General features: G+C 73.0%; 48 protein-coding genes and 1 riboswitch (1 of these 49 cut by a window edge). Of the genes, 23 read left to right on the top strand and 25 right to left on the bottom strand.

Going from position 1 to position 53,288, the window contains the following annotated elements:
• Positions 1 to 79: 79 nt before the first annotated feature.
• From ACWC9T_RS12490 to ACWC9T_RS12480, 3 genes are read right to left on the bottom strand one after another with little or no spacing between them, the layout of a single operon-like run.
• Positions 80 to 289 carry a hypothetical protein gene (locus ACWC9T_RS12490; protein WP_449821006.1) on the bottom strand — a complete coding sequence of 70 codons (210 nt, stop codon included), beginning with the start codon at positions 287 to 289 and terminating at the stop codon, positions 80 to 82.
• A complete protein-coding gene (locus ACWC9T_RS12485; protein ID WP_449821005.1) occupies positions 289 to 492 on the bottom strand; it encodes a hypothetical protein in 204 nt (67 codons plus the stop codon). Before ACWC9T_RS12485 ends, ACWC9T_RS12490 begins: the two co-directional genes overlap by 1 nt.
• The gene (locus ACWC9T_RS12480) at positions 489 to 884 is read right to left on the bottom strand and encodes a hypothetical protein (protein ID WP_449821004.1); all 396 of its coding nucleotides are present in this window, start codon (positions 882 to 884) and stop codon (positions 489 to 491) included. The genes ACWC9T_RS12485 and ACWC9T_RS12480 overlap by 4 nt, the downstream gene beginning before the upstream one ends.
• A gap of 108 nt (positions 885 to 992) precedes the next feature.
• Here ACWC9T_RS12480 and ACWC9T_RS12475 point away from each other — a divergent pair, with 108 nt between their 5' ends.
• The 4 genes from ACWC9T_RS12475 (at position 993) to ACWC9T_RS12460 (ending at position 4,171) form a co-directional block, all read left to right on the top strand.
• Positions 993 to 1,820 (top strand): helix-turn-helix domain-containing protein, encoded by an 828-nt coding sequence (locus ACWC9T_RS12475; protein ID WP_449821003.1) that lies wholly within the window; start codon positions 993 to 995, stop codon positions 1,818 to 1,820.
• On the top strand, positions 1,817 to 2,020 hold the full coding sequence (locus ACWC9T_RS12470; RefSeq protein ID WP_449821002.1) for a DUF397 domain-containing protein: 204 nt from the start codon (positions 1,817 to 1,819) through the stop codon (positions 2,018 to 2,020). Before ACWC9T_RS12475 ends, ACWC9T_RS12470 begins: the two co-directional genes overlap by 4 nt.
• Before the next feature lie 93 nt (positions 2,021 to 2,113).
• Positions 2,114 to 2,437, top strand: coding sequence for a DUF6087 family protein (locus tag ACWC9T_RS12465; protein WP_449821001.1), 324 nt, complete (start codon positions 2,114 to 2,116; stop codon positions 2,435 to 2,437).
• A gap of 93 nt (positions 2,438 to 2,530) precedes the next feature.
• Positions 2,531 to 4,171 (top strand): APC family permease, encoded by a 1,641-nt coding sequence (locus ACWC9T_RS12460; RefSeq protein WP_449821000.1) that lies wholly within the window; start codon positions 2,531 to 2,533, stop codon positions 4,169 to 4,171.
• Between the two features lie 58 nt (positions 4,172 to 4,229).
• Here the strand turns inward: ACWC9T_RS12460 and ACWC9T_RS12455 are convergent, their stop codons facing one another.
• Positions 4,230 to 5,315 (bottom strand): pyridoxal-phosphate-dependent aminotransferase family protein, encoded by a 1,086-nt coding sequence (locus ACWC9T_RS12455; RefSeq protein ID WP_449820999.1) that lies wholly within the window; start codon positions 5,313 to 5,315, stop codon positions 4,230 to 4,232.
• A gap of 98 nt (positions 5,316 to 5,413) precedes the next feature.
• Between ACWC9T_RS12455 and ACWC9T_RS12450 the strand changes: the two genes are divergently transcribed.
• From ACWC9T_RS12450 to ACWC9T_RS12425, 6 genes are all read left to right on the top strand, one after another.
• Entirely contained in the window at positions 5,414 to 6,505 is a 1,092-nt protein-coding gene (locus ACWC9T_RS12450; RefSeq protein WP_449820998.1) for an amidohydrolase family protein, read from the top strand.
• Positions 6,506 to 6,597: 92 nt separating this feature from the next.
• On the top strand, positions 6,598 to 7,275 hold the full coding sequence (locus ACWC9T_RS12445; protein WP_449820997.1) for a uracil-DNA glycosylase: 678 nt from the start codon (positions 6,598 to 6,600) through the stop codon (positions 7,273 to 7,275).
• Between the two features lie 175 nt (positions 7,276 to 7,450).
• The gene (locus tag ACWC9T_RS12440; RefSeq protein WP_449820996.1) at positions 7,451 to 8,422 is read left to right on the top strand and encodes an SCO1860 family LAETG-anchored protein; all 972 of its coding nucleotides are present in this window, start codon (positions 7,451 to 7,453) and stop codon (positions 8,420 to 8,422) included.
• A gap of 170 nt (positions 8,423 to 8,592) precedes the next feature.
• Positions 8,593 to 9,615, top strand: a complete 1,023-nt coding sequence (gene glnII / locus ACWC9T_RS12435) for a glutamine synthetase (RefSeq protein WP_449820995.1) — start codon at positions 8,593 to 8,595, stop codon at positions 9,613 to 9,615.
• Positions 9,616 to 9,773: 158 nt separating this feature from the next.
• Entirely contained in the window at positions 9,774 to 10,310 is a 537-nt protein-coding gene (locus ACWC9T_RS12430; protein ID WP_449820994.1) for a hypothetical protein, read from the top strand.
• The gene (locus tag ACWC9T_RS12425) at positions 10,304 to 11,110 is read left to right on the top strand and encodes an MOSC domain-containing protein (protein ID WP_449820993.1); all 807 of its coding nucleotides are present in this window, start codon (positions 10,304 to 10,306) and stop codon (positions 11,108 to 11,110) included. Before ACWC9T_RS12430 ends, ACWC9T_RS12425 begins: the two co-directional genes overlap by 7 nt.
• Here ACWC9T_RS12425 and cobC read toward each other — a convergent pair.
• Together cobC and ACWC9T_RS12415 are read right to left on the bottom strand one after the other, a co-directional pair.
• Positions 11,097 to 12,143, bottom strand: coding sequence for an Rv2231c family pyridoxal phosphate-dependent protein CobC (cobC, locus tag ACWC9T_RS12420; RefSeq protein ID WP_449820992.1), 1,047 nt, complete (start codon positions 12,141 to 12,143; stop codon positions 11,097 to 11,099). The two genes, ACWC9T_RS12425 and cobC, sit on opposite strands and share 14 nt — an antisense overlap.
• Positions 12,140 to 13,510: a cobalamin biosynthesis protein gene (locus ACWC9T_RS12415; protein WP_449820991.1), complete on the bottom strand. Its 1,371-nt coding sequence runs from the start codon at positions 13,508 to 13,510 to the stop codon at positions 12,140 to 12,142. The genes cobC and ACWC9T_RS12415 overlap by 4 nt, the downstream gene beginning before the upstream one ends.
• A 239-nt stretch (positions 13,511 to 13,749) precedes the next feature.
• On the opposite strand from ACWC9T_RS12415, the gene ACWC9T_RS12410 reads away from it, so the two are divergent.
• From ACWC9T_RS12410 to ACWC9T_RS12395, 4 genes are all read left to right on the top strand, one after another.
• Positions 13,750 to 14,685, top strand: a complete 936-nt coding sequence (locus ACWC9T_RS12410; protein WP_449820990.1) for an alkaline phosphatase family protein — start codon at positions 13,750 to 13,752, stop codon at positions 14,683 to 14,685.
• Positions 14,686 to 14,690: 5 nt separating this feature from the next.
• Positions 14,691 to 16,007 (top strand): MFS transporter, encoded by a 1,317-nt coding sequence (locus ACWC9T_RS12405; protein WP_449820989.1) that lies wholly within the window; start codon positions 14,691 to 14,693, stop codon positions 16,005 to 16,007.
• A 2-nt stretch (positions 16,008 to 16,009) separates the two neighbouring features.
• Complete coding sequence (locus tag ACWC9T_RS12400; RefSeq protein WP_449821012.1) at positions 16,010 to 17,035, top strand: TolB family protein; 1,026 nt, start codon at positions 16,010 to 16,012, stop codon at positions 17,033 to 17,035.
• Between the two features lie 95 nt (positions 17,036 to 17,130).
• On the top strand, positions 17,131 to 17,958 hold the full coding sequence (locus ACWC9T_RS12395; RefSeq protein ID WP_449820988.1) for a hypothetical protein: 828 nt from the start codon (positions 17,131 to 17,133) through the stop codon (positions 17,956 to 17,958).
• Here the strand turns inward: ACWC9T_RS12395 and ACWC9T_RS12390 are convergent.
• Positions 17,937 to 18,893, bottom strand: a complete 957-nt coding sequence (locus tag ACWC9T_RS12390; RefSeq protein ID WP_449820987.1) for an EamA family transporter — start codon at positions 18,891 to 18,893, stop codon at positions 17,937 to 17,939. The genes ACWC9T_RS12395 and ACWC9T_RS12390 overlap by 22 nt on opposite strands.
• A 128-nt stretch (positions 18,894 to 19,021) precedes the next feature.
• On the opposite strand from ACWC9T_RS12390, the gene ACWC9T_RS12385 reads away from it, so the two are divergent.
• The gene (locus tag ACWC9T_RS12385; protein WP_449820986.1) at positions 19,022 to 19,534 is read left to right on the top strand and encodes a MarR family winged helix-turn-helix transcriptional regulator; all 513 of its coding nucleotides are present in this window, start codon (positions 19,022 to 19,024) and stop codon (positions 19,532 to 19,534) included.
• Positions 19,535 to 19,993: 459 nt separating this feature from the next.
• Here the strand turns inward: ACWC9T_RS12385 and ACWC9T_RS12380 are convergent, their stop codons facing one another.
• Positions 19,994 to 20,650: a class I SAM-dependent methyltransferase gene (locus ACWC9T_RS12380; protein ID WP_449821011.1), complete on the bottom strand. Its 657-nt coding sequence runs from the start codon at positions 20,648 to 20,650 to the stop codon at positions 19,994 to 19,996.
• Between the two features lie 120 nt (positions 20,651 to 20,770).
• Between ACWC9T_RS12380 and ACWC9T_RS12375 the strand changes: the two genes are divergently transcribed.
• A complete protein-coding gene (locus tag ACWC9T_RS12375; RefSeq protein WP_449821010.1) occupies positions 20,771 to 21,634 on the top strand; it encodes a serine/threonine-protein kinase in 864 nt (287 codons plus the stop codon).
• 235 nt (positions 21,635 to 21,869) lie between these two features.
• Here ACWC9T_RS12375 and cpt read toward each other — a convergent pair whose 3' ends face one another.
• From cpt to ACWC9T_RS12340, 7 genes are all read right to left on the bottom strand, one after another.
• On the bottom strand, positions 21,870 to 22,412 hold the full coding sequence (gene cpt / locus ACWC9T_RS12370) for a chloramphenicol phosphotransferase CPT (RefSeq protein ID WP_449820985.1): 543 nt from the start codon (positions 22,410 to 22,412) through the stop codon (positions 21,870 to 21,872).
• A 40-nt stretch (positions 22,413 to 22,452) separates the two neighbouring features.
• Entirely contained in the window at positions 22,453 to 23,820 is a 1,368-nt protein-coding gene (locus tag ACWC9T_RS12365) for a cobyrinate a,c-diamide synthase (protein WP_449820984.1), read from the bottom strand.
• A gap of 10 nt (positions 23,821 to 23,830) precedes the next feature.
• On the bottom strand, positions 23,831 to 24,436 hold the full coding sequence (cobO, locus tag ACWC9T_RS12360; protein WP_449820983.1) for a cob(I)yrinic acid a,c-diamide adenosyltransferase: 606 nt from the start codon (positions 24,434 to 24,436) through the stop codon (positions 23,831 to 23,833).
• 6 nt (positions 24,437 to 24,442) lie between these two features.
• On the bottom strand, positions 24,443 to 26,593 hold the full coding sequence (locus ACWC9T_RS12355) for a putative cobaltochelatase (protein ID WP_449820982.1): 2,151 nt from the start codon (positions 26,591 to 26,593) through the stop codon (positions 24,443 to 24,445).
• Positions 26,590 to 28,128 (bottom strand): cobyric acid synthase, encoded by a 1,539-nt coding sequence (locus tag ACWC9T_RS12350; protein WP_449820981.1) that lies wholly within the window; start codon positions 28,126 to 28,128, stop codon positions 26,590 to 26,592. The genes ACWC9T_RS12355 and ACWC9T_RS12350 overlap by 4 nt, the downstream gene beginning before the upstream one ends.
• A 73-nt stretch (positions 28,129 to 28,201) precedes the next feature.
• Complete coding sequence (locus ACWC9T_RS12345) at positions 28,202 to 29,290, bottom strand: cobalamin biosynthesis protein (RefSeq protein ID WP_449820980.1); 1,089 nt, start codon at positions 29,288 to 29,290, stop codon at positions 28,202 to 28,204.
• Positions 29,291 to 29,388: 98 nt separating this feature from the next.
• Positions 29,389 to 29,531: riboswitch (cobalamin riboswitch) on the bottom strand.
• A 243-nt stretch (positions 29,532 to 29,774) separates the two neighbouring features.
• Positions 29,775 to 29,972: a hypothetical protein gene (locus ACWC9T_RS12340; protein ID WP_449820979.1), complete on the bottom strand. Its 198-nt coding sequence runs from the start codon at positions 29,970 to 29,972 to the stop codon at positions 29,775 to 29,777.
• A 176-nt stretch (positions 29,973 to 30,148) separates the two neighbouring features.
• Here ACWC9T_RS12340 and ACWC9T_RS12335 point away from each other — a divergent pair, with 176 nt between their 5' ends.
• Both ACWC9T_RS12335 and ACWC9T_RS12330 read left to right on the top strand, forming a co-directional pair.
• Positions 30,149 to 31,273 carry an alpha/beta hydrolase gene (locus ACWC9T_RS12335; protein WP_449820978.1) on the top strand — a complete coding sequence of 375 codons (1,125 nt, stop codon included), beginning with the start codon at positions 30,149 to 30,151 and terminating at the stop codon, positions 31,271 to 31,273.
• A gap of 669 nt (positions 31,274 to 31,942) precedes the next feature.
• Positions 31,943 to 33,268, top strand: coding sequence for a hypothetical protein (locus ACWC9T_RS12330; RefSeq protein ID WP_449820977.1), 1,326 nt, complete (start codon positions 31,943 to 31,945; stop codon positions 33,266 to 33,268).
• A gap of 66 nt (positions 33,269 to 33,334) precedes the next feature.
• Here the strand turns inward: ACWC9T_RS12330 and ACWC9T_RS12325 are convergent, their stop codons facing one another.
• The 9 genes from ACWC9T_RS12325 to ACWC9T_RS12285 all read right to left on the bottom strand — a co-directional run bounded on the left by ACWC9T_RS12325 (position 33,335) and on the right by ACWC9T_RS12285 (position 44,957).
• Positions 33,335 to 34,213: a CDP-alcohol phosphatidyltransferase family protein gene (locus tag ACWC9T_RS12325; RefSeq protein ID WP_449820976.1), complete on the bottom strand. Its 879-nt coding sequence runs from the start codon at positions 34,211 to 34,213 to the stop codon at positions 33,335 to 33,337.
• Complete coding sequence (locus ACWC9T_RS12320; RefSeq protein ID WP_270143134.1) at positions 34,200 to 34,892, bottom strand: phosphatidylserine decarboxylase; 693 nt, start codon at positions 34,890 to 34,892, stop codon at positions 34,200 to 34,202. Before ACWC9T_RS12320 ends, ACWC9T_RS12325 begins: the two co-directional genes overlap by 14 nt.
• 508 nt (positions 34,893 to 35,400) lie before the next feature.
• Positions 35,401 to 36,603 carry an acyl-CoA dehydrogenase family protein gene (locus tag ACWC9T_RS12315; RefSeq protein ID WP_449820975.1) on the bottom strand — a complete coding sequence of 401 codons (1,203 nt, stop codon included), beginning with the start codon at positions 36,601 to 36,603 and terminating at the stop codon, positions 35,401 to 35,403.
• Positions 36,604 to 36,798: 195 nt separating this feature from the next.
• Positions 36,799 to 37,302, bottom strand: coding sequence for a MaoC family dehydratase (locus tag ACWC9T_RS12310; RefSeq protein WP_396249312.1), 504 nt, complete (start codon positions 37,300 to 37,302; stop codon positions 36,799 to 36,801).
• Positions 37,303 to 37,313: 11 nt separating this feature from the next.
• Complete coding sequence (locus ACWC9T_RS12305; protein WP_449820974.1) at positions 37,314 to 38,291, bottom strand: HpcH/HpaI aldolase/citrate lyase family protein; 978 nt, start codon at positions 38,289 to 38,291, stop codon at positions 37,314 to 37,316.
• A gap of 43 nt (positions 38,292 to 38,334) precedes the next feature.
• Positions 38,335 to 40,365, bottom strand: a complete 2,031-nt coding sequence (locus tag ACWC9T_RS12300; protein ID WP_449820973.1) for a protein meaA — start codon at positions 40,363 to 40,365, stop codon at positions 38,335 to 38,337.
• Positions 40,366 to 40,375: 10 nt separating this feature from the next.
• A complete protein-coding gene (gene ccrA, locus ACWC9T_RS12295; protein ID WP_449820972.1) occupies positions 40,376 to 41,746 on the bottom strand; it encodes a crotonyl-CoA carboxylase/reductase in 1,371 nt (456 codons plus the stop codon).
• A 368-nt stretch (positions 41,747 to 42,114) separates the two neighbouring features.
• Positions 42,115 to 43,035, bottom strand: a complete 921-nt coding sequence (locus tag ACWC9T_RS12290) for a TetR family transcriptional regulator (RefSeq protein WP_449820971.1) — start codon at positions 43,033 to 43,035, stop codon at positions 42,115 to 42,117.
• Between the two features lie 146 nt (positions 43,036 to 43,181).
• Positions 43,182 to 44,957, bottom strand: a complete 1,776-nt coding sequence (locus tag ACWC9T_RS12285; RefSeq protein ID WP_449820970.1) for a 3-hydroxyacyl-CoA dehydrogenase family protein — start codon at positions 44,955 to 44,957, stop codon at positions 43,182 to 43,184.
• 566 nt (positions 44,958 to 45,523) lie between these two features.
• Between ACWC9T_RS12285 and ACWC9T_RS12280 the strand changes: the two genes are divergently transcribed.
• From ACWC9T_RS12280 to ACWC9T_RS12260, 5 genes are all read left to right on the top strand, one after another.
• On the top strand, positions 45,524 to 48,235 hold the full coding sequence (locus ACWC9T_RS12280) for an MXAN_6230/SCO0854 family RING domain-containing protein (protein ID WP_449820969.1): 2,712 nt from the start codon (positions 45,524 to 45,526) through the stop codon (positions 48,233 to 48,235).
• A gap of 76 nt (positions 48,236 to 48,311) precedes the next feature.
• Positions 48,312 to 49,754, top strand: a complete 1,443-nt coding sequence (locus ACWC9T_RS12275; RefSeq protein WP_449820968.1) for a glutamine synthetase — start codon at positions 48,312 to 48,314, stop codon at positions 49,752 to 49,754.
• 3 nt (positions 49,755 to 49,757) lie between these two features.
• On the top strand, positions 49,758 to 50,867 hold the full coding sequence (locus ACWC9T_RS12270; protein WP_449820967.1) for an amidohydrolase family protein: 1,110 nt from the start codon (positions 49,758 to 49,760) through the stop codon (positions 50,865 to 50,867).
• A 229-nt stretch (positions 50,868 to 51,096) separates the two neighbouring features.
• Positions 51,097 to 52,581: a S8 family peptidase gene (locus tag ACWC9T_RS12265; RefSeq protein WP_449820966.1), complete on the top strand. Its 1,485-nt coding sequence runs from the start codon at positions 51,097 to 51,099 to the stop codon at positions 52,579 to 52,581.
• Between the two features lie 161 nt (positions 52,582 to 52,742).
• The gene (locus ACWC9T_RS12260; RefSeq protein WP_449820965.1) at positions 52,743 to 53,090 is read left to right on the top strand and encodes a hypothetical protein; all 348 of its coding nucleotides are present in this window, start codon (positions 52,743 to 52,745) and stop codon (positions 53,088 to 53,090) included.
• A gap of 3 nt (positions 53,091 to 53,093) precedes the next feature.
• Here the strand turns inward: ACWC9T_RS12260 and ACWC9T_RS12255 are convergent, their stop codons facing one another.
• Positions 53,094 to 53,288, bottom strand: the end of a protein-coding gene (locus tag ACWC9T_RS12255) for a HipA family kinase (RefSeq protein WP_449820964.1). 699 nt of this gene lie beyond the right edge of the window; only the last 195 of its 894 coding nucleotides appear in the window; its start codon lies beyond the right edge, outside the window; it ends in the stop codon at positions 53,094 to 53,096.

Below are 53,288 nucleotides of genomic sequence, written 5' to 3'. Positions count from 1 at the left end.
GGTGAGCTTGGCGGCGGTCGAGCCGCTGCCGGAGGAGCCGCAGGCGGAGAGGCTCAGGGCGGCGGCCAGCGCGGCCCGGCTACAAGGGGCTGCCGGGCGCGGAACGGAGGTAGGCCTCGGCGGCGGCGCGGGTGTAGAAGCGTCTGATTCTGTCCGAGGTGCCTCGCACGCGGAGGTACCGATGCTGGTTCGGGTCCCACAAGCCCCAGCACTCCACCAGGAGGAAGTGCGGGCTCCGGGAGTTGATCAGCCGGATCTCGTACCGCTTTCGGGAGAGGGCGGTGGCCATCAGCCGACCTCCGGGTCCGGGTGGCGCTGCTCGTTGACGCGCACCCATCGCTCCGCCTGGTCGTACGAGTAGAACCGCAGCGGTTCGGGGCGGGGCGGCAGCGCCTTCACCAGGCGGCCGGTCTCGCGGTCCTGGATGACCCAGACCGGGTACGAGGCCCCGTCGTGGGCGTCGGCGGGGACGATCCCGTATTGGTTGGTCATCGGCGAACCACCTGGAGGAAGCCGCCGGCCTTCTCGACCTGGGCGGCGAACTCGTCGAACTCGCCGTCGATGGGGGAGACGGCGGTCCTGGAGGGGGCCAGGATCGCTCCGGCACCCCTGTCCTTGATCGTCTGCAACGCGGCCAGGAGCAGGGGGCGTTGCTCCGGAGGCTTCTCCGTCTCGTCGTCCACGACGGTGAGGGTGACGTCCCAGTTGTGGGTGAGCGCGTACTCCTCGCAGCTGTGCATCTCCAACTCGGGAAAGGCGGGGCCGTTTTTGGCCAGGTAGATCACCACCTGGAAGCGCTCGGTGGGGTTCTGGCGCGTGGAGGCCGTGCCGACCTCGCAGAGTCGGGGGGAATGCGGGGCAGAGGGGGTTCGGTGCAGCTTCAAGGCCCACTCCTCTCAGTAGTGAGATGACTACCCGGGGTGCAAACTGTCCTCTATGCTTGGGGGGTCTTCAAGCTGTCAAACGCGCTCGAAGAGTGGGGATCAAGGTCCGTGAACAAGGTTGAACTCGACCCCGACGGGGGCCCGGCGGCGAAGTTCGGTGCGTTTCTCCGCACTTCACGCGAGGCTCGGGGGTGGACCCAGGAAGATCTGGCAGATGCCATCGGGTACTCCGCGACGCATGTGTCAGCAGTGGAAACTGGCAGGCGTCCCCCAACGCCACGTCTTGCGCGCGAACTTGACAAGGCGTTTGGGTGGGATCGCGTGTTCGTCCGCAAGGCCCTCGACATCAAGACCTCGGCACTCCTCGAAGGCTTCCCGGCGTATGTGGCCAAGGAGTCGAAGGCAGAAGAGCTGAGGCTCTTCACGCTGGGCATCGTGCCAGGGGCGCTGCAGACCCTGGACTACGCGCGAGCCATCGCGGCGGGAGCAGTTCAACGAGGCAGCATCACGCAGGACCAGGCCGACGAGAGGGTGGCCTATCTTGCGCGTCGACAGGCGAACTTGCGCCGGGAGCCCCCTCCGGTGATCCACGCGGTTCTTGACGAGAGTTGCATTCGTCGGCCTGTCGGCGGACCCGCAGTGATGGCGGCCCAGTTGGACTACCTTGCGTTCTTCGCTGGCCTGCCCAATACGCTTCTTCAGATCGCTCCGTACGGCATGGGGGAAGCTCGGGCCTTCGATCTCCCGGTGTACATCCTCACGCTTCCGGACCGCTCGCTCATGTCCTACGCGGAAAGCGCGCAGCAGGGCAACTTGGAGCGGGATAGCGGCGCAGTACTGCCGACGCTCACGGCCTACTATCAGCTTCAGGGCCTCGCACTCTCACAAGCTGAGTCGGTGGCGCTGATCAGCCAGCTAAGAGGGGAGCTGCCGTGACCGCCGAACCGCAGTGGTTCAAGTCTTCGTACAGCAGCAATGGCGGGGAGTGCGTCGAGGTGGCGGGGAACCAGCTGGCCGAGGGTAGCGTTCCCATTCGAGACAGCAAGAATCCCGAGGGCCCCTCCCTAGTCGTCACGGTTGACGCCTGGTCGGCCTTCGTCTCCGCCGTGCGATGTGGGGAGTTCGGCGCAGTCTGACCGAGCGGATGAACCGCCCCGGCCTCGTCTTGAGTTCTAGTGGTCGTTGCAGCGGGCTTACCTCGGGGCGATGTCGAGCTGGAGGATCAGGACGTGGTCTTTCCCGAGGACGAATCGCTCACGGAGTGGTACGGCGCCCGGGCCGGTCGGGACCGGCCGCAGGGAACGCGGGATGCGTTGGTGCTCGTGCCCGAAGATCGGCGGGGGCGGCATCCGTTCGAGGACGTTCCCCGGCTGGTGGTCGAGTGGGACGGGCGTGCCTGGCGGCCGGTTGCGGTAGCCGCAGACTTCTCGGAGGCGTATCCGCTGATCATGCGGCGCGACGGCGCGCTGATCGAGCCGCAGGACGATACACCGGTGGCACTGCTGCGAAGGGGCACCGGGCGGCACCGCAGGCCTCTTCCGCCGTCTGGCTGACAGGGGTGGGCCGGAGCGCGTTTCGGCGTGGGAGGAGTCCCGGTGCTACGGCACTGTCGGGGGGATTCCCCCCGAGGTGAGAGGCGCTGCGCCATGGCCCGTCCCGATACCACGACCCCGCCCTCCCAAGGGCAGACCGGGCTCAAGCGCGAGGTCGGCCTCGTCGGGCTGCTGTGGGCCTCGGTCGGGGCGATCATCGGCTCCGGCTGGCTGTTCGGGGCGCAGAAGGCGGCGGTGGCGGCCGGGCCGGCGGCGTTGTTGTCCTGGGGCATCGGCGCGGTGGCGATCATCATGCTGGCGATGATCCACGCCGAGCTGGGTGGGTTGTTCCCGGTGGCGGGCGGTACGGCGCGGTATCCGCACTACGCGTTCGGCGGGTTCGCGGGGATGTCGTTCGGGTGGTTCACCTGGCTGCAGGCCGCGACCATCGCGCCGATCGAGGTGCAGGCGATGATCAACTACGCCCGGCACTGGACGTGGGCGGACGGCCTCCTGAACAGGGACCTGACGCTGACCGGGGCGGGTGTCGTGGTCGCGGCCGTGCTGCTCGGGGTGTTCGTCGCGATCAACTTCCTGGGGGTGAGGCTCCTCGCCCACACCAACAGCGTGGCCACCGTGTGGAAGGTCGCCGTCCCGGTCCTGACCGTCTTCGCGCTCGGGTTCACCGAGTTCCACGGTTCCAACTTCACCGTCCACGGCTTCGCGCCGGTCGGGGCCAAGGGTGTGCTGGCGGCCATCAGCACCAGCGGGGTGATCTTCGCGCTGCTGGGCTTCGAGCAGGCCATCCAGTGGGCGGGCGAGAGCCGCAACCCCCGCCGGGACATCCCCCGGGCCGTCCTCGGGTCGGTGGTGATCGGCACGATCATCTACGTGATGCTCCAGGTGGTGTTCATCGGCGCCCTGCCGCCGTCGACCTTCGCGGGCGGCTGGGACAAGCTCGACTACCCCGGCATCAGCGGCCCGTTCGCGGGCCTCGCGACCCTGATCGGCCTCGGCTGGCTGGTGACGATCCTCTTCATCGACGCGGTGATCTCGCCGGCCGGCACCGGGCTGGTCTACATCACCTCCAGCTCCCGGGTCACCTACGGCCTGAGCCGCAACGGCTACGCGCCGCAGGCCCTGCAGTACACCGACCGCAACTCGGTGCCCTGGCTCGGCCTGATCATCGCCTGGATGGCCGGCGTGCTCTGCTTCCTGCCCTTCCCGAGCTGGCAGCGGCTGGTCGGCTTCATCACCTCGGCCGTCGTGCTGATGTACGCGGGCGCGCCGCTGGCCTTCGGGGTGCTGCGCAAGCGGCTGCCGGGGATGCCGCGCTCGTACCACCTGCCCGGCGGCACGATCATCTCCCCGCTGGCCTTCGCGGTGTCGAGCCTGATCATCTACTGGTCCGGCTGGGGCACCCTGTGGCGGCTGGGGATGGCGATCATCATCGGGTACGTGCTGCTCGGCGGGTACTCCGCGTACGCCGCGTCGAAGGGGGTGCCGAACGCGCCGCGGATGGACTTCAGGGCGGGGCAGTGGCTGCCGGTCTACCTGGTCGGGATGGGGATCATCTCCTGGCAGGGCACCTTCGGCGAGGGCTCGAAGGGGAACCTGCCGCTGTGGTGGGACATCCTGGTCGTGGTGGTGTTCTCGCTGGTCATCTACTACTGGGCGCTGGCGGTCGCGCTGTCGGCCGAGGAGATCGAGCGGAACATCCGCGGCGTCGAGGTGGTGGACGCGGGCGGGCACTGAGCCGCTCGGGACACCGCGCCCCCGGGGATTGCCGGCCCCGGGGGCCGCTCGGCGCTTCCTAGGCTCGGACGGTGGCTCGCCAGGCGGTCTCGGCGGCCGCCAGGGCCGGCTCGGCGTCGGCCTTCGTGGCCGTCGCGAGGGCGGTGAGGCAGGCGCCGACGGTCTCCAGCGAGGCCGCCGGGCCGTAGTGGTTGACCCGCAGCATCTCCGCGGCCAGGGCGCCGCCGCCGGGCTGGACCGGCAGGGCCGGGTCGAGGGCGGCGGCGAGCTCGGCGGCGTGCAGACCGGCCCGGGTGCGCAGGGTGGTGGCGACCGGGGCCGCGTGGGCGTCCTCGTGGACGTACGGGGTGAGGGTGCCCAGGGCACGGACGCCGGCCCGGGTGGCGGCGGAGGCGGCGCGGTGCCGGGCGATCACGGCGGGCAGCCCGTCGGCGGCGATCCGGTCCAGGCAGGCGCCGAGCGCCAGCATCTCCAACTGGGCCGGGGCGTGCGGGAGTACGGCGCGACCGGCGTCGGTCCAGCGCTCCTTCCAGTCCAGGAGGGAGAGGTAGGAGCGGCGCGGGGCGGCCGGGTTGGCGGCGATCCGCTCCCACGCGCGCTCGGAGACTGAGACGGCGGAGACCCCGGCCGGGCCGCCCATCGCCTTCTGGCCGCCGATCACGCACAGGTCGATGCCCCACTCGTCGGTGAGCAGCGGCTCGGCGGCGACCGAGGCGACGGCGTCGAGCATCAGCAGCGCGCCGTGCTCGCGGACCACGGCGGCGATCTCGGCGACCGGGTTGGTGTTGCCGGTGGCGGCCTCGGCGTGCACCAGGGAGACGAAGTCGATCCCCGGGTGGGCGTCCAGGGCCGCGGCCACCTGTGCGGCGCTCACCGCGCTGTCGAAGGGGACGGCGAGGTCGACGACCTCGGCCCCGCAGGAGCGCAGCCAGTTGCCGAAGGTCTGCCCGTAGGGGCCGGTGACGATGTTGAGCGCGGTGGAGCCCGGGTGCGCGGCCCCGCGGATCGCGGCCTCCAGCGGGAGGAGCGCCTCGCCCTGGGTGACGATCACGTCCGCCTCGGTGTGCAGCAGCGCGGCCACCTGGTCCTCGATCGCCGCGAACCCGGCGGCGCTGAGCGGGGGGAGGTCGAGGAAGGGACTCACGGTTCGGAAGCCTTTCGCGCGCGGGGTGGTGGGTGCCGCAACGAGTCTGCCGCATTCTCGCTACTTACAGGGAACGCCCTCGTCGGTAGAGTGCGGCCATGAGCGATGGCGCGGTGCTGCACGTCCGGGGTCGGGTGCTGGTCGGTCCGGAGGAGGTCCGGGACGAGCTCTGGGTGGTGGACGGCCGGGTGAGCTTCACCCGCCCGCCGACCTCCGGGGACGTCCGGTCGTTGACCGGTTTCGTGCTGCCCGGCCTGGTGGACGCGCACTGCCACGTCGGACTGGACGCGCACGGCGGGGTGGACGCCGAGACCAGCGAGAAGCAGGCGCTCACCGACCGCGACGCCGGCACCCTGCTGATCCGCGACGCCGGCTCGGCCGCCGACACCCGCTGGATCGACGAGCGCGAGGACCTGCCCCGGATCATCCGCGCCGGGCGGCACATCGCCCGCACCCGCCGCTACATCCGCAACTACGCGCACGAGATCGAGCCCGGCGACCTCGCCGCCTACGTCCGGGCCGAGGCCCGGCGCGGCGACGGCTGGGTGAAGCTGGTCGGCGACTGGATCGACCGCGATCGCGGCGACCTCGCCGCCTGCTGGCCCGGCGACGCGCTGGCCGAGGCGATCGCGGCGGCGCACGAGGAGGGCGCACGGGTCACCGCGCACTGCTTCGCGGCCGAGTCGCTGCCGGACCTGCTGGCGGCCGGGATCGACTGCGTCGAGCACGCCACCGGGCTGACCGAGGAGCTGATCCCGGTCTTCGCCGAGCGCGGGGTCGCGATCGTCCCGACGCTGGTCAACATCGCCACCTTCCCGGAGCTGGCGGCCGGCGGGGAGCGGAAGTTCCCGGCCTGGGCGGCGCACATACGGCGGCTGCACGAGCGCCGGTACGACACGGTGGGCGCCGCGCACGACGCGGGCATCCCGGTGTTCGTCGGCACGGACGCGGGCGGCTCGCTCGCGCACGGGCTGGTCGCGGACGAGGTGGCGGAGCTGGTGAAGGCGGGGCTGAGCCCGGCCGAGGCGCTGTCGGCGGCGAGTTGGGGCGCGCGGGCGTGGCTGGGGCGGCCGGGGCTGGAGGAGGGCGCTCCGGCGGACTTCGTGGTGTACGAGGAGGACCCCCGGGCGGACGTCCGGGTGCTGGCGGACCCGCGGCTGGTGGTGCTGCGGGGGCGGCCGGTGGGGTGATCGGGCGGTCCTCGCGGGGGCCTCGTTCGGCTTCTCGCTCACATGATCATCCGCTGAACGCGCTGTCGGTGTAGGCCGATAGGGTGGCCACCATGGCACCGCGTCCACTGAACGAGATCGTCGAGCCCGGTTGGGCCACCGCCCTGGAGCCGGTCGCCGGGCGGGTCGCCGCCATGGGCGACTTCCTGCGCGCCGAACTGGCCGCCGGCCGTACCTACCTGCCCTCCGGCCCGAACGTGCTGCGGGCCTTCCAGCAGCCCTTCGCCGACGTGCGGGTGCTGATCGTCGGGCAGGACCCGTACCCGACCCCGGGCCACGCCGTGGGGCTCAGCTTCTCGGTGGGGCCGGAGGTGCGGCCGATCCCGGCGAGCCTGATCAACATCTTCCAGGAGTACGGAAACGACCTCGGCCTGCCGCAGCCGTCCAACGGGGACCTCACCCCGTGGACCGACCAGGGCGTGCTGCTGCTCAACCGTGCGCTGACCACCGCGCCGCGCAAGCCGGCCGCGCACCGGGGCAAGGGCTGGGAGGAGGTCACCGAGCAGGCGATCCGGGCGCTGGCGGCGCGCGGCGGCCCGCTGGTGGCGATCCTGTGGGGCCGCGACGCCCGCAACCTGCGGCCGCTACTCGGGGACGTCCCGGCGATCGAGTCGGCGCACCCGAGCCCGTACTCGGCGAACGGCGGCTTCTTCGGCTCCCGGCCGTTCAGCCGGGCGAACGAGCTGCTGGTGCGGCAGGGGGCGCAGCCGGTGGACTGGCGGCTGCCGTGAGGGCCGCGCTGCCGTAGCGCTTTGCGACCGTAATCCCTCGCTTCCGGATCGGAGTTCGGCCAGCACAGAACGTCGACCTCACTCCAACGAGTGAAATGGCGTTCTGCGTTACCCAGGTGACGGATCGTTTGAGAAGACTGGCGGCTCATCGTTTCAGCCGTGTGGGGGTTTCGCCATGTCGTCTCGGCAGTCTCGCCGAACCGTTTCCGCATCCGCCGCCGTGGTGGTGAGCACACTGCTCACCACCGCGCCCGTCCAGGCCGCTCCGGCTCCCACGCCCTCAGTGGGCAAGGCGCGCGCCGTCACCGCCGAACTCGACCTGGACGTCAGCCTGTTGAACAAGGCGGTGGACGTCCCGGTGAACATCGCGCTCAACAAGGTGGAGACACCGGAGCAGAGGGACGGCTCGGTGCTCACCGCCAAAGTGGACGGGGTCGACCAGACCGGCCCGGTCGAGCTGGTCAAGGCGGACATCGGCAAGTCCGTCACCCGCGCCGACGCCAAGGGCACCGCCGCCTCCGTCAAGCTGGTCAACGCCGACGTGCACGCCCCCGGCCTGCCCGCCACCGCGCTGCTCGGCCTGGAGGCGATGAGCGCCGAGGTGACCTGTCCGGTCGACGGGCAGCCGACCGCGAACGTGGTCGCGCCGGCCAAGCTGAGCGTGCTGGGCAAGCCGGTCACGGTCGGGCTGTACGGTCCGACCAAGGTGGACGTGCCGCTGGTCGGCAGCGTGTCGGTGGAGTTCTCCAAGAAGACCACCACCACGACCACCGCCGCCGCCTCCGCGCTTGAGGTGCAGGTGGAGGTGAACCCGCTGAACCTGAACGTCGCCAAGGTCACCGGGAAGATCACCGTCGCCTCGGTGAGCTGTGAGAAGCCCTCCGCGCCGTCGGCCACTCCTTCTGTTGCGGACACCCCGAGCGCCGCGCCCACCAGTGCGCCCTCCGCCCAGCCGGTGGCCGACACCACCACCTCGCGGGCCGCCGTGCCGCAGGCGGCGGCGGAGAAGCCGGAGAAGCTCGCCTCCACGGGCGGCAGCAGCGCCACCGGTCCGCTGGCCGCCGGGGCCGCCGCGCTGGTCGCGGGCGGGGCCGCCGCGCTCTGGGCCACCCGGCGCCGTCGTGCTGCGCACGCCCGTCGGCACTGAGCCCGTAGGCACCCTTGAGGGCGGGAGTGCCGTGCCCGGCACTCCCGCACCGTGACCGTGCCAACGCGGACGGTTGGTTCACATGCGCGTTACATGAGAGGAACAACCGGGAAACGGCGGCTTGCGACGCTACGCGGGCACTCACCACCCAGCAATGCGAGGGACACGCCGTGGCAATCAAGGCCGAGTACATCTGGATCGACGGCACCAAGCCGACCGCGAAGCTCCGTTCCAAGACTCGCGTCCTGCCCAACGCCGACAAGATCCCGACCTGGGGCTTCGACGGTTCCTCGACCAACCAGGCCGAGGGCCACGCCTCGGACCGCGTGCTGGAGCCGGTGAAGGTCGTCAAGGACCCGATCCGCGGCGGCGACAACATCCTGGTCCTCTGCGAGGTCCTGGAGACGGACGGCACCCCGCACGAGTCCAACAGCCGTGCCCTGCTGCGTGAGGTCGACGAGAAGTACGCGGCGCAGGAGTCGATCTTCGGCATCGAGCAGGAGTACACCTTCTTCAAGGGCTCCCGCCCGCTCGGCTTCCCGGAGGGCGGCTTCCCGGCCCCGCAGGGCGGCTACTACTGCGGTGTCGGCGCCGAGGAGGTCTTCGGCCGCGAGATCGTCGAGCTGCACCTGGACCGCTGCATCGACGCCGGCCTGGCCATCTGCGGCATCAACGCCGAGGTCATGCCCGGCCAGTGGGAGTTCCAGATCGGCCCGGTCGACGCGCTGACCGTCTCGGACGACCTGTGGATCGCCCGCTACCTGCTGTACCGCACCGCCGAGGAGTTCGGCATCGACGCCACCCTGGACGCCAAGCCGGCCCGTGGCGACTGGAACGGCGCGGGTGCCCACACCAACTTCTCCACCAAGGCGATGCGCGAGGGCTACGACGCCATCATCACCGCCTGCGAGTCCCTCGGCGCCTCCCAGGAGAAGGTGCTGGAGCACGTCAACCAGTACGGTGACGACATCCAGTCCCGCCTGACCGGCAAGCACGAGACCGCCCCGTGGAACGTCTACAGCTACGGCGTCTCCGACCGCGGTGCCTCGGTCCGCATCCCGTGGCAGGTCGAGGTGGAGAAGAAGGGCTACATCGAGGACCGCCGCCCGAACGCCAACGTCGACCCCTACGTCGTCACCCGCCTGCTGATCAACACCTGCTGCGAGGCCCTGGAGAAGGCCGGCCAGGTCTGATCCGCCCCTGAGGCCCCCACGCCCGCAGGCCCTTCCCCCCTCGGGGAAGGGCCTGCGGGCGTTGTGTCGCACGTGCGGGGTGGTGGGCGGCGGCGGGAGCCGGGAGTGACCGCGCAAATCGCTGGTCAATCACCGGTCGTCGCCGGACAATTCACGGCATGACCCAGCAGCCCCTGCTCCTCCTCGATGTGGACGGACCGCTCAACCCCTATGCCGCGCCGAAGACGCGTCGGCCCTTGGGGTATGACACGCATCGGTTGCTGCCCGAGTCATGGGTGGCGCGGAATGCGCCGACGCCGCGGGAGCGGGTGAAGCCGTTGCGGGTGTGGCTGAATCCCGCGCACGGGGCGGAGTTGCTGGCGCTGCCGTACGAGTTGGTGTGGGCGACCACCTGGATGGACGAGGCGAACACCTTCATCGGGCCGCGGATCGGGCTGCCCGAACTTCCGTACATACCGTGGACGGAGGTGTTCCGGGAGCAACCGGACGGGTTGCACTGGAAGACCAGGGAGCTGGTCGCCTGGGCGGCCGGGCGGCCGTTCGTGTGGCTGGACGACGAGCTCGGGCCGCAGGACATCGAGTGGATCGCGGCGAACCATCCGGGCGAGGCGCTGCCGCTCTGGGTCGACCCCAGGGTCGGCCTGCAGGAACTGCACTTCGCGGCGCTGCGGGAGTGGGCGGCGGAGGAATGCTGATCGGACGGGTCGAGCGGCTGCGCCGCTATCCGGTCAAGTCGCTGCTGGGGGAGGAGCTTTCGGTCGTCGAGGTGGACGAGCGCGGCCTGGCCGGGGACCGTGGCCGGGCGCTGCTGGACGTGGAGACCGGGCGGGTGGCCAGCGCCAAGAACCCCCGGTTGTGGGCCGGCCTGCTCCGGTACTCGGCGGCCGCGGCGGACGGCGGGGTGGCGATCACCGGCCCGGACGGACGCAGCGCCGACGAGGCGGAGCTGTCCGAGGCACTCGGCCGCAAGCTCGCCCTGATCGCCGAGCGCCCGCCCGGCGCGACGGTCGAGCGGGCCGTGCCGGAGGAAGTGCTGGCGCACGGAATCGCGGCGGAAGTGCCCGTCACCGTCAATGAGTTGGGCAGGGCCGCGCCGGATGGCGGCTTCTTCGACTTCGCCCCGCTGCACCTGATAACCAGCTCCACGCTCGACGCCGTCGGCGTCGAGGCCGAGCGCTACCGGCCGAACCTGGTGATCCGCACCGAGGGCGAGGGCTTCGTCGAGAACGCCTGGGTGGGGCGGGAGTTGGCGATCGGCCGGGCGCTGCGGCTGCGCGTCGTGGCGCCCACCCCGCGCTGCGCCGTCCCCACCCTGCGGCACGGCCCGCTGCCCCGCCGCACCGAGGCGCTGCGGATCCCGGCCGAGCGGAACCGCCTGGTCCCGCTGGAGGGCGTGCCGGAGCTGCCCTGCGCCGGGGTGTACGCGCAGGTGCTGGCGCCCGGCCGGATCGAGCCCGGCGACCGGGTCAGGCTGAACGGTGTCAGGTTGAACTGAGCACCGTCTCCAAGGCGTTGAGGAAGCGGTCGGTGGTCTCCTCGTCCCGGACGGCGATCCGCAGCCAGTCCTCGCCGAGCCCGGGGAAGGTGTCCCCGCGCCGGACGGCGAAGCCGTGCTCGCGCAGCCGCTCGCGCACGGCCGCCGCGCCCGGCAGCCGGACCAGGACGAAGGAGGCTGCCGCTTCGCCGTACATCCGCAGGCCCGGGACGGCGGCCAGGCCCTTCACCAAGTACGCCCGCCACAGCGCCAGTTCGGCGGCCGCCTGCTCCGCCTCGGCCAGTGCGGCCGGGCCGCTGCAGACCTCGGCGGCGGCCAGCGCGGGGGTGGAGACCGGCCAGAGCGGCTGAGCGGCGCCGAGGGCGGCGATCAGCGGCGCCGGTCCGAGGACGTAGCCGATCCGCAGCCCGGCCAGGCCCCAGGTCTTGGTGAGGCTGCGCAGGACGACGACCTGGCCGGGCAGGTCCCGGGCCGGGGCCAGGGACTCCCGCTCGCCCGGGACGGTGTCCATGAACGCCTCGTCCACCACCAGGGTGCGCCCGGGGCGGGCGAGCGCGGCGACGGCCTCGGCGGGGTGCAGCACGGAGGTCGGGTTGGTCGGGTTGCCGAGGACGACCAGGTCCGCCTCCTCGGGAACGGCGCCGAGCCCGAACCCGTCCTCGGCGGTGAGCAGCACCCGGTGCACCCGGTGCCCGGCGTCCCGCAGCGCCGCCTCCGGTTCGGTGAACTGGGGGTGCACCACAGTGATGTGGCGGGCGGTCACCACCCGGGCGAGCAGCACGAAGGCCTCCGCCGCCCCCGAGGTGAGCAGCACCTCCTCGACCGGGCGCCCGTGCCGGGCGGCCACCGCGGCGCGGGCGGCGCCCTGGTCGGGGTAGGCGGCGAGGTCGCCGAGGGTGGCGGACAGGTGCTCGCGCAGCCAGGCCGGGGGAGTGCCGGTGCGGACGTTGACCGCGAGGTCGACCAGTCCGCGGCCGTCGGCGCGCACCTCGGCGTCGCCGTGGTGGCGCAGGTCGGGTTCGGGGGCGGTCACGTGGAGGCTCCTTGCTGGTCAACGGGAAGGCCGGGCACCCGGTGGACGTCGTACGGGCCCGGCGGCACGGCGAGCCCGGCGCCGTCGCCGAGCGCGACCAGCGCGACGGCGTGCCCGTGGGCGGCCAGGGTGACGGCCGCTCCGGTGTGGTCGACCACCTGTCCGGTGCCGTCGGTCGCGACTCCGGCCCAGTCCAGTACCACCCCGCGGGCGTTCCGTACCGTCCCGGGCTCCGGCACCGCGACCTGCCGCGTCCCCGGCCGGAGCAGCCCGGCCACCGCCTCGACCGCCTCCGGCCTGCCCACCACCGCCGAGGCGCGCCGCAGCTCCGTCAGGGCGCGCGGCACCAGCAGGTCGTGCGCCCCCGGCCCGAGGCCGACCAGCGCCAGCCGCCCGTGCACCGCGGCCCGGGCGATCGCGACCGTCGCCGTCGCCGACTTCCGCTTGGCGACCACGAGTTGACCACCGTTCGAGCTCGCCAGCGCCGCGGCCTCGGCCACGCTCGCGGTGCCGACCGCCGTACCGACGGCCTCGGAGGGGTTCGGCACCGTGAGCCGGGCCAGCTCATCAGCCGGGTGCTCGTCCACCGGCACGTTCAGGCAGCGCGCGGCCCAGCGCACCGCCGGGTGGTCCGCCTTGCCGGCCACGGTCGCCACCCGGGCGATCGCCGAGCGGAGGTGGCCGGTCTCCGCGAGCACGGCCATCAGCAGCTTCATCGCGTCGGCCGCTTCGGTGCCGCTGCCCGCGCCGATGCCGACGACCAGGGTGCGTGGGACGACCAGGAGGTCGCTGTCGCCCGGGTCCTCCTGGTCGGTGATCCGCAGCACGGGGGCGTCCTCGGGCGCGTCCGGCCGGATGTTCGGGGGCAGCGCGGGCAGCGGGTACGGCACGTCGGTGACCAGCCGCACCGGGCGGCCTTCCGCCGCCGCCCGCGCGGTGGCGGCGGAGCCGGGCCGGTAGTACCGCACGGCGTGCGATGTCAGGACGTCGAGCGGGTTCTCGGGGGCGGGCAGCGGGCCGGTGAACACCGGGGTGACCCCGAGGGCGGCCGCCACCTCACGGGCCAGCTCCTCGGCCGAGTCCGTGTGGGTCAGTGGGATCACCCAGCGCCGTCCCGGGTCCACGCAGAGCACCTCGGCGCCGCGCGGAATGTCCACTCGGTCGTCGGTCAGCAGCCCGACGACGACGGCGAGCGACCCGACGGCGATCACTTGCCGGTGCCGACTGAGGGCGAAGTGCATCGCCTCCGGCCCCTGGAAGCAGTTGCCGCGCGAGGCCCGGTAGGCGTAGCTGCTCTCCGGCCAGAGGGCCTGCAGCTCGTCGGTCAGCGGGCGGCCCGGCCCGTAGATGGCGACCAGTCCGATCACGTACCGCACTCCTTGCCGTCCCCGGCCCTACGTTGACGGGCCCCCGTGATCCCACCACGCGCGGCGGAAGGGGTCAATCGCGGCGCGTGTGACATCCGCCGCCGGCCCGGCTGCTTCGTACGGGGAGCGCGTCGCAGCTGTTCGTCTGTTCTTCACTTCCCTTGTGCGGTACACGACATGCCGCGATCCTACTGTTCTCGGCGCTCCCGCCCCGGAAGCCCCGACAAACGGAGGACCCCATGGCCTTCGCACGACTCCGCTCCGCCGGCTCCCCCACCGCCGGCCCGCGCCCCACCCGTCGTCGCAAGCTCCGCCCGCTCACCGCCATCGCCACCGGCCTCGGCCTGGTCGCCGGCTCGCTCGGCCTGTGGGCCGCGGGCGGCAGTGCGGCCGCCGACACCGCGGCCGGCCTGCCCTCGCCCGACCACGTGATCGTCGTGATGCTGGAGAACCACGCGTACTCGCAGGTCATCGGCAGCTCGGCGGCGCCGTACATCAACGGCACCCTGGCGGCCGGCGGCGCGACGCTGACCCAGTCGTACGCGCTCACCCACCCCAGCCAGCCCAACTACTACATGCTGTTCTCCGGCAGCTCGCAGGGCATCGTCGACGACAGCTGCGTGGACGTCGGCGCGCTGCAGCAACCGAACCTGGCCTCCGAGCTGCTCGCCGCCGGCCAGACCTGGGCCAGCTACAACGAGGGCCTGCCCGCCCCCGGCGCCACCGACTGCCGCGTCGACAACTACGCGCAGAAGCACAACCCGTGGTTCGGCTTCGGCAACGTGCCCACCTCCAGCGCCTACGGCATGGACGCGTTCCCGACCGACTTCACCACCCTGCCCAAGGTCTCCTTCGTCATCCCGGACCTGTGCGACGACATGCACGACTGTTCGGTGGGCACCGGCGACTCCTGGCTGCAGACCAACCTCGACGCGTACGCCCAGTGGGCCAAGAACAACAACAGCCTGCTGGTGGTGACCTTCGACGAGGACAACAAGCTGTCGGGCAACCGCATCCCGACCCTGGTCTACGGCGCCCACGTCGCCCCGGGCAGCTCCACCGCCACCAACTACAACCACTACGACGTGCTGCACACCCTGGAGGACCTGGCCGGCGTCAACGCCCACGCCGGCAACTCCGCCGGGGCCTCCGACATCACCGGCATCTGGAACTGACGCCCGTGTACGTCGCGGACTCCCGCAGCTCCAAGGCCCCCGTCGCACCGGCCACCGGCCCGGTGCGGCGGGGCGCCCTGCGCGCCGTGCCGGGGGCGGTCATCGCCCTCGGCGCCGTCAGCATGGTCACCGACATCTCCTCCGAGATGGTCAGTGCCGTCCTGCCGCTCTACCTGCTCACCGGACTCGGTCTGTCTCCGCTCGGCTTCGGACTGCTCGACGGCATCCAGAACGGCTTCAGCGCCCTGGTCCGGCTCGTCGGCGGCCACCTCGCCGACCGCCGCGGCCGCGACGGGGCCGCCCGCCACAAGGTCGTCGCGGCCGTCGGGTACGGGCTGTCCGCGCTGTGCCGCCCGCTGCTGCTGTTCGTCCACGCCGTGCCGTTGATCGGCGCCGTCATCGCCGTCGACCGCACCGGCAAGGGCCTGCGCACCGCGCCCCGGGACGCGATGATCTCACTGGCCACCGAACCCGCCCACCGCGGCCGGGCGTTCGGCGTGCACCGGGCGATGGACACGGCCGGCGCCCTGCTCGGCCCGCTTACCGCCTTCCTGGTGCTGCGCCTCGCGGGCGGCCCGCTGCTCGCCGACGGCGGTGAACGGCACGGCTACGACGCCGTGTTCACGGTCAGCGCCTGCGTCGCCGCGCTGGGCGTGCTGATCCTGCTGCTGTTCGTACCGAACCGGCAACGCGGGGACGAGGCGTCAACCGCCGCCCCCTCGCTGCGCGACAGCCTCACCCTGCTGCGTCTGCCCGGACTGCGCCGGCTCACCCTGTGTGCCGTGCTGCTCGGGCTCACCACCGTCAGCGACTCCTTCCTCTACCTGCTGGTCCAGCGCCGACTCGGCCTGTCCGTCAACCTGTTCCCGCTGCTGCCGCTCGGCACCTCGGCCGCCTTCCTGCTGCTCGCCGTCCCGTTCGGCTCGCTCGCCGACCGGATCGGCCGCCGCCGGCTCTTCCTGCTCGGGCACGGGGTGCTGCTGCTGGCGTACGGGCTGCTGCTGTCCCCGCTGCGCGGGCTGACGGCGGTGATCGGCGTCCTGGTGCTGCACGGCTCCTTCTACGCCGCCACCGACGGGGTGCTCGCCGCCGCCGCGGCCGACACGGTGCCCGCCGAACAGCGCGGCGCCGGGCTGGCCCTGGTCGGCACCGGGCAGGCGCTGGCCCGGTTCGCCTGCTCGCTGCTGTTCGGCGCGCTGTGGAGCGCGGTGGGCGGCCCCCGCGCGCTGGCCTGGTCGGCGGGCGCGCTGGCGCTGTGCGTGGGCGGCGCGGCGGTGGTGCTGCGCAGGTCCGAACCCGTTGCCGCTGAGGAGAGTCCTTGAACCTGCAGAACCGGACCAGGCTAATCGTGCTGCTGGTGGCCGTCCTGGTGCTCGGCGCGGTCGGCACCGGCGCCGTCCTGTACGCCGCCGACCGCACCGCCGAGCGGGACCGCACCCAGGCCGGCGGACCGGCCGTCAACCCGGGGGTGGTGTCGCTTCAAGTCTCCTCGAACGGGCGTCAGTTGCTGTTCCGCAACATGGCCTGGGGCCCGCACCGGGACGAGATCACCACCGTTCCCGCCGACCGGCCGGACGGCCCGCGCACCGCCTCCGGCACGCAGTGCCTGCGCTTCCACGCCGCCGCCGGCACCGGCATCTGCCTGCAGGCCCAGCACGGCGCGCTGGAGGACACCTACCGCGCCGTCATCCTGGACGACCACCTGCACGAGCGGCGCTCGTTCCCCGCCGCCGGCATCCCCACCCGCTCCCGGGTCTCCCCGTCCGGGCACCTCGCCGCCTGGACGGTCTTCGTCAGCGGCGACTCCTACGCGGGCACCAACTTCTCCACCCGCACCTCGATCGTGGACGTGCGGGACTGGAACCTGCGGGAGAACCTGGAGGACTTCGCCGTCGTGAAGGACGGCCACCCGTACCAGGCGCACGACGTCAACCTCTGGGGCGTCACCTTCGCCGACGACAACACCTTCTACGCCACCCTGGCCACCGGCGGGCAGACCCACCTGGTCCGCGGCGACCTCGCCGCCCGCACCCTGACCACCCTGCACGACAACGTCGAGTGCCCCTCGCTCTCGCCGGACGGCACCCACATCGCGTACAAGAAGCGCGTCCCCGGCCTGCCCGCCGACTCCCCCTGGCGGCTGTACGTCCTCGACCTGGGCACGATGACCGAGACCGCGACGGCCGAGCAGCGCAACATCGACGACCAGGCGCTCTGGTCCGACAACGGCACCCTGCTGTACGCCCTGCCCGGGGACTACGGCGCCGACCTGTGGACCGTCCCGGCGGACGGCTCCGGCGGCGCCCGACTGGTCACCAAGGCTGCGGTCGCCCCCGCCTACCTGGGCTGAGGAACTCTGGGCTACGGTCCCACGTCGAGGGAATGTGACGTCCTGATCGAACATTCCGATCGAACGTCCTGATCGAAACGGGGGAGCGAGAAACCGTGGACGGCATCCCACCCGAGCGCATGGTGACCGACTCCTGGCCCGCCCTGCACGGCCGCCCGGTCCTGCGGCGCACCGTCGCCGTCGGGCTGGTGCTCGGCATTTCCGTCGCCGCCGCCCTCGTGGTGCGCGGCGTCAACGCGTTCACCGCCGACCAGGTCGGCCGGGAAACCGACCGCGACCGCGCCGAGCGCCTGGCCGGCCTCCACCCCTCCCAGCACCCGGGCGCGGGGCGGTACTACGTGCCGGTCAGCACGGTCTACACCCGGACGTCGGACGGGGCGCCGATCGCCTACCTGCACTACCGGCTCGGGGGCGGGAAGGACCCGGGGCTCGGGGACTTCCTGCGGACCTACGACCTCCCGGCGCCCGGGCCGGCCGCCCCGCTGCCGCCGGACCTCGCGGCGGCACTCGGCGGGGACGAGCCAGCCGAGGCGCCGGAGCTGCCGGAGTCGCCGGAGCCGTCCTCTTCGGCCACGGCCTCCCCGTCGGCGGTCGCTTCCCCGTCCGAGACCACCTCCGCACCCGTCGCCATCGCGGCGCAGCTGGCGGACGGCGGCTCCGCCGACCCGAGTGCCGACGCCGACGCGTCCGATGAACCCTCTGAGCCCTCGGCCGAGCCGGACGCCAAGGCCGGGGCCGGGGAGGGCAGCCCCTCCCCGGCCCCGGCCCCGCCGTCCACACCCACCTGGACGGCTACCCCAACCCCCGGCTGGACCCCTTCCGCCGTCCCCGTCCACCCGGCCGGCGCCCGCCGGATCTACGTCGCCACCATCCCCGGCGGCCTGCCGGGCGCCGCCGACATCTACATCCGCGCCACCGGCTGAGCCGCGCGCAGTACTTCGGACGAGGGCGCGAGGGCGGAGACGGGCGCGGGGGCGGGCGCCTGGCCCGCCGCGGCGGCCGGACGGCTCGGGGCCTGCCCGACCAGCATCGCGCCGAGCGCCAGCAGCAGGCCGAGCAGCTGCCAGCCGGTCAGGGTCTGGCCGAGGACCACCAGTCCGCCGGCCGTCGCCACCACCGGGTTGACCAGCCCCAGGAAGGACGTCGGCCCCGCGCCCAGGCGCTCGATGCCGCGGAACCACAGGACGTACCCGAGCGCGGTGCTGAACAGCCCGAGGTAGGCGAAGCCCGCCAGGTTGGAGGCGCTCAGGGCCGGCGGCGCGCCCTCGACCAGTGCCGCCAGCGGGACCAGGAAGACCGACCCGGCGAGCAGCTGCCACGCGGTGAGGTCGAGCAGGCTCGCCCCCTCGGGGCGGCCCCAGCGGCGGGTGAGCACGGTGCCCATGGCCATCAGCGCGATACCCGCGACCATCGCGGCGATCCCGAGGCCGTCCAGCTTCGCCCCGCTCTTGAGCACCAGCAGGGCCACCCCGCCGACCCCGACCAGCCCGGCGAGCAGCGCCCGCCGTCCGGGCCGGACACCGAGCACCCCGATCGAGAACCCGGCGACGAGCAGCGGCTGGATCGCCCCGATGGTGGCCGCGACACCGCCGGGCAGCCGGTACGCGCCGACGAACATCAGCGGGAAGAACAGTCCGATGTTGAGCATCCCGAGCACCGCCGCGCGCCCCCACCAGCGCCCCTTGGGCAGTTTGCGGCCGATCAGCAGCAGGAGCAGCCCGGCCGGCAGGGCCCGCAGTGCGGCGAGCAGCAGCGGGCGGCCTTCGGGGAGCAGCTGGGTGGTGACCAGGTAGGTGGTGCCCCAGGCGGCCGGGGCGAGTGCGGCGGTGGCGGCGATCGCGGCGCGCTTGCGGTCCATGGCGTTCCCCTCAACGTTGATTATCTGAACGTTGAGATATTTCTACGCCCAGAGATCAGTGAACGTCAAGTATGTGAATGTTAAGATATCTGCAACGACAGCGACCGGCCGTAGAGAGGCGGACCACCATGCAGCAGCGCGACACCGTCGACGACATCGCCGAGCAGTGGAGAAGGGTCGACCCCGGCCTGGACCTGGAGGCCATGGCCCTGATCGGCCGGCTCCGGCGGCTGAACGTCAGGGTCGACAATGCCCTGCGCGAGTACTTCGCCACCTGCGGCCTGGACTCCTCCGAGTTCGACGTCCTGGCCACCCTGCGCCGCTCCGGCGAGCCCTACGAGCTCAACGCCCGCGCCCTGCTCAAGTCCGCCATGGTCACCTCCGGCGCCATCACCAACCGGGTCGACAAGCTCTCCGCCAAGGGCCTGGTCGAACGCAACCCCTGCCCGGACGACCGCCGCGCCGTCCTGGTCCGCCTCACCCCGGCCGGCAAGGAACTGATCGACGCCATCCTGCCCGGCCACCTGGAGAACGAGGAGCGCATCCTCACCGCACTCGACACCGATGAGCGCGCCCAACTCGACACCCTGCTACGCAAACTCCTCGTTGCCCACCGCGACACCGAACCGCTCCTCGGCTGAGCCGCTGTCAGTGCCACGTGCCATGCTGTCCGGCAGTACCACCGGTACGAGGGGGCAGGGCAATGATCGAGCAGGCAGCGCGACAGATCGCCGAAGGCATCGTGGCCAAGGCGCCCGAGGGCTGGACGGAAGCCGTGCTCGTCGGCGAATCGGGCCCGGGTAGCACCTCGTTCTCCGGCTCCGTCACCACCGCTCCGCCACGGCGGACCTCGTGCCCGTGCGAGGACTGCTCGTGGAGCCCCTGCGGGTCACGACTCACCTGGTCTGCCGCGCCTGCTCCGTCGCCGCCCGCCCCCGCCGCCGCTGCCTGGACTGCGGAAAGCTGGCCGATTCGAAGTCCCCGCTGGACGGCCGCGAGGACGTCTGCATGGGCACGGTGGCGATCTACACGCGCCTCCGCTGCGCCGCCTGCTTACGCGCCGACCCGCTCAGCGGCACCCTCGGTGCCCAAGGCGCGGGTCAGAGCTGGGCGATCAGCGCGTAGCGCTCGTCGTGCACCGGGCCTCCCCACAGCGCCGCGTCCCCGCTGAGCGGCTCGATGCGCAGCTCCGTCACCAACGGGCTTACCGCTGCCGTGAGTTCCTCCGCCCCGACGCCGCCGCCCCACGGCAGGTGCTCCGCTCCCGCGACGTACGGGGCCGCCTGCTCGCCCGCCTCGCGCCACCGCCCCTCGATCAGCGCCAGCCGCCCGCCGGGCCGGAGCAGCTGGACCCAGGAGCGCAGGGCCTGTTCGGGGTCGGGGAGCGTCCAGATCAGATGGCGGCAGAGCAGCACGTCGAAGCTCCCGTCCTGAAACGGAGGTGCACCCGCGTCACCCACCAGGAACCGCCCCGCCACCCCGGCGGCCGCTGCCTTCTCCCTGGCCCGCTCCACCATCTGCGGCGCCAGATCCACCCCGGTCACCCGATGCCCGTCGGCTGCGGCGAGCACCGCCAACGAGCCCGTCCCGCACCCGGCATCAAGCACATCCGCAGGCGCCGACGGCAGCCATCCCCGCACCCGCCGCGCCCACGCCTGCCGCGTCGGTGCCGTCCGCAACCCGTGATCCGGCTCGTCGTCGAAACCCGACGAAGCCGCGTTCCAGTAGTCGGCAATGGCCCGGCTGGAGTCAGTCATGCCGGCCATCATCGCAACCAGCACTGACATCCGGTCCGGCTCAGCTCAGCGGGGCAGCGGCCACCCCGAACTCCCGGCAGATGGCGGCGAGCGCCTCCGCCGGATCGGTGGTGTCCGACCATCGGCGGCTACCAGTTCCTCGGCCGGATCGGCTCCGGCGGCATGGGCACGGTCTACCTCGCCCAGCGCCAGGGCTCCGCGACCCAGGTCGCCCTGAAGACCATCAACCTTGAACTCCTCGACGACGCCGAGCTGTTGCGCCGCTTCCAGCGAGAGTCCGAGGTGCTGGCCATGGTCCCCGGCGCCTACACCGCCCGGGTGCTCGACGCGGGCGTGGACGCCGGACGCCCGTACCTGGCCATGGAGTTGCTGGACGGCCGCCCGCTGGACGTCCACCTGCGCGAGCAGGGGCCGATCCGCTCCGCCGAGGCGCTGCGCGCCCTCGCGCTGGCACTGGCAGTGGCGCTGTCCGGGGTGCACCGACTCGGGCTGGTCCACCGGGACCTCAAGCCCGCCAACATCATGCTGACCACGGCCGGCCCGCGCCTGCTGGACTTCGGCATCGCGGCGATCGTGGACGGCACCCGGCTCACCGCCGCCGGCGGCGGGCCGGGCACCCTGACGTACATGGCGCCGGAGCAGTTCGGCGACGAGCGGGTCGGCACGGCCGCCGACGTGTGGGCCTGGGCGTGCTGCGTGGTGTGCGCGGCGCACGGCGCCAGCCCGTTCGCGGCGACCAGTACGGGCGCGGTGATCCGCCGGATCGTGGAGACCGGGCCCGAACCGGCCGCGCTGGCGGCGGTCCAGGCCCTCGACCCGGCGCTCGCCGCGGTCGTCACCCGCGCCGTGGCCCTGGACCCGGTGCAGCGCCCGGCGGACGGCACCGCCCTGCTGGCGGCGCTGGCGGCGGCCCAGCCGACGGCGCCGGACCCCGCGGGCGTCCACGACCAGATCACCCGGGGCTGGCAGACCCTCGCGCTGTAGCCCCGGCCCGCGGGTTCGCTACTCCCGGCCCGCGACCGTCACCTCGGGCTCGTGCCGCACCGGGAAGTTGACCGAGTCGGCGATGAAGCAGGCCCGGTGCGCCTCCGCGTGCAGGGCGAGCGCCTTCTCCGCCATCCCCGCCTCGGCGACCAACCGCAGGAGGGCGGCCGCGCGGGGCTCAACGCGGCGCGGTCACCCGGCGGGGCTCAACGCGGCGCGGTCGTCCGAGTAGGGATCACTCCACCGCGGTCACCCGATCGATGATCAGTCGGGCGCACTCGTCCGCCGAGGCCTGCGAAGTGTCCACGACCAGGTCGTACGAGACGCCCCGGTGTACCGACTCGGCCTGCGCGGCGGCCATCCCGGCGACCCGGTCGCCGCGTGCGGCCTCCCGGGCGGCGGCCACCGCCGGGGCGCAGCGCACGCCGACCCAGAGCACGTCCAGGCCCTCCAGCGCCGTCCGCCAGCGCTGCTGCGAGGCGGCCCCGCCGAGGAACACCTCGTCCACCACGATCCGCGCCCCGGTCCGTGCCATCGCCGCGACCCCGACCGTCCAGGCAGCGTCCAGCGCGGCGAAGGCCGGCCCGACCTCGACCGTGCCGTTCCCGTCCTCCAGCCCGCCGATGCCCTCGCCGCCGGCCAGCAGCCGCGGTGGCAGCGCGGAGACCATGGTGTCCGCGCCGAGGTGCAGCCACGGCTCAGGCAGCAGCTCCTGCAGGTGGCGGGCGATGCTCGACTTGCCGGAGCTGGAGCCTCCGTTGAGGACGATCACATGCATGCGCGCATCGTAGGGGCGGGCGCTCGGCGAAGCAGCCGGATTACCGGCCCGCCCGGTAGGCCGCCGCCGAGGCCGCGAACGAGGAGGCCAGCGTGGGGGCGCCGGCCCAGTGCAGGTGCAGGTAGGAGGCGTGCACAGTGCCACCCGTGAAGCCCTCGGTGCGCGGGCCGGTCGGCAGGTGCCAACCCCAGGCGGGGAGTTCGCCCGCGCCCGGCTCGCAGACCGTCCGGTGGAACTCGTGCCCGCGCAGCCGGGTGCCGGCCGGGGCGAGCGGGGAGTCGTGCAGGGCGACGGCCTCCCGGTAGCCGAGGGTGAGCCGTTCGGTCATCCGGGACGCGGTGTCCAGCACCCCGCACATCGGCAGGCCGTCCAACTCCCGCCCTAGGTACAGCAGTCCGGCGCACTCGGCGGCGATCGGACCTCCCGAGGCGGCGAACCGGGCGATGGCCCCGCGCAGTTCGGCGTTCCCACTCAACTCCCTTACGTACAGCTCCGGGAAGCCGCCGCCGATGACCAGACCGGCCGTCCCCTCGGGCAGCTCGGAGGCGTGCAGCGGGTCGAACGGGAGCACCTCGGCACCCGCCGCGCCGAGCAGTTCGGCGTTCTCGGCGTAGGAGAAGGAGAACGCCGCGCCGCCCGCCACCGCGATCCGCGGCCGCCCGGCCACCGGTGCGACCTCGGTGGACGGGTCCCACGGCTCGGCGTCCAGATCCGGCGCCGTGCGGGCGAGTTCCAGCAGGGCGTCCAGGTCGACCGAGGAGGCGACCAGCTCGCCCATGTCCGCGACCGCCTTCAGCGCCTCCGCCGAGCGCTCCACCGCGGGGATCAGCCCGAGGTGCCGGGACGGCGTGGCGACCGCCGCCGAGCGGCGCAGCGCGCCCAGCACCGGGACGCCGGAGCCCTCCTCCAGGGCCTCGCGCAGGAGTTGCTCGTGCCGGTCGGAGGCGACCCGGTTGAGGATCACCCCGGCCAGGCGGACCTCCGGGTCCCAGGAGGCGAAGCCGTGCACCAGCGCGGCCACCGACCGGGACTGCGAGGAGCCGTCCACCACCAGCACCACGGGCGCCCGCAGCAGCTTGGCGACGTGCGCCGTGGACGCCAGCTCCCCGCGTCCGGAGGCTCCGTCGAACAGGCCCATGACCCCCTCGACCACCGCGACGTCCGCCCCCGCCGCGCCGTGCAGGAACAGCGGCGCGATCCGCTCCGGCCCGCACAGGAAGGCGTCCAGGTTGCGGCCCGGGCGCCCGGCGGCGAGCCCGTGGTAGCCCGGGTCGATGTAGTCCGGGCCGACCTTGTGCGGGGAGACCGCCAGCCCGCGCGCGGCGAGCGCCGCGATCAGGCCGGTGGCGACGGTGGTCTTGCCCGCGCCCGAGGAGGGCGCGGCGACGACGAGGCGGGGGATGGTCACGGGCGCAGGCTCACCACTCGATACCGCGCTGGCCCTTGCGGCCGGCGTCCATGGGGTGCTTGACCTTGGTCATCTCGGTGACCAGGTCGGCGAATTCGGTCAGCGGCTCGGGCGCGTACCGGCCGGTGATCACGACGTGCTGGCTGCCCGGGCGGTCCTTCAGCACGGAGACCACCTCCTCCGGGTCGATCCACCCCCAGTGCATCGGGTAGGTGAACTCGTCCAGCACGTAGAAGCGGTAGGTCTCGGCCACGAGGTCGCGCTTGACCTGCTCCCAGCCCTCCTTGGCGGCCGCCTCGCTGTCCATCTCCATCTCGGAGGAGCGCTGGATCCAGGACCAGCCGGAGCCCATCTTGTGCCAGTCGACGGTGCCGCCCTCGCCGGAGGCGCCGAGGACGCGCAGCGCGTTCTCCTCGCCGACCTTCCACTTGGCGGACTTCACGAACTGGAACACCCCGACCGACCAGCCCTGGTTCCAGGCCCGCAGCGCCATGCCGAACGCGGCCGTGGACTTGCCCTTGCCGGGGCCGGTGTGCACGGCGGTGATCGGCAGGGTACGGCGCTGACGTGTCGTCAGGCCGTCGTCGGGAACGCTTTCGGGAACACCCTTGGGCATGTCGGCTCAGGCCGCCTTTCGCATCGCGGTGGTTGCACGGTTCTCGGAACGGTTCGCAGGCCGGTTCGCGGAGCGGTTCTCGCGGACGAGCGAGGCCACGCCCTCGGCGCGCAGTTCGTCCAGGCTGACGGCGCTGCCGCGGAGCAGCCCGGCCAGCGTACGGGCCAGGCCCAGCCGGACCGGTCCGGACTCGCAGTCCAGCACCACGCTCGCGGTGCCCTGGGCGGCGAACAGCGCGGCCGCGCGGTGCGACCGGGCGAGCGCGTCCCGCCCGCCGGTGGCCCGGCCGTCGGTCACCACGACCAGCAGCGGGCGCCGGTTCGGGTCGCGCAGCCGCTCCACCCGCAGCACCTCGTGCGCCCGCAGCAGGCCCGCGGCCAGCGGGGTCCGCCCGCCGGTGGGCAGCGACTCCAGCCGGGCCGCGCCGACCTCGACCGAGGAGGTGGGCGGCAGCGCCAGCTCGGCGCCGGCGCCCCGGAAGGTGATCATGCCGATCTTGTCGCGGCGCTGGTACGCGTCCATCAGCAGCGACAGCACCGCGCCCTTGACGGCGGTCATCCGCTGCCTGGCCGCCATCGAGCCGGAGGCGTCCACGACGAACAGCACCAGGTTGGACTCCCGCCCCTGGCGCACCTGTTCGCGGAAGTCGTCCTTGTGCAGCACCAGCGCCCGGCCGTCCCGCCCGCGCGCCACCTGGTGCGGCGCGGCGGCCTGCAGGGTGGCGGTGAGGTGCAGTCGGCTGAGCGTGCCCTGCGGCCGCCGGGCGCGGATGGTGTGCCCGCCGGAGGTCTCGGCGGGGGAGCGGCGGCCCTGGGCGCCGTGGCCGGTGCCCCGTACGGTGAACAGCCGGGTCCGGTACGGATCGCCGGCAGCGACCGGTGCCGACTCCCGGGAGGGGGAGGGGTGTTGGGCCGGTACGGGCGGCTGCGCGGGCGCCTCGGCGTCCGAAGCGTCCGACACGTCCGAAGCGTTCGAAGGGGTGTCCGCGGCAGTGCCGGAAGCGGCTGCCTCCGGGCCGCCGTCGAACGGCTCGGGCGCGCCACCGCCGTCGGGGCCGCCCCCGTCCGGTCCGTCGCCGTCGGGACCGCCGTCCGGACCCGGGCCGTCACCCGGGCCGTCACCCTCGGGCTCCGGGGCGTCCGGCTGCGCGTGCTCCTCCAGCGTCCGGTCCAACTGCTCCTCGTCCAGCCCCGGAGCGTCGAAGGGGTTGCGACGCCGCCGGTGCGGCAGGGCCAGCTGGGCGGCCTTGCGGACGTCCTCCTCCAGCACCTCGGTCCGTCCCGCCCAGGCGGCCAGTGCGACCGCCGTGCGGGCCATCACGATGTCGGCGCGCAGCCCGTCCACCTCGAACGCCGCGCAGACGGCGGTGATCTGACGCAGCGCCACATCCGTCAGCTCGACCTTGGGCAGCAACTCCCGGGCGGCGGTGATGTGTTCGGCGAGCTCCCGCTCCTCCGCCGCGAACCGCGCCGCGAAGCCGGCCGGGTCCGCGTCGTACCCGAGCCGGCGGCGGACCACCTCGGCGCGCTCGGCCGGGTCCCGGGTGGCGGCGATCTCGACGGTGAGGCCGAAGCGGTCGAGCAGCTGCGGTCGCAGCTCGCCCTCCTCCGGGTTCATGGTGCCGACCAGCAGGAAGCGCGCCGCGTGCCGCACCGACACGCCCTCGCGCTCCACGTACGAGCGGCCCATCGCGGCGGCGTCCAGCAGCAGGTCCACGACGTGGTCCTGGAGCAGGTTCACCTCGTCGATGTAGAGCACCCCACGGTGCGCCTTGGCGAGCAGTCCGGGCTCGTACGCCTTGACGCCCTCGGCGAGCGCCCGCTCCAGGTCGAGCGAGCCGACGATCCGGTCCTCGGCCACGCCGACCGGCAACTCGACCAGCTGGGAGGGGTGTCGCGAAGCGGACGGATCGGTGTGCGGCCCGTCCGGGCACTGCGGGTCCGGCGCGGCCGGGTCGCAGGCGAAGCGGCAGCCGTCCACGGTGGCGATGGAGGGCAGCAGCCCGGCCAGCGCGCGCACCATGGTCGACTTCGCGGTGCCCTTCTCGCCGCGCACGAGCACGCCGCCCACGGCCGGGGAGACCGCGTTCAGCAGCAGCCCGAGCCGAAGGTCGGCCATGCCGACGATCGCGGTGAACGGATAGCGGACGTCGGTCATGCGTCACTCCCAGGTGCTCCGGGGGCCAGGAACGGCAGCGATCCGGCCGCCGGCACCCCGCCCTCGATCAGCTTCCACAACGCGTCGGTGTCCGCGTGCTCCTCGATCAGGTCGCCCAGCCGGTCCAACCGGGCCTCGCGCGCGTCGGCGAAGCAGGTGTCCGGCGCCGGCACGAATGCGCGGCCCGCCAACTCGGCGATCTCGCGCAGGAGTTCGCGGCGGAAGCCGTCGTTCTCCAACGCGCCGTGCCAGGTGGTGCCCCAGACCGAGCCGACCCGGCAGCCGTCCAGGCTCTGCCCGGTGTCATCGGAGATGAACCCGTCCCCGCCCTCGACCGCGATCACCCCGTGGTGGATCTCGTAGCCCTCGACCCGCTGCCCGTACGCCTGGCCGACCGGCCGGGCGAGCACCTTCTCGGCGCCGAAGCGCACCCGGGTCGGCAGCAGCCCGAGTCCGTCGACGACGCCCGCCCCGGACTCCACCTCGTCGTCGATCGAGCGCGCCAGCATCTGGTACCCGCCGCAGACCCCGAGGATCGGCAGCCCGGCCGCCGCCCGCGCCTTCAGCGCCGGCTCCAGGCCGCGTTCGCGCAGCCAGGCGAGGTCCGCCACGGTGGCCCGGGTACCGGGCAGCACGACCAGGTCGGCGTCGGCCAGCTCCTCGGGCCGGGTCGCCCAGCGGACCAGCACGCCCGGCTCCTGCGCCAGCGCGTCCACATCGGTGAAGTTGGACAGCCGGGGGAAGCGCACCACGGCCACCCGCAGCACGTCCGCCCCGAGCGGTCCGCGGCCGTCCACCCGGTCCACCACCGTCGACAGGTCGAGCGAGTCCTCGGCGTCCAGCCACAGCCCCGGCAGCATCGGCAGCGTGCCCAGCACCGGACGGCCGGTCAGCCCGTGCAGCATCTCCAGCCCGGGCGCCAGCAGCCGCGCGTCGCCGCGGAACTTGTTGACGAACCAGCCGGCCACGTGCCGCTGGTCCTCGGCCGACAGCAGCGCCAGCGTCCCGTACATCGCCGCGAACACCCCGCCGCGGTCGATGTCGCCGACCACCACGACGGGCAGCCCGGCCGCGGTGGCCAGGCCCATGTTGGCGATGTCGCGGTCGCGCAGGTTGATCTCGGCGGGCGAGCCGGCGCCCTCGCAGACGACCACGTCGAAGCGGCGGCGCAGGTCCGCCAGGCACTCCAGGGCACGTTCCAGCAGGACGGGCTTGCGCTCGCGGTAGTCCAGTGCGCCGACCTCGGCCACCGGCTTGCCGAGCAGTACCACCTGGCTGCGGCCGTCCGCGCCGGGCTTGAGCAGCACCGGGTTCATCGCCGCCTCCGGCTCCACCCGGGCGGCCTGCGCCTGCATCGCCTGGGCGCGGCCGATCTCGGCGCCGTCGGTGGTGACGAAGGAGTTCAGCGACATGTTCTGCGCCTTGAACGGCGCGACGTGCACGCCCTGGCGGGCCAGCCAGCGGCAGATCCCGGCCGTCACCACGCTCTTGCCCGCGTCCGAGGTCGTCCCGGCGACCAGCAGCGCGTTCCTCATCCGCCCACCTCGCTCCGCTCGGCAGGCACTTCGCACAATCCGCACCTGTCGATGGTTCGCTCGCTACGCTCGCTCACGCCCTACCCCTTCGCATAAGAAGCCGCAGCAGGACGTGGCCCGCGACCGTCGTACCCAGCGCCAGCGCGCCCACCCGCCGGGACAGCGTGCAGGCCCGCTCGATGTCGTCCACCGTCACCGGCCGCAACTCCTCGCCCAGCACCGGCCGGTGCTCCACCCGCTCGCGTGGCTCCGCACTCGCCTCCGGGCGCTCCTGACCCGGAGCCGACGTTCCTCGCTCCGACGCTCCCTCCTGCGTCGGTCGCCTGTCGCTCGTCGCTTTCGGCTCCGGCGCGCCCTTCGGCTCGTGCGGGTACCGGAGCGTCCCGCCCAGGCGTACGCCCACCGCGCCGGCGAAGGCCGACTCGGCCTGGCCCGCGTTCGGGCTCGGGTGCGCGGAGCCGTCCCGGCGCCAGACCCGCCAGGCGGTACGGGGTTCGGGCGCGGCGGCCACCGTCAGCAGCGCGGTCAGCCGGGCGCCGGGCCAGCCGGCGACGTCGTCCAGCCGGGCCGAGGCCCAGCCGAAGCGGGCGTAGCGGGGCGAACGGTGGCCCACCATGGCGTCCAGGGTGTTCACCGCGCGGAAGACCAGCAGCCCCGGCGTGCCCGCCAGAGCGCCCCAGGCCAGCGCGTTCACCACGGCGTCGGCGGTGTTCTCGGCCACCGACTCGACCACCGCGCGGGCGATCTGCTGCCCGTCCAGCGCGCTCGGGTCCCGCCCGCACAGGTGCGGCAGCCGCTCCCGGGCGGCCGTCAGATCGCCTGCGGCGAGCGAGCGGCCGATGGTGCGCGCCTCCCGGGTCAGCGAGGTGCCGCCGAGCACCGTCCAGGTCGCCGCCGCGGCCAGTGCCGCCCGGCCCAGCGGACGGCGGCCCACCGTACGGTCCAGGGCCAGCGCGCCGGCCGCGACCGCGCCCACGCACAGCGCCGTGTACGCAGTCCCGGCCGCGCGGTCGTCGCGCCACAGGCGGCGCTCCAGGCGGGTCGCGGCGGTGCCGAAGAGGGCGACCGGGTGGCCGCGGCGGGGGTCGGCGAAGCGGGCGTCGGCGGCGTAGCCCGCCACGGCGCCCAGCGCGAAGGCGGCGGCGCGGGTCAGCGGGCGCACGGCGGCGGGCAGCTCGGAGCCGGACGGGGCGGGGCAGCCTGCATCGCGTGCGTGTCCTCACTCAGGGTCCGCGCCCTGGATCGACGTACCGGGGGCGAGAGTCTCCTGGCTTCCGGGTCGGACGCACCCCCGGAGCCTTCCAGCAGCCTGCCAGCAATGACTGACGGCCCGCCGTGGCACCTTCCGAGCGTGCTCCCCGGTGACAGTGGCGGGACCGCGCCGGACTCGCACCGGCTTCCTCTCCATGCCTCCGTTTGGCCCAAGGATCCCATCACGCGGCCGATCCGCGCGTCAACCGAGGTCACGGAGGGGTTGGTCACACGGTGTACCGGGTGTCGTGCTGTGCGATCGCCCAGCGCGGTGGAGGCCTCGTCAGCTGCGCTTCGCGTGTTCGGCGGCTGGGGCGCGCCGAGGGCCGCACCTACCGTTCGGTGTCGTGCGCCGCAGAAAGGCCCCCGTCGCCGCCCCGCCCCCGGTGCCGTTCTCACCCGAGGCCGCCCGCGCCCACCGGGTCGGTCTCGACCTGACCCCGGAACAGGTCGCCGAGGGCGTGCGTCTGGTCCGGGTCCCCGTCCCCGAACCCGACCTGGCCGCCGTCCTCCCCGTCCTCCAGCAGGAACACCACGTCCCCCACCCACTGGGGCACCCCCAGCGGCCCCCGCACCCCTGCCGCGCCCCTCACCCCCCGGTTCTGGCACCTCCTCGCCGCCCGGCAGACGGCCATCCCGGTGTGACGATCCCCTTTCCACTTCTGCTCCCGCATGCCCCGGACGGCCCAGCCCGGTGGCCGGGGGCGCGGGGCCCCGGTGAACTGGTGTACGAACACCGTCCGGTCCGTGGAACAGAGCGGGGAACGATATGCGCTGGGGAACCGCAGCCGTTGTGGTGGCCGTCGCCGTCGGGGCCGGGGTCGTCGTGGCGATCGGCCGCCGGGCCTCCGAGCGGATGGTCCGTCCGGGGGCGGGGACGGGGACGCCCGTGGAGGAGGAGTCCCGGCCCGTCCTGGTGCTGACCCTCGCCGCCGGCCGGGTCACCTTCACCCGCCGCCCGGAGAGCCTGCGGCGGGGCCGCTGGGCCGTGGAGTGGGAGGACAACGGGCACGCGGTGGTCGAGGAGATCCTGCACAGTGACGAGCAGGGCGTCACCCGGCGGCTGGTCCGCGCAGACCGGGGCGTCCTCACGCCCGGCACCGAGGTCCGCTTCACCCCCCGCGTCCTGCTCGGCGACCCCACCGAGGCGCTCGGCCTCTCCTTCGCCGACACCAGCGCCGACGGTGAGCTGGGCCCCCTCCCAGCCTGGCACCTCGGCGGCAAGCGCGGCACCTGGGTGATCCTGGTCCACGGCACCGAGGCCGACCGCCAGCAGACCCTGCCGGTCCTGCCGGTGCTCGACCGCCTCGGCCTGCCCGTCCTGGCCGTCACCTACCGGGGCGACGAGGGCGCCCCCGCCTCCCCGGACGGGTTCAGCCACTTCGGCGCGACCGAGTGGCGCGACATCGAGTCGGCGATACGGCTGGCGCTCGACCACGGCGCGGTCCGGGTGATCCTCTACGGCTGGTCGCTGGGCGCCACCACGGTCCTGCACACGGCGGCCCGCTCGGCCTGGGCCCACGCCATCAGCGGGCTGATCCTCGACTCGCCCGTTCTCGACCTCCCCGCCTCCGCCCGCCGCGGCGCCGTCCGGGCCGGCTTCACCGGTGTCGCCGCCGAACTGGGCGCCCTCGCCGCCGAGGGCCGCACCGGGGTCGACCTGGCCGACTTCTCCCGCCTCGCCGAGGGCGCGGACCTGCACGCCCCCACCCTGGTGCTGCACAGCCCCAGCGACCGGATCGCGCCCTTCAGCACCGTCCAGCGCCTCGCCGCCGCCCGCCCCGACGTGGTCAACCTCCAGACCTTCCCGGGAGCCGACCACGCCGCTCTGTGGAACTCCGACCCCGACCACTACACCGAACTCCTCCGCCGCTGGCTCACCCCCCTCCTCTGACCCGGTCGGGGCTCACCTCAGGGCCAACATCGGCCCTGAACGCGAGAAGTCGACCCACCCGACTACTCGCGCGGCAGCCCCGCCCCCGTCACCGTCGCCCCGGGGCGGTTGCGGGTTCTCCCCGCGGCCCGCGGGCGCCCGCGCGGACCCTGTTCGATTCGCTGTCCGGTTCACGCCCGCCCGCCGTTCCCGCCCGCGCACCAGAAGTCGGCCCCGCCGAGTTCTGGTGCCGAACCCCCACCCGCTGGCACATGCCGCCTGGCCGGATTCCCACCAGCCGCGACCCCGCGCACCCCCGGCCCGACACGCGGCGTGACTGCGCGAGCGAGCACCGCGACGGTCCGGCGCAGCCCTGGCATGACCCCGCCACACGTTTCCGGCCAGGCGGTTTGCCTCTGTTGCCCGATCTTGCGGAGGTGCCGTCCCCGGTCGCCCGGACGCACGGACAACCGGATGTGACAGAAGGCCGGTGCAAGGGGAAGACTGCTCAACGTGACGTCTCGGAACCCGCGCGACCGTGATGCCCCGCTCCCGCCGACGATCGGTACCGGTGCGACGGTGACCCGTCTCCCCGGTACGGCCCACCGACCCTCCGGCGGCAGGCCGGGCGGGGCCGGTGTACCCCGGCGGCGGGGGCCCGCGCCGGCGCCCGGGCGGGGCCGGGTTCCCATGCCGGAGGGCTTCCCCGCGCCGGCCGAGCTCGCGCCGCTGGCCCGCCGGATGCTGGTGGACGCCGTCCGGATCGCCCGCTGGGCCGGTGAACTGGACGAGGTCGACAAGCGTGGCGAGCTGCTCCCGGAGGACGCCCGTGCGGCGGGCCGGGCGCTGGCCATGACGGTCGGCGCCGCCGCCAAGGCCTGGGGGCAGGCGCTGCTGGTCGGACTGGTGGAGGCCAGGGACGGCGGGGCCGGCCCCGGCTGGCGCCTGCACGCCTGGGAGCACGACGACGAGGCCGTGGTGCGCGGCTGGTCCGGGCTCTTCGACGCCTGGACGCTGCTCGCCCCGGTGCCGCCCGCCGCGCTGCGCGGCGTGTTCGCCGTGCTGGCCGGGCAGGCCGTGGACCAGGCCCCCCAGCTGCTGTCCTTCCTGCACCTGGTGGACGGCCCGGTGGCCGAGAGCGAGCTGCTGGAGCTGCTGCGCCGCGGCCTGGACGAGCGCCGGGTCGGCGCGGCCCTCGGCGGCCCGGGCATGTCGCCGGTGCCGCACGCCGCCTCGGCCGTCTCCGCCGTCCGCGGCACCTGCCGCGAGCCGCAGATCGACACTCCGGCCGCGCCCTCCGACGTGGCCGCCGTCCTGGACTGGATGCTGGACGGCCTGACGGCGGTCGGCGCCGTGGTGCGCCGGAACGATGCCGCCGAGCTGTCCCCGCTGGGCCACTGGGCGGTGCGGGCGAAGCTGGAGGAGATCTGCACGGTCGCCCAGACCGCGGCCGGGCACATCGAGCAGAGCGCCTTCGAGCTGCTGAACGCCTGCGCGGACTACTCGCCGGGCCCGGCCCGGGCCGAGTTCCGCGCCTGGGTGGCGGCCCGTCCGGCGGACCGAGCGGTGGCCGAGCTGCTGGAGGCCGCCCAGGGCGACGACGCGTTGGTGCGCGGGCTCGCCTTCGAGGCGCTGCGGGTGGCCGGCGGACCGGCCGAGCAGGCGGTTCGTGCCTCGGTGGACGAGCCGGTGCTGCGCCCGTACGCGCTGCTGTGGCTGGCGGAGCGCTCGGACGAGGGCGTCTCCCCGGCGGACGTGCTGGGCGCGGAGGACGCGGCCTGGCTGTGGGTGGACACCGCGGCCGCAGTGCTGGACCACGGCGAGACGGAGCTGCTGGTGGGCCACGTCGAGGGCGCCTCGGCGGGCGACCCGGTGCGGCTGTTCGCCCGGGCCCGGCAGTCGGGGCACCCGCGGGCGGCCTCGGTGCTGACGGCGGTCTCGGGCGTGCACCCGGACCCGGGCGTGGCCCGGGCGGCCCGCCGCTCCGCCTTCAGCGTCCACACCGGCGGCGCGTAACGGACACGGAAACGAGGAAGGGCCCGGAACCACCAGGTTCCGGGCCCTTCACGCATCACGGGAGACTCAGCCGAGCCGCGACTCCGCCCGCCGGGCGCGGACGTCGCCGACCTTCTGGCCGACCTTCCGCCGGATGACCAGCAACGGCGCCATCGCCGCGAGCGTGATCTGGGCGAAGGCACCCACGTGCATCAGGGTGTCACCGCCGGGCAGACCGGTGGCCCAGGCCGCCAGGCAGCCGATGGAGACGACGATCCAGCAGAGCGTGGCGGTGGCCAGCAGCCCCTGGGGCTTCGGGTACTCGATCCGGCTGACCATGAGGTACGCGGCGCCGAAGATGGCGAGCAGACCGGGCAGGAACGGCGGGTCGAGCAGCACGATGGCGATGACCGTCATCGCGCCCATCGGGCAGGGCATGCCCTGGAACACGCCCGGCCGCATCTTGACGGCCGAGAAGCGGGCCAGCCGCAGGACCACCGCCAGCAGCACGGTCAGCGCGATCAGCGCTGAGAGCTTGGTGTTGGAGCCCTGGGAGACCATGCCCCAGACCGCGACGAAGTAGGCCGGCGCGATGCCGAAGCTGATCAGGTCGGCCAGGTTGTCGAGTTCCGCTCCGAGGGCGGAGGAGCGGAGCTTCCGCGCCACCAGGCCGTCGAAGAGGTCGCACATCGAGCCGATCAGCAGCAGCGTCACCGCGGTGGCGGCGCTGTGCCGGTCCGGAGCGGCGTCCGGGTTGGTGATGTGCGGGACCAGGACCCCGGTGGTGATCGAGTAGATCGCCAGGAAGCCGCAGACGGCGTTCCCCAGGGTCAGGAAGTCGGCGGTGGACAGGTGCTGCGGAGAGCGCGGGGCACGCATCTCGCGGTCGCGCGCCCAGCGGCGACGGCGCAGGGCCGTCTCCTCGTCGTCCAGGCCGACGATTGTCTCAGGATCAGTCACGGTCAAGGCGCGTCACCCCGGCTGTGGTCTTCTGGCCGACCTCGACGCCGACCTCGACGCCGGCCGGCAGGTAGGTGTCGACCCGGGACCCGAACCGGATCAGGCCGATCCGGTCGCCCTGCTCGACCTTGGTTCCGGCGGCCACGTACGGCACGATGCGACGGGCCACGGCCCCCGCGATCTGCACCATCTCGATGTCGCCGAGCTCGGTGTCGAAGTGCCAGACGACCCGCTCGTTCTGGTCGCTGTCCTTGTTGAACGCCGGCACGAAGCCGCCCGCCACGTGCTCCACCGACGTCACCGTGCCCGGCAGGGGAGCGCGGTTGACGTGGACGTTGAGCGGGCTCATGAAGATCGCGACCCGGGTGCGGCCGTCCGGCCAGGCGTCGATGCTCTGCACCACGCCGTCGGCGGGGGAGATCACTCTGCCTGTGCCGATCTCACGCTCGGGGTCGCGGAAGAACCACAGCATGCCCGCGCTGAGCGCGCAGGCCGGAACCGCCGCCAGGGCCCACTTGCCGCTACGCCGGGTGAGGGCGGTGGTCACGGCTGCCGTGGCGAGGGTGGGGACGAACCAGGGGGTGGCTCCGCGCGCGATGGTCACGCGGGGTCGCCGACCGGCCGTCGGGGCTGCGAGGGCATCGCGGTCCGTGACGGAGGTGTGAGGGGACGGGCTGATGGGCATCGAAGACCTTTGTCGCGGGGGATCATGGCCGCTGGACGGGGGCCACCGCGGGATCGGTAATAGAGGGACGGCTTGCTGTCCCGGTGGATGCTATCGGGAGCACACGGTGGGTGGGCAACCCGCCTGCTCGTTCATGTGTCCGGTGGGAGCGCGTATGCGCATCCCACCTGTACGACCGTAGCTCGCCCCGGTCCGGTTCCCAAGGGACCGGACGCGGCTGGTGACTCTTGTCTCAGCAGGGGTGTGGGCGGAACCCGATGGGGGACAAGGGCCGTAGCGGTCGGAAGAGGGTGTACGGAAGCGGCCGCAGGGCGTGTTGCTGCAGCTGTACGCCCTGCGGCCGCTTTCCGGAGGGCCGTGCCGGACCCAGGCGGACCAGGCCGGGCCCGTGACGGGGCACGGCGCTCAGCCGGGACGGGCCCGCACGCCCGTCGACCGGCGGTTCGAGTGGGGCCGTCCGTCCGTCGCCGTCCGTCCAGGACGTCCGGCAACGAGGACGGCCCCGTGATCACTCGGCGATCCGGTACTCCTCCAGGAGCCGGCGTCCGACGATCATCTTCTGGATCTCCGCAGTTCCTTCACCGATGAGCAGCATCGGGGCCTCGCGGTAGAGGCGCTCGATCTCGTACTCCTTGGAGAAGCCGTAGCCGCCGTGGATGCGGAAGGCGTCCTCGACGACCTCCTTGCAGTACTCGGAGGCCAGGTACTTGGCCATGCCGGCCTCGAGGTCGTTGCGCTCGCCGCTGTCCTTCTTGCGGGCGGCCATCACCATCATCTGGTGGGCGGCCTCGACCTTGGTGGCCATCTCGGCGAGCTTGAACTGGATCGCCTGGTGCTCGGCGATCTTCTTGCCGAAGGTGGAGCGCTGCTGGGCGTAGGAGATGCCGAGCTCGAAGGCGCGGCGGGCGACGCCGCAGCCGCGGGCGGCGACGTTGACGCGGCCGACCTCGACGCCGTCCATCATCTGGTAGAAGCCGCGGCCCGGGACGCCGCCGAGGACACGGTCGGCCGGAATCCGCACGTCCTGCAGCACCAGCTCGGTGGTGTCGACGCCCTTGTAGCCCATCTTCTCGATCTTCCCGGGCACGGTGAGGCCGGGGACGGTCGGGTTCGGGCCGAAGCCGGCCGTCTTCTCGATCAGGAAGGTGGTCATGTTCTTGTACGGGGAGTTGCCGCCCTCGTCGGTCTTGCACAGGACCGCGACCAGGGTGGAGGTGCCGCCGTTGGTGAGCCACATCTTCTGGCCGTTCAGGACGTAGAACTCGCCGTCCTTGACGCCCTTGGTGGAGATGGCCGAAACGTCGGAGCCGAGGCCCGGCTCGGACATCGAGAAGGCGCCGCGGATTTCGCCGGCGGCCATCTTCGGCAGGAAGTAGTCCTTCTGCTCCTGGGTGCCGTGGGCGTTGATCATGTGCGCCACGATGAAGTGGGTGTTGACGATGCCGGAGACCGACATCCAACCGCGGGCGATCTCCTCGACCACCAGGGCGTAGGTGAGCAGGGACTCGCCGAGGCCGCCGTACTCCTCGGGGATGGTGAGGCCGAAGAGCCCGAGCTGCTTCATGCCCTCGACGATGGCGGTCGGGTACTCGTCCTTGTGCTCCAGCTCGGTCGCGACCGGAATGATCTCCTTGTCGACGAAATCCCGCACGGTGGCGAGGATGTCCCGCTGGATCTCGGTGAGGCCGTCGGTCTGTGCGAGGCGTCCCATCGTGCGGCTCCGGAAAGGTCTGAGGGGCTGGGGGAAGGTCTGCGGTCCCCGGAAAGGCCGGGGGGGGGGGATTGCCGGGGGCCCTGCAGGCGTGGCTGCGACAGCAGGGCCCCCGTCCGGGTGGGGGTCGGCCGATGACGGCGGCCTCCCCGTCCGGGGCCTATCTACAAGGAGGGGCTGGCTAGTGAGGAGGGGCTAGGCGAGGGGCTCGGGACGGCCGGGCTGCTCGCCGCCGCGCTCCTTGATGTACGTCGCGGTCGGCACCATCACCTTGCGGCGGAAGATGCAGACGACCGTGCCGTCCTGCTTGTACCCCTTGGTCTCGACGTAGACGATGCCCCGGTCGTCCTTGGACTTGGACGGCCACTTGTCGAGGACGGTGGTCTCGCCGTAGATGGTGTCGCCGTGGAAGGTCGGCGCGATGTGGCGCAGCGACTCGATCTCCAGGTTGGCGATCGCCTTGCCGGAGACGTCCGGGACGGACATGCCGAGCAGCAGCGAGTAGATGTAGTTGCCCACCACGACGTTCTTGCCGAAGTCCGTCGTCTTCTCCGCATAGTTGGTGTCCATGTGGAGCGGGTGGTGGTTCATGGTGAGCAGGCAGAAGAGGTGGTCGTCGTACTCGGTGACCGTCTTGCCGGGCCAGTGCTTATAGACCGCGCCGACCTCGAACTCCTCGTAGGTGCGTCCGAACTGCATGGCTCAGGCCCTCAGCTTTCCGGGATCTCGAACTTGGTGGTGCGCTGCATGCCCGCAGCCCGGCCCTTGCCCGCGATGACCAGGGCCATCTTGCGGCTGGCCTCGTCGATCATCTCGTCGCCGAGCATCGCGGAGCCCTTGGCGCCGCCCGCCTCGGAGGTGCAGTAGTCGTACGCGTCGAGGATCAGCTCGGCGTGGTCGTAGTCCTCCTGCGAGGGCGAGTAGATCTCGTTCGCGGCGGCGACCTGGTCCGGGTGCAGCACCCACTTGCCGTCGAAGCCGAGGGCGGCGGAGCGGCCGGCGACCTCGCGGTAGCCCGCCTGGTTGCGGATCTGCAGGTACGGGCCGTCGATCGCCTGCAGGTCGTTGGCGCGGGCGGCCATCAGGATGCGCATCAGGATGTAGTGGTAGGCGTCGGCCGGGTAGCCGGGCGGCTGCTCGCCGACCACCAGGGACTTCATGTTGATCGAGGCCATGAAGTCGGCGGGGCCGAAGATGATGGTCTCCAGCCGGGGCGAGGCCTCGGCGATGGCGTCGACGTTGATCAGGCCCTTGGCGTTCTCGATCTGCGCCTCGATGCCGATCTTGCCGACCTCGAAGCCCATGGTCTTCTCGATCTGAGTGAGCAGCAGGTCGAGCGCCTTGACCTGCTCGGCGTCCTGGACCTTGGGGAGCATGATGCAGTCCAGGTTGGGGCCGGCGCCCTCGACCACGGTGATCACGTCGCGGTAGGTCCAGTGGGTGGTCCAGTCGTTGACCCGGACGACCTTGGTCTTGTTGCCCCAGTCGCCGTTGTTGAGCGCGTCGACGATGTTGTGGCGGGCGCTCTCCTTGACCAGGGGGGCGCAGGCGTCCTCCAGGTCGAGGAAGACCTGGTCGGCCGGCAGGCCCTGGGCCTTCTCCAGGAAGCGCGGGTTGCTGCCCGGTACGGCGAGGCAGGAGCGGCGCGGGCGCAGGCGGTTGTTTGAGATGTCGCTGGCGTTGCTCATGAGGGTGGTTCAGTTCCTTCCCAGTGGTCAGCTGGTCAGCTGGTCAGTTCGTGGCCGCGGTCGGTGCGGACGGCCACGGCTGGAGCTTGTTGGCCAGCCGGATCTCGTCCACGATCCGGCCGATGATGGTCGTGATGCCGAAGTCCTTCGGGGTGAAGACGGCGGCGACGCCGGCGGCCTTGAGGGCCTCGCCGTCCGCTGCCGGGATGATGCCACCCACGATCACCGGGACATCCTCCACCCCGGCGCGGCGCAGCCGCTTCAGGACGTCGGGTACCAGCTCGGCGTGCGCGCCCGAGAGGATGGACAGGCCCACGCAGTGCACGTCCTCCGCGACGGCGGCGGAGACGATCTGCTCCGGGGTGAGGCGGATGCCCTGGTAGACCACCTCGAACCCGGCGTCGCGGGCCCGGACGGCGATCTGCTCGGCGCCGTTGGAGTGTCCGTCCAGGCCGGGCTTGCCGACCAGCAGGCGCAGCTTGCCGGCGCCCAGCTCCTCGGCGGTGGCGGCGACCGCGGCGCGGACCTGCTCCAGCTCCCCGCCGGGCTCGGCGGCCACGGCGACGGGCGCGCCGCCCACGCCGGTGGGGGCGCGGTACTCGCCGAAGACCCCGCGCAGGGCGAAGGACCACTCTCCGGTGGTGACGCCGGCGCGGGCGCAGGCGAGCGTGGCCGGCATCAGGTTGGCCTCGGTGGCGGCGACGGCCTTGAGCTCGGCCAGCGCCTCCTGGGCGGCGGCCTCGTCGCGCTGTCCGCGCCAGGCCTCCAGGGCGGCGAGCACGGAGCGCTCGGAGGCCGGGTCGACCACCATGATCGCGGTGTCCAGGTCGGCGGTGAGCGGGCTGGGCTCGGTGGTGTCGAAGCAGTTGACGCCGACGATCTTGTCCTCGCCGGACTCGATCCGGGCCCGGCGGGCGGCGTGCGAGGCGACCAGGTTGGACTTGAGGTAGCCGGACTCGACGGCCGGAATCACCCCACCCATCTCCAGCACCTTGGCGATCTCAGCCTCGGCACCGGCCAGCAGCTCGGCGGTCTTGGCCTCGATCACCTCGGAGCCGTTGAAGATGTCGCCGTACTCCAGCAGGTCCGACTCGTACGCCAGCACCTGCTGGATCCGCAGCGACCACTGCTGGTCCCACGGCCGGGGCAGGCCGAGCGCCTCGTTCCAGGCGGGCAGCTGGACGGCCCGGGCGCGGGCGTCCTTGGAGAGGGTGACGGCCAGCATCTCCAGGACGATCCGCTGGACGTTGTTCTCCGGCTGCGCCTCGGTCAGGCCGAGCGAGTTGACCTGGACGCCGTAGCGGAAGCGGCGCTGCCTGGGATCGGTGACGCCGTAGCGCTCCAGCGTGACCTTCTCCCAGAGCTGGGCGAAGGCGCGCATCTTGCACATCTCCTCGACGAAGCGCACGCCGGCGTTCACGAAGAAGGAGATCCGGGCGACCACGTCGCCCATCCGCTCGGCCGGCACCTGCCCGGAGTCGCGGACCGCGTCGAGCACCGAGATGGCGGTGCACATCGCGTAGGCGATCTCCTGGACGGGCGTGGCCCCGGCCTCCTGCAGGTGGTAGCTGCAGATGTTGATCGGGTTCCACTTGGGGATGTTGCCGACCGTGTAGGCGATCATGTCGGTGATCAGGCGCACCGACGGGCCGGGCGGGAAGACGTGCGTCCCGCGCGACAGGTACTCCTTGACGATGTCGTTCTGGGTGGTGCCGGTGAGCTTGGCGATGTCGGCGCCCTGCTCCTCGGCGACCACCTGGTAGAGCGCCAGCAGCCACATCGCGGTGGCGTTGATCGTCATGGAGGTGTTGGTCTGTTCGAGCGGGATGCCGTCGAACAGGGTGCGCATGTCGCCGACGTGACCGACCGGGACGCCGACCCGGCCCACCTCGCCGCGGGCGAGGATGTGGTCGGAGTCGTAGCCGGTCTGGGTCGGCAGGTCGAAGGCGACGGACAGGCCGGTCTGGCCCTTCGCCAGGTTCCGCCGGTAGAGCGCGTTGGAGTCGCTCGCGGTGGAGTGGCCGGCGTAGGTGCGCATCAGCCAGGGGCGGTCGCGCTTCTGAGGCTCGGTCATCGGAGGTGCCTCACACGTTCCGGCTGTGCTTGACGTTCCGCTCGTCAAGCTCGCGGAAGAGGTTGATGGCGTCGATGTGCTGGGCGCGGAACTCCTCGTCGCGCACGCCCAGGCCCTCCTCCGGGGCCAGGCAGAGCACGCCGACCTTGCCCTGGTGCTTGTTGTGGTGCACGTCGAGGGCGGCCTGGCCGGTCTCCTCCAGGGAGTAGACCTTCGACAGGGTCGGGTGGATCTTGCCCTTGGCGATCAGGCGGTTGGCCTCGAAGGCCTCGCGGTAGTTGGCGAAGTGCGAGCCGACGATCCGCTTGAGCGACATCCACAGGTAGCGGTTGTCGTACTGGTGCATGTAGCCGGAGGTGGAGGCGCAGGTGACGATGGTGCCGCCCTTGCGGGTGACGTACACCGAGGCGCCGAAGGTCTCGCGGCCCGGGTGCTCGAAGACGATGTCCACGTCCTCGCCGCCGGTGAACTCGCGGATCCTGGAGCCCAGGCGCTTCCACTCGCGCGGGTCCTGGTTGTTCTCGTCCTTCCAGAACCTGTAGCCCTCCGCCGAGCGGTCGATGATCGCCTCGGCGCCCATGGCGCGGCAGATCTCGGCCTTCTGGTCGTTGGAGACCACGCAGATCGGGGTGGCGCCGCCGGCCAGCGCGTACTGGGTGGCGTACGAGCCGAGGCCGCCGCTGGCGCCCCAGATCAGCACGTTGTCGCCCTGCTTCATGCCGGCGCCGTTGCGCGAGACCAGCTGGCGGTAGGCGGTGGAGTTGACCAGGCCCGGGGAGGCGGCCTCCTCCCAGGTGAGGTGCTTCGGCTTGGGCAGCAGCTGGTTGGTCTTCACCAGGGCGAGCTGGGCCAGGCCGCCGAAGTTGGTCTCGAAGCCCCAGATGCGCTGCTCCGGGTCCATCATGGTGTCGTTGTGGCCGTCCGGGGACTCCAGCTCGACCGAGAGGCAGTGCGCGACGACCTCGTCGCCGGGCTGCCAGGCGTTGACCCCGGCGCCGGTGCGCAGCACCACGCCCGCGAGGTCGGAGCCGACGACGTGGTACGGCAGGTCGTGGCGCTTGGTGAGCGGCGAGAGGCGGCCGTAGCGCTCCAGGAAGCCGAAGGTGGAGACCGGCTCGAAGATCGAGCTCCAGACGGTGTTGTAGTTCACCGCGCTGGCCATGACGGCGACCAGGGCCTCGCCGGGGCCCAGCTCGGGCAGGGCGACCTCGTCGAGGTGAAGGGACTTGCGGGGGTCCTTGTCGCGGCTGTCGAGGCCCGCGAACATCTGCTCCTCGTCCTTGTGGAGCGTGACTGCCCGGTAGGACTCGGGGAGCTTGATCGCCGCGAAGTCAGCCGACGTGGTGTCGGGGTTGAGGATCGCGTCGAGGATTTCCTGCATGGCTGCCTCCGAAGGCGTACCTGTGCGAGGGTCACAGGGCGTCTGGGGGAGCCGGGAGCGGACACCGGCTTCGCTGAGGTGGGTGGTTGGCGGTCAGGCTGTCGCCCGGTGGTGGTCCGGGCGGGGCTGGCACTGCTCCCGGGGTGTGGGAACGCCGGACGACGGCGCGCCGAGGTGGGGAGCCGCGGCGCCGCGACTGGTGGGTAACAAGGTAGTGGCACCCTGTGCCACTCGTAAAGACACCGGGTGTCAGGAATTCCGATGCTCTGGAAAGGTGCGAAACGCGCGTAGTGCGGGTACGCGAAGGGCCCGCGCCGACTGTTCGGCGCGGGCCCTCGACATGCCTTTGACCTGCGTGAATATCCGCCTTAGGCGTCCCGGGCGCCACTCAGTGCAGCCCGGATGCTGTCCACCACGACATCCAGTGGAGCGTCCGTCCGGGCGACTGTGATGAGCACCTCACCTCTGGGGCTGGCACTCAGTGCGCTCTCCGCCACCATGCCCCCTGGGGTCTCACTGGCACCCGGTGCCACTACCGAGCCCCGGCGTCTGGCACCCGGCGCGCTGGCGGCCCAGAAGGTTCGCCGGATCACCTCGAAGGAGTGGTCCAGCTGCGCCTCCACGTCGCCCCGGCCGCCGGCCCGCAGCCAGCGCCGCAGCACGTGGTTGTGCGCCGCGACGACCGCCGCCGCCGACACCTCGGCCAGCATCGAGTCGTCCTCGCCGCCGCGCTGCCAGCCGGACGGGATGGACTCGCCGGTGTCGAAGCGGCCCAGCAGGTAGCGGGTGAACAGCCGCTCGTACCGGGCCACCACGGCGATCTCGCGCTCGCGTAGCGCCGGGACCTGACGGATCAGCTGGTACCGCGCGACGGACACCCCCGGGGTGGAGGCGTACATCCGCAGCACCTCCTTGATGCCCCGGCACACCACGTCCAGCGGGTGCTCCTCCGGCTCGGCGCTGGCCAGCAGGTCGGCCACCCGGACGAGCGTGTCGTCGTGGTCCGGGAAGATCGCCTCCTCCTTGGACCGGAAGTACCGGAAGAAGGTGCGCCGGGCCACCCCGGCGGCCGCCGCGATCTGGTCGACCGTGGTCTCCTCGTAGCCCTGCGAGGCGAACAGCTCCATCGCGGCCGCGGCCAGGTCCTGGCGCATCTGCTGGCGCTGCGCAGCCGCCCGGCGGCTGCCCGGCCCGCTGTCCGGCCCGGTGCCCCCGGCCGAGGGGGCCGTCCGGTCGGTGCCGCGCGGTGCGGCGGATTGCTGCGGGGAGGCTGACTGAACCCGATCCATGTCCGGAACGCTACACGCCCCCGGCGGCGGGGCGGCGGCCCTTCCCCGGCGCACCGGCGGGACCGGGCCGGTCACGGCCGGTCCCGGCCAGCGCGCGGACACCGCCCCCGAGGTCCAGCCGGGGCGGGCGGCGGGCGACGGCGTGGTCACCGGCGGGCGTGGTCGCGGAAGCCGCGGCCGGTCTTGCGACCCAGGCAGCCGGCCGCGACCAGGTGCTCCAGCAGCGGCGCCGCGGCCAGGCCCGGCTCGCGGAACTCCTGGTGCAGCACCTGCTCGATGGCCAGCGACACGTCCAGGCCGACCACGTCCAGCAGCTCGAACGGGCCCATCGGGTAGCCGCAGCCCAGCTTCATCGCGGTGTCGATGTCGTCCACCGTCGCGTAGTGCTCCTGGAGCATCCGCACCGCGTCGTTCAGGTACGGGAACAGCAGCGCGTTCACGATGAAGCCGGCCCGGTCGCCGCACTCCACCGGGTGCTTGCGGACCTTGGCGGTCAGCTCCAGCACCGTCGCGGTGACGTCCGGGGCGGTCAGCACGGTGGAGACCACCTCGACCAGCTTCATGGCCGGGGCCGGGTTGAAGAAGTGCATGCCGATCACGTCCTGCGGCCGCGAGGTGGCGGTCGCGCAGCTGATCACCGGAAGCGAGGAGGTGGTGGTGGCGAGCACCGCGCCCGGGCGGACGATCTTGTCCAGGGTGGCGAACAGCTCCCGCTTGACCGCCAGGTCCTCGGCGACCGCCTCGATCACCAGGTCCACGTCCGCCAGCTCGGTGTACTGGCCGACCGGGGTGACCAGCTCCAGCGCGGCGTCCCGCTGCTCGGCGGACAGCCGGCCCTTGGCGACCGAGCGCTCCAGCGACCTGGCCAACTGCGCCTTGGCCCTGTCGGCCTTCTCCTGGCTGCGGGCGGCCAGCAGCACCGGGTGCCCGGCCTTGGCGAAGACCTCGGCGATGCCGGCGGCCATCGTCCCCGACCCGCAGACGCCGACGGTGTTGACGGTTCGGCCGGGCACCTTCGGCTCGGCCGGACCGGTCGCGGCGTCCACCGGCTTGGACGAGCCCGGCGCCTCGTAGGTGTAGAAGCCGCGCCCGGACTTGCGGCCCAGCAGCCCGGCCGCGACCAGCTGGCCGAGGATCGGCGCGGGCGCGTGCAGCCGGTCGCGGGACTGCTCGTACATCGCCTCCAGCACGGTGCGCGCGGTGTCGATGCCGATCAGGTCGAGCAGCGCCAGCGGGCCCATCGGCAGACCGCAGCCGAGCCGCATCGCGGCGTCGATGTCCTCGCGCGAGGCGTACTTGGACTCGTACATCGCCGCGGCCTGGTTCAGGTACGCGAACAGCAGGCCGTTCACCACGAAGCCGGCCCGGTCGCCGGCTGCCACCGGTTCCTTGCCGAGGTCGCGGGCGAAGGCGGCGGCGTCCTCGGCGGTCTGCGGGGAGGTCAGCACGGTGCGGACCACCTCGACCAGCTTCATGGTGTGCACCGGGTTGAAGAAGTGCATGCCCAGCACCCGCTCCGGGCGGGCGGTCGCGGCGGCGATCCGGGTCACCGACAGCGCGGTGGTGCCGGTGGCCAGCACGGTGCCTTCCGGGCAGATCCGGTCCAGCTCGGCGAAGATCTCCCGCTTCAGCTCCAGTTGCTCGGGCACCTCCTCGATCACCAGGTCCGCCTCGGCGGCGGCCGCCAGCGCGTGCCCGACCGAGATCCGGCCCAGCAGCGCGGTGCGCTCCCCGGCGGTGATCCGCTCCCGGTCGACCGCGTGCGCGGTCGCCGCCTCGATCCGGGCCAGCGCCCGGGCGGCCGAGTCCTCGGTCGCCTCGATGCCGATCACCCGACGGCCGCTCCTGGCGACCGCCACCGCGACGCCGGCACCCATCGTGCCGAGGCCGACGACGGCGACGGTGGGGAAGGGACGCTCCATGTCCTGACTCCTAGTCATGAAGGGCCCGCGCGTGCTCCGGCGGGCACGCCGCCGCACCGACGGTGACGGGGCGGCCGCCGCCGGAGGAGGGTTCACGCGCGGGGGCTGGGGAGATGACGGGTTCCGGCAGCACCCGGGTGGCGGCCGGTCCGCTCCGGCCGAACTGCGGGGTGTGCCGTGGTACTCAGGCGCTCGAAGGTGAAGGAAGCGACCCTGATACGAGGAGGAAGCCCGGCCAGCCGCCGTTCGCGGCACCGGCCGGTGAAAGCGCACCGTGCGCCCGCCGCAGACGCGGCGACCGCGACCCCGCCGGTGCGGCTCCCGAAGCCCGGCGGTGATGCGTGTCCGGTCACTGTAGCGAAGCTACTCGCCGGTAGGAAGGGGGGTGTCGGCGGAAAACCGTTCGGGGACCGGGCCTGGCCCCCGCTAGGGTGATCGATGCGGGGGCGGCTCCGCGGCGTGCTTCCTTCTCCTCATCTTTCAAATGAACCGAGCGCGCCCACTCTCCGCCCCCGCTTCGTCGTATCCATCGGGGGACGTCGAGGGACGTCGGGGGACAGAGCGCAGTGAAGAAGCAGAACGCCGCGGCCACCGGCACCGGACTGGACGACTACCTGCTGCGCCGTCACGGCGTGGTCGTGGTCCCGGACGGAGCCGCGCCCGGGGAGCCGGACCCGTGGACGGCCAAGGGCCTGATCGCACTGGAAACCGACCTGGCCCAGCGCGGACACGTCCTGACCCGCGACCTGCGCACCGCACTCGGCCGGCTGCGCCCGGCGGACCTCGCCGACGCCGGCACCCGGCTGCTGAGGGGCATCGACGCCCTGCTCGGCAGCAACCGCCGACACACCCCGCTGTTCCGCCGCTTCCCCGAGGGCGTGCCCTCGCACGCCCACGCCGACTACTCCGCACTGATCCGCGGCTACCTGCTCTGCCAGCCCGGCCAGCTCTGCCTGGTCTGCGAGCGCAGCAGCCTGGAGGCCGGGATCGGCGCCCTCGCCCCCTGCGCCCACCTGCTGTGCGGCGACTGCTACCAGGACCTGGCCGAGCACGGCGGCCCGCGCCGCTGCCCGCTCTGCCGCACCCCGCTGGACCGCGAGCACCACCTCGCCCTCGACACCAAGGCCGCCCGCAAAGCCGCCCGCGACCTCCCCTCCGGCGGACTGCTCAAGCCGCTGCGCCTGGCCGAGCTCGGCGACCCGGCCGAACTCGCCGGCACCGCGCTGGCCGCCCTGCTCGCCCGGCAGACCCCGCTGAACCCGCAGGAGCGCGAGGACCTCGCCCTGCTGCTCGACCACGCCCCGGCCGACCCGGCCGCCTGGCTGCCCGAGACCATCCCGGTCCGGGAAAGCCGCGCCACCGCACTGGCCGCCCTGCTGCGCCGCGACCCGGAGCACACCCGCCCGCTGCTCGCCGCCCACCTCACCACCGCCACCGACGTACTGCGACTGATCTGGGCCTGGTCCGGCGCCGAACCCGACCTGCTGCCCGAGACCGCCCGCGGGCTGCGGCTGCGGGGCCTGCCCCGCCCGCTGCGCCGCGAACTCCTCGCGGTCCTGGACGCGTTCCCGGTCGGCACCCTCGCCGAGGACCTGCGTCGCCACCGGCAGGCCTGGCTGCGGGCCGGCGAACTGCTGCACCCGTACGAGCACCGCGCCCGCTTCCCGTACGCGGCGGCCGCCTTCGCCGTCGTCCGGCAGAGCGACCTCGACCTGCACGGCCTCGGCCCGCAGCTGCGCGAGGCGCCCGCCCCGCTGCGGGTGCGCGAGACGCCCGGCGGCCACACCCGGCTGACCGTGGAGACCTTCGCCGCCCGGGTCGAGCACACCCTCGAACAGGGCGACCTGCCCGCCGCCGTGCGGCTGCTGGCCCGCCGACCCGGCGAACTGGTGCGCCGACTGCACCACCTGTTGCGGGTGCACGCCACCTGGTTCCCCGGCGAGCCGCTGCCCGCCGAACTTGCCGGAGCACTGCCGGGGGCGCTGCGCGCGGTCGCTCCGGGCCCGCTGCTCGGCGCGTACGGACGGCTGCGCGCGCCGCGCGAAATCGGCGAGCGACGGCTGTACTTCCCGCGCGGCCGGGTCGCCTCGGCGCACTCCCGCTTCGACTGGGGCACGCCCGTCCCGGACCGGCTGAGCGCGCCGGTCTGCGCCCTGATCGAGGCCGAACTGCTGCGCCGGGCCGGGCAGTCGGCGGCCGCTTCCGGGCGCTACGAGGTGGCCGTACTGGACGCCGCCCTCGCCGACCTGGTGGTCCCGTTCGCCGAGCGGGCCAGTTCCAAGACCCTGGTCGCGGTGCCGCGCGGCAGCGTGCAGGGGCTCCCGGACGGGCAGCACCTGCGACTGTTCGTGCACTGGATGCAGCGCCCGCACCAGCGGGTGGACCTCGACCTGTCGGTCGCCTTCTACGACGAGGAATGGCAGTTCACCGGCCTGTGCGACTACACCCGGCTGGTGCTCGGCCCGCGTGCCGCCGTCCACTCCGGCGACTTCACGACCGCCCCGCCGCCGCACGGCGCCACCGAGTTCGTCGACCTGGACCTGCGGGCGCTGGGCAAGGCCCGCGCCCGGTACGCCGTGGTGGTGGTGTTCGGCTACAACGACATCCCCTTCGACGACCTCACCGACGCGTTCGCCGGCTTCATGACCCTGACGCCCTCCGAGGCGGCCCGGCAGCGCACGGGCAGCTTCCACCCCAGGAGCGTCCGCCAGCGGCTGGACCTGGCCGGGGACGCCCGGATCTGCGTGCCGATGATCGTCGACCTCCAGACCCGCAGCTACACCTGGACCGACCTCAACGTCGGCTCCGGCGCCGGATTCCACAACCTCTACCGTCACCACACCGCGATCGGCTCGCTGGCCCACTCGGTGACCACCCACTTCGCCGCGGGCACCCGTGCCACCCTGTGGGACCTCGGCTGCGCCGTCGCGGCGGCCGGCACCGACGAGGTGTGGGTCCGCGACCGCACCGGCCGCGGACTGGGCCGCTACCGCCGGGGCGCGGACGAGCCGGTGGCCGCCTTCGCCGAGCGGCTGCGCGGGCGGTACGAGAGCGACCACCGCACCGAGCAGCCGGCCGACGACACCGCTCGGCTGATCGCCGAACGCCTCGCCGGCACGCGGGCGTTCGCGGCCCTGGTGCACGCCGACACGCCCGTTCCGGAGGGGGCGAGCGGGACGCTGTACCGGCTCTACCCGGGCCCGCTGGACGCAGCCCCGGACGCCCTGGAGCGGATCACGGCGGGGGAGCTGGTCGCCCGCTTCGCCCCGAACGGGTGAACGGGCGGACGGCCGTCCGTTTCGACCACTCGATAGGGGACTTACGGAAGCCCAATTGGCGGGGCAGCATGATGACATGAGCATCGGAACCGCCATGGCCCAGGCCGCCGACCCCGACGAGCGGCCCGACTACGGCACCCTCGCGGCCGCCGTCGCGCTGTCCCCGCGGGCCGAGCGCGCCCAGCGGGCCGAGGAGGCCACCGACCGGCTGCGCACCGCCGCCGTCGAGGCGGTGGCCGTCACCTGGGTGGACAACGCGGGCATCACCCGGGTCAAGGCCGTGCCGCTCAGCGGCCTGGTGCACGCGGCCGAGTGGGGCATCGGCGTCGCGCCCTGCTTCGACGTGTTCCTCGCCGACGACGCCATCACCACCAGCCCGATCATCGGCGGCCCCACCGGCGACCTGAGGCTCTACCCCGACGTCGACCGGATCGTCCCGTTGGCCGCCCAGCCCGGCTGGGCCTGGGCCCCGGGGGACCGCCACACCCAGGCCGACGGTCCGCACCCCGGCTGCCAGCGGCTGTTCGCCCGCCGGATGGAGGCCGCCGCGGCCGCGCGTGGGCTGAGCCTCAAGGCCGGCATCGAGGTCGAGTGGGTGGTCGCGCTGGAGGGCCCGCCGCAGGAGGCGCCGCAGTACCCGACGTACGGCCCGGCCTACGGGATGCACCGGCTCACCGACCTCTCCGACTACCTGCGGGACGTCCTGCGCGCCCTCGGCGAGCAGGGGTTGAGCGTGCTGCAGATCCACCCCGAGTACTCCCCGGGGCAGTTCGAGGTCTCGGTCGCCCCCGAGGGCCCGGTCGGCGCCGCCGACACCGCCGTGCTGGTCCGGCACACCGTCCGGGCCGTCTCCGCCAAGCACGGCCTGCGGGTCTCCTTCGCCCCCGTGGTCGAGCCCGACGGGGTCGGCAACGGCGGGCACCTGCACCTCAGCCTCTGGCGGGACGGCCGCAACCTCGGCCACGGCGGCCCCGGGCCGCACGGCCTGACCACCGAGGCCGAGGGCTTCCTCGCCGGGGTGCTCGACGCGCTGCCCGCACTGCTGGTGCTGGGCTGCTCCAGCCCGGCCGGGTACCTGCGTCTGGTGCCCCAGCACTGGGCCGGCGCCTACCAGTGCTGGGGCCTGGAGAACCGGGAGGCCGCGATGCGCCTGGTCACCGGCTCCACCGGGGAGCGCGCCGCCGCCGCGAACGCCGAGGTCAAGTGCTTCGACGCGAGCGCCAATCCGTACCTCGCGGTCGGCGCGGTGCTCGCCGCCGGCTTCGCCGGGCTGGAGCAACGCCGCGCGCTACCGCCGGAGTTCACCGGGGATCCGGCCACCGTCGAGCCCGGCACGGTGCCCCGGCTGCCGCAGAGCCCGGCCGAGGCGATCGCCGCCTACGAGCGCTCGGCGGTGCTGCGCGAGGCGCTCGGCGATCCGCTGTACCAGGCGGTGCTGGCGGTGCGCCGGGCCGAGGCCGAGCAGTACGCGGTCGTCGGGCCCGAGGAGCTGATCGCGGCCACCCGCTGGCGGTACTGACCGGTGGCCCGGCCGGCGCTGGTCGACCACCACTGCCACAGCGTGGTGGCGGCCGAGCTCGCCGACGACGCCCTGGCCGGGCTGCTCACCGAGTCCGACCGCCCGCCCGCGCCCGGCTGTTCGCCCTTCGACAGTGCGCTCGGCCTGGCGGTGCGGCGCTGGTGCCCGCCCGCGCTCGGCCTGCCCGCGCACACCCCGGCCGCCGACTACCTGGCCCGCCGGCGCGAGCTGGGCGCGGCCGAGGCCACCCGTCGGCTGCTCGCGGCCGCCGGGCTGGACACCTGCCTGGTGGACACCGGGCTGACCGCCGCGGCCGGCCACGAGCTGCTGCCGCTGACCGAACTCGCCGAGGCCGCCGGGGCGGTGGTGCGCGAGGTGGTCCGGCTGGAGACGGTCGCCGAGGCGGTCACGGCCGGCGCCGAGGACTGGCCGGCGGCCGTCGGCGAGGCGCTCGCCGCGGCTGCCACCGGGGCGGTCGCGATGAAGTCGGTGCTCGCCTACCGGCACGGCCTGGCGGCCCCGGCCGAACGGCCCGCGCGCACCGCCGTGGTGGCCGCCGCCGGAGCCTGGCTGCACGGCGGACGCGGCCGGCTGACCGACCCGCTGCTGCTGCACCACCTGCTCTGGACGGCCGTGGACGTCTGCGCCGAGCTCGGCCTGCCGATCCAACTCCACACCGGCTTCGGCGATCCCGACCTCACCCTGCACCGCGCAGACCCGTCCCTGCTGACCGACTTCGTCCGCGCCGCCGAGCCGAGCGGCGTCCCGCTGGTGCTGCTGCACGCCTACCCGTACCACCGGCAGGCCGCCTGGCTGGCCCAGGCCTTCCCGACGGTGTACACCGACCTCGGGCTGACCGCGTCCTACACCGGGCCGCGGGTGGCGGCCGTCCTCGGCGAGATGCTGGAACTGGCGCCGTTCGGCAAATTGCTGTTCTCCACCGACGCCTACGGGCTGCCCGAACTGTTCCTGGTGGGCGCCGCTCAGTTCCGGCACGGACTGGGCGCCCTGCTGGCCGACTGGCAGGCGGACGGGGCCTGTTCGGCCGCGGACGGGCAGCGTCTGGCGCGGATGATCGCCGCCGGGAACGCCCGTCGACTGTACGCGCTCTGATGTAGGCGCTCGAGTCCGTCGGCTCGTCAGCGAACCATCACTTTTTAACAATCTTTGCCTCTGTTGCCCTTGTTGAGCTGCGGACTCGTAACCTCCGGTGTTGGTTGAGATGTGACGATTAGATGACTACCTCTTGCGCATATCAGCGAATATTCATTAACGTCCGGTCATTCCCAGCGCACCTGCCACACCGCAGCTGCCGCATGACGACTCGGGAGGGCCAACCCCAATGAGAGTTCCTCGGATCAGTCGGACCCGGTACGCGGCGGTGGGCGTCGTGCTCGCCACCGCCGGCGCCCTCGCGCTGCCGGCCGGCACCGCCGTCGCGGCGCCCACCGGCGACTCGACGACCGGTCCGCTGCTCAGCTACGTCGTCAACACCAAGGCCAACCACGGCCAGGTGCAGAAGGTCGAGAAGGCCGTCACCGGCCTCGGCGGCACCGTGGTCCAGTCGTACGAGCAGATCGGCGTCGTGATCGCCCGCTCGAACGACACCAAGTTCGCGGAGAAGCTGCGTCTGGCCAAGGGCGTCGACTCCGTCGGTGCCAGCCGCACCAAGGGCATCACCGCCTCCGACCAGGGCAAGGCCGACGTCGCCGCCGAGCCCACCGGCACCGCCGCCGACGGTCAGGAGCCGTACGAGGCCAACCAGTGGGACATGCGCCAGATCGGTGTCGACAAGGCGCACAAGATCTCGCTCGGCAGCCGCAACGTCACCGTCGGCGTGCTGGACTCCGGCATCGACGCCACCCACGAGGACCTGGCCGCCAACGTCGACGCCTCGCAGTCGGTCTCCTGCATCGACGGCAAGACGAACACCGACTGGAAGGCCTGGCAGCCCACCACCAGCGACCACGGCACCCACGTGGCCGGCACCATCGCCGCCGCCAAGAACGGCAAGGGCATCGTCGGTATCGCCCCGAACGTGAAGCTGGCCGCGGTCAAGGTCGTCGACGACGCCGGCATGATCTACCCGGAGAACGCGGTCTGCGGCTTCGTCTGGGCCGGCGAGCACGGCTTCAAGGTGACGAACAACAGCTACTACGTCGACCCGTGGATGTTCAACTGCCAGAACGACCAGGACCAGGCGGCGATCACGGCCGCCGTCCGTAAGGCCGTCGCGTTCTCGCAGCGCAAGGGCGTCCTCAACGTCGCCGCCGCGGGCAACGAGAACATCGACCTGGCGCACAAGACCACCGACGTCTCCAGCCCGGACGACACCACCCCCGGCACCCGCCCGGTCACCAACGACTGCCTGTCGCTGCCGACCGAGCTGCCCGGCGTCATCGCGGTCTCCGCGGTGGGTGTCAACGGCGATAAGTCGTACTACTCCAGCTACGGCAAGGGCGTCGTGACCGTCGCCGCGCCGGGTGGTGACAAGCGCTACCAGATCCCGAACACCCCGGACAAGGACGGCCGCATCCTGTCCACCATCCCGGGCAACAAGTACGGCTACATGCAGGGCACCTCGATGGCCACCCCGCACACCACCGGTGTGGTCGCGCTGCTGGCCTCCACCTTCCCGTGGGCCAGCCCGGACGAGCTGACCGAGATGCTGACCAGCCAGGCCGAGTCCCACCCGTGCCCGACCGGCGAGTTCAACCCGGGCGGCACCGGCCAGTGGAAGGCCACCTGTGAGGGCGGCGCGGACGACAACGGCTTCTACGGCGCGGGCGTCATCAACGCCGAGAAGGCGGTCCAGTGGTGGCGCTGAGGCGCTGACCACCATGCGCTGAGCACTGAACGCTGAGCTGGGGAGCGGGGCCCATGGTCCCGCTCCCCAGTCGCGTTTGAGTACCCGTACTCAGGCCGCCGCCCCACCCGCGGAACAGGATGGATCCGTCACCACCGGAGCCACCCATGGAGTTGAGCGGCATGGCAGAGACCGTCCCCGGACCGCAGGCCCCCGTCCGTCCCGCCGCCGACCGGCACCGGCTGGTGCTGGCACTCGGCGTCGGGCTGCTGCTGCTCGCGGTCCCGATGCTCGCGCCGATCGCCGAAATCACGTTCATGGCCGTGATGTTCGGGCTCGCCGGGATGCTCCCGGCGTTGCTCTTCGCGCCGATAGCCGCCGCGGGCCCGCTGCTCGGGCTGGGTCTCGCGACCCTGATCGCGCGGGTGCAGGAGTTCCGCAAGGACATCGGGTTCGCGGTGAAGAGCTTCGGCCTGCTGGTCGGCACCTCTGTCGAGTACTTCGTCTGGATCCGACCCCTCGGGTCTTAGCCGTCACTCGAAGTGGTGCTCCCGGACCGTCTCCACCGACGGCTTGCCGTGCAGGTCCGGCACCTCCCGCAGCCAGGCCGGGCGCCCGGCCCGGGTGCGGGCCACCCGCCGCCGCTCCGCCTCGCGCAGCTGCTCGGGGGTGGCGAAGCCCTCCGGCAGCCACTGCTCGGAGAGCACCACCCGGGCGGCCAGATGGGT

Source organism: Kitasatospora sp. NPDC001159 (assembly GCF_053598235.1).
This window is presented reverse-complemented; position numbering and strand designations above follow the sequence as displayed.

What these genes read in the sequence shown, in the direction of transcription:
- ACWC9T_RS12335 (WP_449820978.1), top strand. Translation starts at nt 30,149, where the DNA reads ATGCGCTGGGGAACCGCAGCCGTTGTGGTGGCCGTCGCCGTCGGGGCC.
- cpt (WP_449820985.1), bottom strand. Translation starts at nt 22,412, where the DNA reads ATGCATGTGATCGTCCTCAACGGAGGCTCCAGCTCCGGCAAGTCGAGC.
- ACWC9T_RS12320 (WP_270143134.1), bottom strand. Translation starts at nt 34,892, where the DNA reads ATGCCCATCAGCCCGTCCCCTCACACCTCCGTCACGGACCGCGATGCC.
- ACWC9T_RS12275 (WP_449820968.1), top strand. Translation starts at nt 48,312, where the DNA reads ATGAGCATCGGAACCGCCATGGCCCAGGCCGCCGACCCCGACGAGCGG.
- ACWC9T_RS12355 (WP_449820982.1), bottom strand. Translation starts at nt 26,593, where the DNA reads ATGACCGACGTCCGCTATCCGTTCACCGCGATCGTCGGCATGGCCGAC.
- ACWC9T_RS12450 (WP_449820998.1), top strand. Translation starts at nt 5,414, where the DNA reads ATGAGCGATGGCGCGGTGCTGCACGTCCGGGGTCGGGTGCTGGTCGGT.
- ACWC9T_RS12330 (WP_449820977.1), top strand. Translation starts at nt 31,943, where the DNA reads ATGCCGGAGGGCTTCCCCGCGCCGGCCGAGCTCGCGCCGCTGGCCCGC.
- ACWC9T_RS12265 (WP_449820966.1), top strand. Translation starts at nt 51,097, where the DNA reads ATGAGAGTTCCTCGGATCAGTCGGACCCGGTACGCGGCGGTGGGCGTC.
- ACWC9T_RS12300 (WP_449820973.1), bottom strand. Translation starts at nt 40,365, where the DNA reads ATGACCGAGCCTCAGAAGCGCGACCGCCCCTGGCTGATGCGCACCTAC.
- ACWC9T_RS12385 (WP_449820986.1), top strand. Translation starts at nt 19,022, where the DNA reads ATGCAGCAGCGCGACACCGTCGACGACATCGCCGAGCAGTGGAGAAGG.
- ACWC9T_RS12260 (WP_449820965.1), top strand. Translation starts at nt 52,743, where the DNA reads ATGGCAGAGACCGTCCCCGGACCGCAGGCCCCCGTCCGTCCCGCCGCC.
- ccrA (WP_449820972.1), bottom strand. Translation starts at nt 41,746, where the DNA reads ATGCAGGAAATCCTCGACGCGATCCTCAACCCCGACACCACGTCGGCT.
- ACWC9T_RS12305 (WP_449820974.1), bottom strand. Translation starts at nt 38,291, where the DNA reads ATGAGCAACGCCAGCGACATCTCAAACAACCGCCTGCGCCCGCGCCGC.
- ACWC9T_RS12425 (WP_449820993.1), top strand. Translation starts at nt 10,304, where the DNA reads ATGCTGATCGGACGGGTCGAGCGGCTGCGCCGCTATCCGGTCAAGTCG.
- ACWC9T_RS12285 (WP_449820970.1), bottom strand. Translation starts at nt 44,957, where the DNA reads ATGGAGCGTCCCTTCCCCACCGTCGCCGTCGTCGGCCTCGGCACGATG.
- ACWC9T_RS12460 (WP_449821000.1), top strand. Translation starts at nt 2,531, where the DNA reads ATGGCCCGTCCCGATACCACGACCCCGCCCTCCCAAGGGCAGACCGGG.
- ACWC9T_RS12380 (WP_449821011.1), bottom strand. Translation starts at nt 20,650, where the DNA reads ATGACTGACTCCAGCCGGGCCATTGCCGACTACTGGAACGCGGCTTCG.
- ACWC9T_RS12430 (WP_449820994.1), top strand. Translation starts at nt 9,774, where the DNA reads ATGACCCAGCAGCCCCTGCTCCTCCTCGATGTGGACGGACCGCTCAAC.
- ACWC9T_RS12290 (WP_449820971.1), bottom strand. Translation starts at nt 43,035, where the DNA reads ATGGATCGGGTTCAGTCAGCCTCCCCGCAGCAATCCGCCGCACCGCGC.
- ACWC9T_RS12390 (WP_449820987.1), bottom strand. Translation starts at nt 18,893, where the DNA reads ATGGACCGCAAGCGCGCCGCGATCGCCGCCACCGCCGCACTCGCCCCG.
- ACWC9T_RS12440 (WP_449820996.1), top strand. Translation starts at nt 7,451, where the DNA reads ATGTCGTCTCGGCAGTCTCGCCGAACCGTTTCCGCATCCGCCGCCGTG.
- ACWC9T_RS12490 (WP_449821006.1), bottom strand. Translation starts at nt 289, where the DNA reads ATGGCCACCGCCCTCTCCCGAAAGCGGTACGAGATCCGGCTGATCAAC.
- ACWC9T_RS12315 (WP_449820975.1), bottom strand. Translation starts at nt 36,603, where the DNA reads ATGGGACGCCTCGCACAGACCGACGGCCTCACCGAGATCCAGCGGGAC.
- ACWC9T_RS12350 (WP_449820981.1), bottom strand. Translation starts at nt 28,128, where the DNA reads ATGAGGAACGCGCTGCTGGTCGCCGGGACGACCTCGGACGCGGGCAAG.
- ACWC9T_RS12485 (WP_449821005.1), bottom strand. Translation starts at nt 492, where the DNA reads ATGACCAACCAATACGGGATCGTCCCCGCCGACGCCCACGACGGGGCC.
- ACWC9T_RS12445 (WP_449820997.1), top strand. Translation starts at nt 6,598, where the DNA reads ATGGCACCGCGTCCACTGAACGAGATCGTCGAGCCCGGTTGGGCCACC.
- cobO (WP_449820983.1), bottom strand. Translation starts at nt 24,436, where the DNA reads ATGCCCAAGGGTGTTCCCGAAAGCGTTCCCGACGACGGCCTGACGACA.
- ACWC9T_RS12410 (WP_449820990.1), top strand. Translation starts at nt 13,750, where the DNA reads ATGGCCTTCGCACGACTCCGCTCCGCCGGCTCCCCCACCGCCGGCCCG.
- ACWC9T_RS12310 (WP_396249312.1), bottom strand. Translation starts at nt 37,302, where the DNA reads ATGCAGTTCGGACGCACCTACGAGGAGTTCGAGGTCGGCGCGGTCTAT.